Genomic DNA, 54,316 nt, shown 5'->3' on the forward strand with positions numbered 1-54,316 from the left:
TCGGCGAGCGCCCTCGGCGGGCTGCGCTGGGACATCTGGCTGCCCCTGCACACGGAGGCCCTGCCATGAGCGAACGCGTCCTGATCGTCGAAGACGAAACCAAGATCGCGGGTGTGCTGAGCGACTACCTCGCGCAATCGGGCTACACGGTGCACCACCTCACGCGCGGCGACGAGGTGGAGGCCTGGCTCGCCGCGCACCCGGTGGACCTGGTGCTGCTCGACCTCATGCTGCCCGGCAAGAGCGGGCTCGACATCTGCCGCGCGCTGCGCTCGGGCGCGCCCGGCCTGCCCTCGCCCGCGATCATCATGGTGACGGCGCGCGTGGAGGAGATCGACCGCCTGCTGGGCCTGGAGCTCGGCGCCGACGACTACATCTGCAAGCCCTTCAGCCCGCGCGAGGTGGTGGCGCGCGTGAAGGCGGTGCTGCGCCGTGGCGGCCATGCGGCGGGCGCTGCGCCTGCGCAGGCACCGGGGCGCGGCCTGCACTTCGACGATGCGGCCTGGCGCGCGAGCCTGGACGGGCAGGCGCTGGACCTCACGGTGGTGGAGTACCAGCTGCTCAAGGTGCTGGGCTCGCGGCCAGGCCGCATCTTCTCGCGCGAGCAGCTCATGGACGCGATGTACCGCGACGAGCGCGTGGTGTCCGACCGCACGGTGGACAGCCACATCAAGAAGCTGCGGCGCAAGCTCGAAGAGCGCGCGCCGGGGCAGGAACTGATCCACTCCGTGTACGGGCTGGGCTACAAGTACGAGCCGCCCGCGTGAAGCGGCCTCAGCGCGGCGCGAGCACCGCGAGCCGCTGGCCGTTTTCCTTCAGCTCCGCCAGCGGGTCGCGCCCCTCGGTATGCAGCACGATGGTGCGCACCCCGGCCGCCTGCAGCGCGGCCTGCAGCGGTGCGGGCGGCTCGCGGTGGTGCAGCACCGCGGCCACCGAGGCCGCGCGCAGGCGCGGCACGAGCGCGGCCACCGCATCGGGCGTCCAGGCATCGTCTTCTCGCACGTCGCTGCCCGCCAGGTCGAGGTTGAAGCCGCTCACCAGGTAGGCCAGCCGGTCCGACAGGCTGAACACCGTGAGGTTGGCCGCCGCGGCCAGGCGCGCCTCGCTCTGCGCCGCGACCGCGAGCACCTGCTGGCGCAGCGCGGCCGCGTTGGCCTGCAGGCGCGGCCGGGCATCGGGCACCAGGCGCGACAGGTCGGCCGCGATCACGTCGGCCATGCGACCCAGGTTCACCGGGTCGAGCCAGGGCAAGGCCGTGGCCGAGGCCGCGCCCTCGTGCAGCGCAATGCCCGGCAGCAAAGCGTCGAGCGGGCGTGCCGCGTCGATCTCAATCAGGCGGATGTTCTGCCGCCGTGCCAGCGGAAACAGCGGGTCGTCGGGCCAGATCGAGCGCAGCGCCACCACGGCATCGGCCTGGCTCGCGGCCTGGGCCAGGCCCGCCGCGCCGCGACCCGTGAAGAAGGCGAGCTGCCGGTTGGCCGGCAGGCTTTCGGGCACAGGCCGCAGCAGCGCGATGCCGCTGCCCTGCACCAGGGTCTGCGTGAGCGCGGCCACCACGGGGTGCGCCACGAGCACACGCGTGGCGGCGCCTGCGGCCGGGTTGGCGGGCGCGGCGGGCTGCGCACGCACAGCGGCCAGAGGCAGCGCGGCGAGCGCAGCCAGCGCAAGAGAACGTCGGTGCAGGTTCATCCGGCGTGTCCTTTGAGGGCGGGCGTGAAGCCCCGAACCAGGGCCGCGAGCGCGAACAGCGCGCCGGCCGTGAGGATGATGGCCGCGCCCGAAGGCACGGGCAGCTCGAGCCCGATCGGCAACAGGATGCCGACCTGCGTGCTCAGCGTGGCGATCAGCACGCTCAGCCAGAAGAAGCCGCGCAGCGACAGGCTCAGCAGCCGCGCCGCCGCGGCCGGGATGATCAGCAACGCACCCACCAGGATGGCGCCGATCACCTTCACCGAGGCCACGGTCACGAGCGTCACCAGCACCACGAAGAGGTAGTCGAGCAGCTTCACGCGCACACCGCGCACGCTGGCCAGTTGCGGGTTGAAGCTGGCCAGCATGAAGCGGTTGTAGAGCGGCACCGTGAGGCCCGCCACCAGCGCGGCCACACCGATCAGCACCACGAGGTCGTGGCTGTCGACCGTGAGCACCGAGCCGAACAGCACGTTCTCGAGGATGTGGATGTTCACGCGGCCCGAGAGCACCAGCAGCAGGCTCGCACCCAGCGAGAGCGAGACCGCCAGGAACACGCCGATCAGCGTGTCGGGCGACAGGCCGGTGCGGTTGCGCAGGTAGTTGAGCAGCAGCCCGAACAGCGTGCAGTAGGCGAACAGGCTGCCATAAGGACCGGTGTAGGGCTCGCCGAGCAGGATGCCGATCGCCACGCCCGTGAGCGCGGCATGGCCCACGGCCTCGGAGAAGAAGGCCAGGCGCTTGACCACCACCAGCGTGCCCAGGCCGCCGAGCACGGGTCCGATCACCAGGCCCGCGAGCACCGCATTGACCACGAAGCCATAGGCCAGCGACGCGGGCAGATGGCCGTGTTCGGCCAGGTGTTGAATGGCCTGGCGCAGGGCGTCGAGCGCGGCGGTCATGGCGTCACCTCTTCGGCGATCGCAACCTCGTCGCGGCGCGCGCGGTGCGAGAACAGCGCGAGCACGCGCTCGGGCGTGAGCGTGGACGCGGGCGGGCCATCGAACAGCACCTGGCGGTTCAGACCGGTCACGTGGTCGGCCAGGCGCGAGACGGCGTCCAGGTCGTGCTCGATCCAGAGCACGGTGACGCGGCTGGCGCGCCAGTGCGCCAGCAGGGCTTCGAACACGCGCATGCCGGCCTCGTCGAGGGCCGACATGGGCTCGTCGAGCAGGACCAGGTCGGGCGCGGGCACGAGCGCCTGCGCGAGCAGCACGCGCTGGCGCTCGCCGCCCGACAGCGCGCCCATGCGGCGCTTCGATTTGTCGAGCATGCCCACCTGCTGCAGCGCGGCCTCCACGGGCGCCTTCCAGCGCCGCGACAGGCCCATGAGCACCGGCCGCTGCTGGCACAGGGCACCCATGAAGTCCATCACCGTCATGGGCAGGCCGGCGTCGAAGGCCAGGGCCTGGGGCACGTAGGCCACCACGCCCGGGCGTTCCCCGGGCCAGTGCAGCGCGATCTGCCCGTGGTGCGGCACCTGGCCCAGCAAGGCCTTGAACAGCGAGCTCTTGCCGCCCCCGTTGGGCCCCACGAGCGCGTGCACGCCGCCCGCGGCCACGCGCAGTCCGACATCGCGCAGGATGTCGGTGCGGCCCAGGGTGAGGGCCACGCGCTCGAAGGCGATGGCGGGACCGCCGGCTGCCTTCATGCGGCCTCCTGGATGGCGCGCACCACGGTGGCGAGGTTGCGCGCGATCTCCTGCTCGAATTTCTCGGCCGTGTACGGGCCGTGCGAGATGTGCGTGAGCGCGTACAGACGCACGCCGGTCTCGCGGCGGATGGTGTCCACGTAGGCCGAGGGGAAGTCCATCTCCGAGAAGATCACCTTGACGTCGAGCGCGCGGATCTGGTCGATCGTGCCCTTGAGCTGTGCGGGACTGGGCTCGATGCCGTGCGCGGGTTCCACCACGGCCGCCACCTCGAGGCCGAACTCGCGCAGCAGGTAGTCGTAGGCGCCGTGGATGGTGGCGATGCGGAAATCGGCCCCCGGGGTCTGCGTGAGCCGGGCCAGCGCATCGGCCCGCAGCTTGCGCAGCTTCTGCGCGTAGGCGCGCGCGTTCGCGGTGTACGCGGCGGCGTTGGCCGGATCGAGCACGCCGAGTTCGCGCGCGATGGTGTTGACCTGCGAGATCGAGGCCGTCACCGACAGGAAAGTGTGCGGGTTCACCACCTTGCCCGAGGTACCGCGCCCCGCACCCACGGCCGCCAGCAGCGGCACCTGGGCGTTGGCCTCGATCACCTTGAGGTCGGGCTTCTCGCTGGCCTTGATCATGCGGCCGGCGAAGTCGTCGTGCCCCACACCATTGAGCACGATGGCGTCGAGTGAGCCGATGCGCTTGATGTCTTCGGTGCGCGGCTCGTAGGCGTGCGGGTTGAAGCCCGCGGGAATCACGGGCACCACGTCGGCCAGCGGGCCCACGATGTTCGCGGTGTAGCTGTAGTACGGGTGCAGCGTGACGCCCACGCGCAGCCTTCGGGCGGTTTGCGCGCGCGCCGGCAGGGACAGTGCCAGCGGCGCCGCGGTGAGGGCCGACAGCACGCGGCGTCGGGACACGAACGGGATCTTGGGTGCTTGCATGGGGAAGGTCCGCAATGGAATGAGAAGCCGTTGCGCCGCGCTCAATGCGAGGCGTCCTTGCGCGTCACGCCCGCGTCGTAGCGGGTCACGACCTGGCGCCAGCCCTGGCGCATCAGCGCCGGATCGTCGAGCGCCTCGGGCCAGGCCGCCGCAGCGCGGTCGCCGCCATCGCCGCCATCGCCGCCATCGCCGCCTTCGCCGTTTGCGCCGCCTTCGCGCTTGAGCCAGATCTCCACCTCGCCGCCGTGCGCGTGGGCCGCGCCGTCGGTGGGCACGCGCAACAGGAACGAGGCCGCCAGCTCGGGGGCCGCACTGCGGCCGATGTAGACCAGTTCGTGCGCCTGCGCGCGCAGGCGCCATTCGTGGCCGCCGCGCGCGCGCGTTTCAGGGCCCTGGCTGAACGGGGGCAGGCCAATCCCGCGCAACTGCTCGACGCCGGGCGCGGTCTGGTCGCTCTCGTGCAGCGCGGCGATTTCTTCGGCCGCCACCAGCAGGTCGGCGTGCACGCCCTGCTCGGCCGCGTTGAGTTGGGTGCGCGCGTCGATCTGGTGCGGTGCGAGCGCCGCTGCGGCCTGCGGTTGCGCGCGCACGCCCACGACCAGGGCCGCGAGCGCGAGCACGGCGGCTGCGGCGAACGACACCCAAAGGGTCTCGTGGCCCGCGCCGGCGGGCCGCACCACCTGCACCGTCATGGCTTGACGTCGGTGTGGTCGACTTCGGTCGCGTGCTCGCCGCCGTCTTCCAGCCGCACGAAGTACTCGCCCTCGGGCTTGCGGAAACTCCAGCTCGAGTCGCCGCCCAGCGTGCCCTTGGCGATCACGCGCTCGTCGTAGGCCTTCACGGCCACGGCCATGCCCGCCGCATCGCTGCCGTCGGAAAAACCGCCGACGCAACGCACCATCTGGTCGGCCGCGGGCTTGCAGCTCAGCAGCAGGCTGTGCGCCGAGGACACACCGGGCAGGCCCAGCGCGACCAGGCACACGGCGGGCGCCCACAGGCGCATCGGACGAAAAAGGTTCGGGGTCATGGGCGGGTGCAGGATCGGTTCCGAGAAAGCCTGATCATAAATGAGAATTGTTATTACTCTTGAAGACCTGTGAGCGGCCGTTGCCAATGCCGCACGCCTTGCACCATCGGGCGCACAATCGCAACGCGATCGAAGCGCCGCGGCCGAATTTTTCGGCGGCACCTCGATAATGAGAAATATTCTCGTTTAGAATGCCGGCATTGTCCGCCATGTCCACCACACACCTGCCCCTGGCGCCCGACGCGCCCTTCGCCACCGGCGGCGCGCCGCGCCGCTTCAACCGCCGCCTCACCGTGGTGGGATCGGTGGTCGGGCTGCATGTGGCCGCGGTGTGGGCGCTGCAGACCGGCCTGCTGCATCGCGCGGCCGAGATGGTCATACCCGAGGTGCTGATGGCCGAGCTCATCGAGCCGCCCAAGCCGCTGGCCACCCCCGTGCCCGCGCCCGCACCGCCCACGCCGGTGGCCAAGCCCCAAGCCCGGCCGCGGCCTGCCCCGGCACCCGCGCCCCAGCCCCAACCGGTGCCACTGCCGGTGCAGAGCGAGCCCTCGCCCATCGCCCCCGCCGTGTCGCCACCCGAGCCCGCCCCGGTCGCCGCGGCACCGGCCCCGCCCGCGCCGCCCGCCCCACCGGCGCCACCCGCCCCGCCGGCGCAGCCGGCCGTGGTGCAGCCCATCGTCAACGCCGACTACCTGAACAACCCCGCGCCGGTCTATCCCTCGATCGCGCAGCGCTTGCGCCAGGAAGGTCGCGTGCTGCTGCGCGTGCTCATCGAACCCGACGGCCGCGCCAGCCGGGTCGAGGTGCTGCAGACCAGCGGTTTCCAGGTGCTTGACCAGACCGCGGTCGCCGCCGTCAAACGCTGGCGCTTCGTACCCGGCAAACGCGGCGGCACGCCCGAGGCCATGTGGGCCCAGGTGCCGCTGGAATTCAAGCTCGACCGATAGCCTTTGCAACCTTCACGAACACCATGCCGACCGATATCGCTACCTCCGGCCTCGCCCATGTCTGGACCCAGGGTGACTGGGTCACCCGCAGCGTCGCTCTCGTGCTGCTGGCCATGTCGCTGACCACCTGGATCATCATCCTGTGGAAGGCGCTCGACGTGCGCGCCCACCGCGCCCAGGCGCGCGGCATCGAAGGCTTCTGGCACAGCAGCGACTTCACCGAAGCGCTTGACAAGCTGGGACCCGCCGAAGGCAACCCCTTCCGTGCCGCCGCCATCGAAGGCCGTGAGGCCGCGCGCCACATCACCCACCAGGACGGCGTGAGCCGCCCGCAATTGCACGACAGCCTCGACGTGAGCGACTGGATCGAGCGCTCCCTGCGCAAGTCGGTCGACGACTCCACCGTGCGCGCCCAGGGCGGCCTGTCGGTGCTCGCCTCGGTGGCGTCCACCGCGCCTTTCGTGGGCCTGTTCGGCACCGTCTGGGGCATCTACCACGCGCTGCTGGGCATCGGCGCCTCGGGCCAGGTGTCGATCGACCAGGTGGCCGGACCGATCGGCGAGGCGCTGATCATGACCGCGCTGGGCCTGCTGGTGGCGATTCCGGCGGTGCTGGGCTACAACGCCCTGGTGCGCGGCAACAAGGCGGTGCTGCACCAGCTCAACCGCTTCGCGCACGACCTGCACGCCTACCTCGTCACCGGTGCACGCGTGAGCGCCGGCGGCGACGGCAAGGTGCTGCACATGAAACGGGGCTGATCCATGGCCATAGGAACCCAAGACAGCAGCGACGAGGTCATGGCGGAGATCAACATGATCCCGTTCATCGACGTCATGCTGGTGCTGCTGATCATCTTCATCATCACCGTGCCGGTGATCCAGCACGCGGTCAACATCGACCTGCCGCAGGCCAGCATCGAGAAGGTGCAGGACAAGCCCGAGAACATCCGCTTCTCGGTCGACGCCGAGGGCCAGTACTTCTGGAACGAGCAGCGCGTGGCGGACACCGAACTCGACGGCCTGCTGAGCGCCGCGGCCTCGCAGAACCCGCAGCCCGAGCTGCACATCCGCGGCGACAAGGCCGTGCGCTACGAGCGCGTGGCGCTGGCCATGGCCGCGGCCCGCAAGGCGGGGTTGCGCAAGATCGGCTTCATCACCGAACCCACGCCCTGAGCCCGGGGGCGCGGTTCGAACCCATCGTGGGGCGACCCGGGGAGTTCTTTGCCTCCCCGCGCGTCGTTTTTAGGCCAGCCAGGGGCCCCGGCAGGGGCCCGTTAGCCAGGCGTTTTTTGACATTTCCCGGGCTTACAGGCCCAGCGCCGCGATGCCGGCGCGGGCGATCTGGGCGTCTTCGGTCGACTTGACGCCGCTCACGCCCACCGCACCCAGGCAGACGCCGTCCTTCATGATGGGCACGCCGCCCTCGAGCATGCCCTGCAGCGCGGGCGCGCTCAGGAACGAGGTGCGGCCCTGGTTGATCACGTCTTCGTAGACCTTGCTTTCGCGGCGGCCCATGGCGGCCGTGTGGGCCTTGGCGGGCGCGATGTGGGCCGACACCGGCGGCGCGCCGTCCAGGCGCTGCACCCACAGCAGGTGGCCGCCCGCGTCGACGATGGCGATGGTCACGGCCCATTGGTGGGCGAGGGCTTCTTTCTCGGCGGCTTCGGCGATCTTCTTGACGTCGGCGGCTTCGAGCAGGAACGAGGGCTTCATGGTTTCTTTCGCGGTGCGGTTGAAAAAGCGCGGAGGGCCCGAAGATAACCCGTCGATTCCCCACCCGGCGGTCAACACTGTTCGCACCGGCGGCGGGAACCTCGGGCACAATCCTAGAGTCTTACGTCAGACTTAAGGTTAAGGAGAACCACCATGTCAGACCATGTGCAAACCACCGGCCGCTTCGGTACCGCGGTCTCCGTCGGCGCCGCCGAGCGCAACCGCGTGCTGCGCAACACCTACTGGCTGCTGGCGCTGTCCATGCTGCCCACCGTGCTGGGCGCCTGGGTGGGCGTGGCCACGGGCATCACCGCCGGCCTGGGCGGCGGGCTGGGCCTGATCGTGTTCCTGGGCGGCGCCTTCGGCTTCATGTTCGCGATCGAGAAGACCAAGAACTCGGCCGCCGGCGTGCCCATCCTGCTGGCCTTCACCTTCTTCATGGGCCTGATGCTCTCGCGCCTGGTCGCCATGGTGCTGGGCTTCTCCAACGGCGCCAGCCTGATCATGACGGCCTTCGGCGGCACCGCGGCCATCTTCTTCGGCATGGCCTCGCTGTCCACGGTCATCAAGCGCGACCTCTCGAGCATGGGCAAGTTCCTGTTCATCGGCGCGATCATGCTGCTGGTGGCGGGCGTGGCCAACATCTTCATCCAGTCGAGCGCGCTGATGATCACGCTGTCGGTGCTGGCCATCGGCATCTTCTCGGCCTTCATCCTGTACGACCTCAAGCGCGTGCAGGACGGCGAGGAAACCAACTACATCACCGCCACCCTGGGCGTGTACCTGAGCCTGTACAACGTGTTCCAGAGCCTGCTCATGCTGCTGGGCGTGTTCGGCGGCGAGCGCGAGTGACCGGTCCGCTTTTCGCGACCTGAAACGGGGGCCTTCGGGCCCCTTTTTCATGGGCGCGGCCGGTCGGTTTTTTCCGTCATGCGGCCGTCAAGTTCGGGGCGCTCCGGCCGAAACAGAAGACAAACCCCGGAACCACACCATGCGCCGCACCGCCCTGCTCCTGATCACCGCCACCAGCGCCCTGCTCGCCGGCTGCGATGCCCTGGGCATCGAGACCGCCACCGCGGTCAATGCGCGCAAGGAGGCTGAGGGCCGCGCCATCGGCAGCGCGTGCCGCCACGCGGTGCGCAGCATCGAATCGTGCTTCCAGTCGAACCCCAAGGCCGGCAAGGCCGCGGTGTTCGCGGGCTGGCGCGAGATGGACCAGTACATGCGCGACAACAACGTGGTTGGCATGCCCAGCGAGGGCGAGGCCGCGCCCGCGGCCTCGAAGGCCGAGGGCAGCAAGTCCTGACGGCCGCGCGGGCCGCGCGGACCGCGTCTCAGGCGGCCGTGCCCGGCACCGCGGCCGGGTCGAGCTCGAACACCGCCATGCTTTCCACGTGCGCGGTGTGCGGGAACATGTTCACGGCCCCCGCCAGCACGCAACGGTAGCCCGCCTGGTGCACCAGCAGGCCGGCGTCGCGCGCCAGCGTGGCCGGGTTGCAGCTCACGTAGACGATGCGCCGCGGCGGCAGCCAGTCACCGCGCAGCGCGGGCTGCTGGTGCAGGTCGGCCAGGGCCTTGGCGAGCGCGAACGCGCCCTCGCGCGGCGGGTCGACCAGCCACTTGTCGGCCGTGCCGTCGGCCACCAGCAGCTCGGGCGTCATCTCGAACAGGTTGCGGGCCGCGAAGCGCGTGGGCGCGAGCGGCCTGGCACGCCCCGCGGCATTGCGTTGCAGGTTCTCGCGCGAGCGCGCCACCAGGGTCTCGCTGCCTTCGATGCCCAGCACCTCGCCCGCGGTGGTGGCGATGGGCAGCGTGAAATTGCCCAGGCCGCAGAACCAGTCGATCACGCGCTCGTGCGCCTGCGCGTCGAGCAGCCGCAGCGCACGCGTGACCAGCACGCGGTTGATGGCCGGGTTCACCTGCGTGAAGTCGGTGGGCTTGAAGGGCATGGTGATGCCGAACTCGGGCAGGCCGTAGGCCAGCGGCTCGCCACCTTCGTCGAGCAGGCGCACGGTGTCGGGGCCCTTGGCCTGCAGCCACCACTGCACGCCGTGCTGCTGGCCGAAGGCGCGCAGGCGCGCCAGGTCGTCCTCGCTCAGCGGTTCGAGGTGGCGCAGCACCAGCGCGGTCACGGTGTCGCCCGCGGCGAGTTCGATCTGCGGGCAGGTCTCGCGCGCGTCCAGGCCGAAGATCAGCTCGCGCAGCGGGCCCAGCATGGCGCTCACGTGCGGCGGCAGCACCGGGCACACGCCCATGTCGGCCACGTAGCGGCTCTTGCGCTCGTGAAAGCCGATCAGCACCACGCCCTTCTTGTGCACGTGGCGCACCGACAGGCGCGCGCGGTAGCGATAGCCCCAAGTGGGGCCTTCGATGGGACGCAGCAGGGTCTCGGCCTTCACCTTGCCCAGGTGCCAGAGGTTGTCCTCGAGCACGCGCTGCTTGATCGCCACCTGCGCCGAGGGGTGCAGGTGCTGCATCTTGCAGCCGCCGCAGGCGCCCGCGTGCAGGCCGAAGTGCGGGCAGCCGGGCCGCACGCGCTGCGAGGACTCGCGGTGGATGGCCGTGGCGGTGGCGGCCTCCCAGTTGTTCTTCTTGCGGTGCACCGACACGCTGACCTGCTCGAAGGGCAGCGCGCCTTCGATGAAGACGACCTTGCCGTCGGCACGGTGGGCGATGCCCTGGGCCTCGATGTCGAGCGATTCGACGGCCAGCGAGCCGTCGGGGTAGGGAGCGGGAATGGGATGGGGGACGTCAGCGGACATCCCGCGATTGTCTCAGGCCGGCCAGGCGGCCAGGTATTCCTGCCAGTGCGCCTCGTTGGGCGCGAGGCCGGCCAGGGTTTCTTTCACGAACGCGATCTCGCGCTCGTACTCGGGCGGCGTGAAGCCGCCCCGCATCTGCTGGAAGCGGCAGTAGAGCAGGTAGGTGTTCATCACGTCGGTCTCGCAGTAGCGGCGGATCTCGTCGGTCTGCCCCGCGAGGTATTGCGCGTACACCTGCGAGCCGTCCATGCCCAGCTTGCCCGGGAAGCCGCAGAGCTTGGCCATGGCGTCCAGCGGCGCATTGTTCTTGGGCGAGTACATGGCCAGCAGGTCCATCAGGTCGAGGTGGCGCATGTGGTAACGACCGATGTAGTTGTTCCACTTGAAGTCGCGGTCGTCCTCGCCCATGTCCCAGTACTTGCTGGCCTCCACGCCGTGGCGCAGGCCACGGTAGTGCAGCACGGGCAGGTCGAAGCCGCCGCCGTTCCAGCTCACGAGCTGCGGCACCTTCTTCTCGATGGTGCGGAAGAAGGTCTGGATGACCTTGCCCTCCTGGCTCACGCCCTCGGGCTCGCGGTCGACGAAGGAGTGGATTTGCAGGCCTTCAGCGCTGCGGAACACGCAGCTGATGACCAGCACGCGCTGCAGGTGCAGCGGCATGAAGTCGCTCTGGCCCTTCTCCTTGCGCTCGGCGAGCCAGGCCGCGTACACCTGCTCGTCGGTGTCGCCCGGCGCGCTGCCGCGCAGCGCGCGCAGGCCCGCGACGTCGGGGATCGACTCGATGTCGAAGACGAGAACGGGCCAGGCCAAACCGGCGCTCAGCGTTTGGGCAGGTAGGCCAGCGGATCGACCGGCTTGCCCAGGCGGCGCACCTCGAAGTGCAGCTTCACGCGGTCGGCGTCGCTGCTGCCCATCTCGGCGATCTTCTGGCCCTGGCGCACGGCCTGGTCCTCGCGCACCAGCAGCGCCTGGTTGTGCGCGTAGGCCGTGAGGTAGGTGTTGTTGTGCTTGAGGATGATGAGGTTGCCGTAGCCGCGCAGGCCCGCGCCCGCGTACACCACGTGGCCGTCGGCCGCGGCGAGCACCGGGTCGCCGACCTTGCCGGCGATGCTCACGCCCTTGTTGTTGACCTCGTCGAAATTGCTCACCACCTGGCCGTTGGCGGGCCACACGAAGCGGATGTCGTCGCCCGAGGCGGCCGGCGCGGGCGCGGGGGCCGGTGCGGGCGCCGGGGCCGGCGACGGTGTGGCGGCCGGGCTGGTTTCGCTCAGCGGGCGCGGCGTGACGCCGCTGGAGGCGACAGGCGCCGTCGACGGGCCGCTGGCCGCAGCCGGCGCCGGGGCGGGTGCGCTGGCGGCCGTGGGCGGCACCACGCGCAGCTGCTGGCCGATCTCGATCGCGTTGGGGTTGGCCAGGTTGTTCCAGGCCGCGACGTCGCGCCAGCTCTGGCCGGCATTGAGGGCGATGCGGTACAGCGTGTCGCCGGCCTGCACCGTGACGTAGCCGGGACGCGCCGCCGCCGCTTCGGCGGGCGCAGCGGCCGGCGCCGAGGCCGCGGGACGCGAGGTGCCGCGGTCTTCGACCGGGGCCGGGCGTGCCACGCGCTGGGCGCAGCCGACGCTCACGAGCAGGGCGGCGCCCAGCATCGACCAGGCCAGGGCCCGGCCGGCGGTCCATCCCTGCGCGGGGTTGCGGCCCGGCTCGCGCAAAGTGATTGGGTTCATGAAGACTCCACCGTTGTCTGAAGGGCCCTGTGAACGGGCCCTGGGTCCATGCACGATCGGCGCCCGCCTGGGCGCCCGTGTCAGGCGATGCCCGATTTTAGGGGCACGAAATGAACGGCCTCGAGTTCGGTGCGGACGATGCCGCGCGCGGTCTTGTCGACCACCACGAGGTTCTGGCGGCCCTGGGCCGTGACCGCGGGCGCCACCAGCCGGCCACCCACGGCGAGCTGGTCGATCCAGGCCGCGGGCAGATCGTTCCCGCCCGCCGCCGCGATGATGCCCGCATACGGCGCCCCCTGGGCAAAGCCGACCATGCCGTCGCCGAAGATCAGGTGCAGGTTGGGCACGCGCAGCGCGCGCAGGTTGTCGCGCGCCTTGTCGTGCAGCGCGCGGATGCGCTCGACGCTGTAGACCTCGCGCGCCACGCGGCTGAGCACCGCGGCCTGGTAGCCGCAGCCGGTGCCGATCTCGAGCACGCGGCCCAGCGGCTGCGGCGAGCTCTGGCACAAGAGCTCGACCATGCGCGCCACCACGTTGGGCTTGCTGATGGTCTGACCCTGCCCGATCGGCAGGCTGGTGTCTTCGTAGGCCTGGTTGACCAGGGCCGAGTCGACGAAGCGGTGCCGCTCGACGGCCAGCATGGCCGCGATCACCGCGGGGTGCGAGATGCCCTGCGCCTGCAGTTTGCGCACCATGGCCGCGCGCACGGCCGACGAGTCCATGCCCACGCCCGAAGGCACCACGCGCGCGGGCGCGGCCGGGGCCGGCCGGGCCGCACGCGCTGGCGTGGGCGCGGGTGTGCCGGCGGGCAGGCGCGCGGGGAAACCCGGGCGCGGGCGCGGCGCGGGCTGCTTCACGCCGGCCCTCCCGAGAGCGCGACCGCAGTGGGCGCCCAGTACGGCAGGCGGTCGTGGTCGGTGAGGTCGACCTGCAGCGGCGTGATGGTGGCGTAGCCCTGCAGCGCGGCATGGAAGTCGGTGCCCTCCACGTCGTCGCGTGCGGGGCCGGCGCTGCCGATCCAGTACATGGTGTCGCCGCGCGGGTTCACCTGCGTGATCACGGGCTCGGCCGCGTGGCGGCGGCCCAGGCGCGTGACCTTGAAGCCGCGGATGTCGGACAGCGGCAGGCAGGGCACGTTCACGTTGAGCAGCCAGGGCTCGTTGCGCCGCTGCGCTTCGGGCACCGAAGGCAGCAGCTGCTGCACCAGTTCGGCGGCCTTGGCGGCCGCGGCGTCGAGGTGCTTCCAGCCCTTTTCGGTCTGCGAGAACGCGATCGCGGGAATGCCGAACAGGTAGCCCTCCATGGCCGCGCCCACGGTGCCCGAGTAGATGGTGTCGTCGCCCATGTTGGCGCCGTTGTTGATGCCGGAGATCACCAGGTCGGGCCGGTAGCCGAGCAGACCGGTGAGCGCGATGTGCACACAGTCGGCGGGGGTGCCGTTGACGTAGCGAAAGCCGTTGGCGGCCTGGTGCACGTACAGCGGCGAGTGCAGCGTGAGCGCGTTGCTCTTGGCGCTGTTGTTGTGCTCGGGCGCCACCACCTCGACCTCCACACCGGGCAGGGCTTTGATGGCGTCGTGCAGGGCGACGATGCCGGGGGCCTGGAAACCGTCGTCGTTGGAGATCAGGATCTTCATGGGGATGCGATTCTAGGAGCGCCACCCGGTCGCCCACGGGACAAGGCGCGGGCAAGCCCGCTGCGCGATCGCCTTTGGCCTGCCTATCATGGTCCGCAGCAAGCCCTTACCCGAGGAGACCGAGCATGCACGCCTGGCTGTGTGAGAACCCCGTGGGCGTTGACGCCCTGCAATGGAAAGAACTGCCCACGCCCGAACCCGGCGCAGGCCAGGTGCGCCTGCGCATCGAGGCCGCGAGCCTGAACTTTCCCGATCTGCTCATCGTGCAGAACAAGTACCAGATGAAGCCGCCCCTGCCCTTCGTGCCGGGCAGCGAGTACGCCGGCGTGATCGAGGCCGTGGGCGAGGGGGTGAAGCACCTCAAGGCCGGCCAGCGCGTGGCCTGCCTGAGCGGCACCGGCGGCTTCGGCACCCACACGCTGGCGCCCGCCGCGCTGTGCATGCCGCTGCCCGAGGGCTTCCCTGCGGTCGACGCGGCGGCCTTCATCATGATCTACGCCACCTCGCACCACGCGCTGATCGATCGCGCGCAATTGAAGGCCGGCGAGACCGTGCTGGTGCTGGGCGCCGCGGGCGGCGTGGGCACGGCCGCGATCCAGATCGCCAAGGCTGCGGGCGCGCGCGTGATCGCTGCCACCTCGAGCGACGAGAAATGCGCCCTGTGTGCGCAGCTCGGCGCCGACGCCACCATCAACTACAGCACCCACGCGCCGCAGGGCAGCCTGCGCGACGAGATCAAGCGCCTCACCGAGGGCAAGGGCCCCGACGTGGTCTACGACCCGGTGGGCGGCGACTTCGCCGAGCCCGTGTTCCGCTCCATCGCCTGGCGCGGCCGCTACCTGGTGGTGGGCTTCGCGAGCGGGCCCATCCCCGCACTGCCGCTGAACCTGCCGCTGCTCAAGGGCGCGAGCATCGTGGGGGTGTTCTGGGGCGACTTTTCCAAGCGCGAACCCCAGGCCAACGCGGCCATGATGCAGACCCTGGCCGCGCAGTACGCGAAAGGCCTGATCAAACCCCTGGTGGAGCGCACCCTGCCCATGAGCGAGCTCAAGCAGGCCTTTGCGGTCATGGGCTCGCGCGCGGTCAAGGGCAAGCTGGTGCTGGTGAACTGAACTGAAGGCCTGCGCGGCGGGCCGGTGGTCATGGATGACACAAATGTCATCCGCGCCGCGCCGCCGGGCCGAACAATCGGCGCCCGTAGCGAACGCCACCGACCACCCATGCCCCGCCACCGCCCAGCCCTCATCCTCGCGCTGATCGGCGCCGTCACCAGCCTCGGCCTGCTGGGCTGCGCCAGCCGCGCCAGCGAATCGCTCACCGAGGCCGAGCGCGTGGCCACGCGCCAGGCCCAGCTCGCCCAGGCCCTGCCCATGCCCTCGGCCGAGCAGGTGGAAGCGCTGGAGCGCGACTGGGTCGACAGCGCGCGCGGCCGCGCGGTGCCGGCGCGCCTGTACCTGCCCCGCGCCGCCCCGGGCGGTGACGCGCGCGTGCCGCTGGTGGTGGTCTCGCACGGCATCGGCGGCTCGCGCTTCGGCTACAGCTACCTGGGCCGCCACCTCGCGGCCCAGGGCTACGCGGCGCTGCACGTGCAGCACGTGGGCAGCGACAACCGCCTGTGGCGCGGCAGCCCCTGGGACCTGCTCGAACGCCTCAATGGCGCGGCCACCGAGGCCGAGGCCATCGCACGCGCGCAAGACCTGCGCTTCGCCCTCGATCAGGTGCTGGCGGACCCGGCCCTGGCCGCGCGCCTCGACGCCACCCGCATCGCGGCCCTGGGCCATTCGTATGGCGCCAACACCGCGCTGCTGGTGTCGGGCGCGCGCGTGCCCGGCAAGCCCGCGCTTGCCGATGCACGCGTGAAGGCGGTGGTGGCCATCAGCGCCCCGCCCTTCCACGGCTACGGCGCGCCCGGGCCCATCCTCGCGCCCATCGGCCTGCCCGCGCTGCACGTCACGGCCGAGGACGACGACATCCGCATCCCGGGCTTCTTTTCGGGCGTGCAGGACCGTGTGGCGCTGTACGAGGCCATGGGCAGCACGAGCAAACGCCTGGTGGTGTTCCGCGACGGCTCGCACAGCATGTTCACCGACCGCCTGGGCACGGGCGGCAGCGCGCACAACGTGGCGGTCAAGCGCGCCACGCGCGAGCTGGTGGTGGCCTTCCTTGACAGCCTGTGGCGCGAGCGCGGCGACGCACTCGAGCGCTGGCAGGCCGAGCACACCGCCCTGCTCAGCCCGGGGGCGTAGCATCGGCCCCCATGGCCACGCCCTCCACCACCCCCGCCGACCCTTCCCTCATCGATTCGCGCACCGCCGCCTGGCGGCTGCTCACCGTGCTCGGCCTGGTCACGCTGGGCAACAGCGGCATGTACGTGGTGGCCGTGGTGCTGCCTGCGGTGCAGGCCGAGTTCGGCGTGGGCCGCGGCGACGCCTCGCTGCCCTACACGCTCATGATGGTCTGCCTGGGCCTGGGCGGCCTGTGGACGGGCAAGATGGCCGACCGCCACGGCATCACGCCGGTGCTGCGCCTGGGTGCGCTGGCCGTGGCCGCGGGCTTCGTGTGGGCCGCGTTCTCGGGCAGCATCTGGACCTTCGGCCTCGCGCACGGCCTGCTGCTGGGCCTGCTGGGCAGCTCGTCGACCTTCGCGCCGCTGCTGGCCGACACCGCGCTGTGGTGGAACAAGCGCCGCGGCATCGCGGTGGCCATCGCGGCCAGCGGCAACTATGTGGCCGGCACCGTGTGGCCGCCGCTGGTGCAGTGGGGCATCGACACCATCGGCTGGCGCCAGACCTACCTGTTGCTCGGCCTGGTGTGCGGCGCGGGCATGTTCCTGCTGGCCAGCCGCATGCGCCAGCGCCCGCCGCTGGTGGTGGCCGCCGCGCCCGCCACGCCGGGCGGCGCGCTCAACGACACCCGCCGCCCCTTCGGCCTCAAGCCCGCGCAGGCGCAGGCCCTGCTGTGCCTGGCCGGTGTGGGCTGCTGCGTGGCCATGTCCATGCCGCAGGTGCACATCGTGGCCTACTGCGTGGACCTGGGCTTCGGCGCCGCGCGCGGGGCCGAAATGCTCTCGCTCATGCTGGCCAGCGGCATCGTGAGCCGGCTCGTGTCGGGCTGGATCTGCGACCGCATCGGCGGCATCCGCACGCTGCTGCTGGGCTCGGCGCTGCAGTGTGTGGCCCTGCTCATGTTCCTGCCCTTCGACGGCCTGGTGCCGCTGTACCTGATCTCGGCCATGTTCGGCCTGTTCCAGGGCGGCATCGTGCCGAGCTACGCCATCATCGTGCGCGAGTACTTCGCGCCCGCCGAGGCCGGCGCGCGCGTGGGCGCGGTCATCATGGCCACGCTGGTGGGCATGGCCCTGGGCGGCTGGCTCTCGGGCTGGGTGTTCGACCTCACCGGCAGCTACAAGGCCGCCTTCCTCAACGGCATCGGCTGGAACCTGCTCAACATGGCGATTGCCCTCTTCCTGTTCTGGCGCGTGCGCGGCGCGGGGCCCGGCGGCCTGCGCGGCGCCACGGCCTGATCCCCCGACCCGACATGAACCACGAACACGATTACCAGCAAGACGGCGTGCGCCGGCTGCGCGCCGACCTCGCGCTCGCGCTGCGCGCGGCCGCTCACTTCGGCCTGTCCGAAGGCGTCTGCAACCATTTCAGCGTCGAGCTGCCCGACGGCTCGGGCCGCTTCCTGCTCAACCCGCGCGGGCTGATGTGGCAGGAGGTGCAGGCCGACGACATCGTGATGGTCGACGTGCAGGGCCAGGCGCTCGCGGGCCGGCACGCGGTGGAGAGCACGGCCATGCACATCCACGCGGGCATCCACCGCGTGGCCCGGCACGCGGTGGTGCTGCACACCCACATGCCTTACGCCACCGCGCTCACGCTCACGCGGGCGCGCGCGCTCGACACCACGCTGTCGCAGAACGCCATGCGCTTTCACGGCCGCGTCGCGGTCGACCCGGTCTACAACGGCCTGGCGCTGGACGCGCGCGAGGGCGAGCGCATCGCACGCGGCATGGGCAGTGGCGACATCGCCTTTCTCGCCAACCACGGCGTGATCGTCTGCGGCACGCAGATCGCGCACGCCTTCGACGACCTGTACTACCTCGAGCGCGCCTGCATGGCGCAGGTGCTCGCGCAATCGAGCGGCATCGGCCTGGCCCCGGCGAGCGCCGACATGGCCGCGCACGTGGCCGAGCAGACGCGCGGCGAGCGCCTGCAGTCCGACCTGTTCTTCGAGGCGCTGCGCCGGCGGCTCTGAGCCGCCGGGCACCGCGCGCTCAGACCACCTTGCCGAGCGCGCGCAGCACCTTCTCGGGCGTGATGGGCTGCGAGTGCACGCAGGCCGAGAACGGCGCGAGCGCGTCGTTGATGGCGTTCATCACCGCGGCCGGCGCGCCCGCCGTGCCGGCCTCGCCCGCGCCCTTGGCGCCCAGCTTCGAGCTGCGCGTGGGCGTCATCACGTGTGCCACCTCGATGTCGGGCATCTCGGCCGACATGGGCACGAGGTAGTCGGCCATGTTGGCGTTGAGCATCAGGCCGGCATCGTCATACAGGCACTCCTCGAACAACGCGCCGCCAATGCCCTGCACGATCGCGCCGCGCATCTGCTCGTCCACCAGCATGGGGTTGAGCACGCGGCCACAGTCTTCGACCGCCCAGTGCTTGAGCAGCTTCACGAAGCCGGTGTCGGGGTCGACCTCGACGTACGAGGCCTGCACGCCGTTGGTGAAGATGAACGGGTAGTCGCGCTGCGCATAGTGGCGCGTGACCATCAGCTCGGGCGTGAAATCGGCTGGCAGCGTGTCGGAACGGAAGTAGGCCACGCGGCCCAGCTCCTTGAGCGGCAGCAGCTCTTCGCCCGTGGCCGCGTCGACCACACGGTCGCGCCGCACCGCCAGGCCGGCGGCCTCGCGCTTGAGCATCACCGCCGCGACCTTGAGGATGTTCTCGCGCAGCGCCTGGCCGGCCAGCAGCACCGCCTCGCCGCCCACGCCCGCGCCGCGCGAGGCCCAGGTGCCGCCGCCGTAGGGCGTGACATCGGTGTCGCCGGTGAGCACCTTGACCTTGGTGATGTCCACGCCCACCGCATCGGCCGCGATCTGGCGGTAGATGCCTTCGGTGCCCTGGCCCTGCTCGCCCACGCCCACCAGCACCGTGATGTCGCCTTCGGGGTCCAGGCGCACGGTGGCGCCGTCCTGCGAGGCAATGCGAGCGCCGCCCACGCCATAGAACGCGGCGCTGGGGTTGGTGAGCTCGATCACGGTGGCGAAGCCGATGCCGCGGTGGATGCCCTGTTGGCGCAGCGCGGCCTGCTCGGCGCGCAGCGCGTCGTAGTTCATGAGCTCGCGCAGCTTCTTCAGGCTGGCCTCGTGCGACAGCACCTCGAGCTTGATGCCCGAGGCCCCGGTGGTGGGGTAGGCGTCGTCGGGGATCACGTTGAGCTCGCGGATCTTCAGCGGGTCCATGCCGATCTTCTGCGCGGCCAGGTCCACCAGGGCCTCGGTCACCGCACAGGCGATCGGGTGGCCCACGCCGCGGTACTGGCAGGTGGGCGTCTTGTTCTGGAACACCACGTTGAGCTTCGCCCGGTAGTGCTTGTGCTTGTAGGGCCCGCCCACCAGGTTCACCACCTGGTTGCCCTCGATCGCGCTGGTGCGCGGGAACATCGAGTACGGGCCGATGCCGGTGAGGTCGTCCATGTCGAAGCCCAGGATCTCGCCGCTCTGGTTCACGGCGATGCGGGCCTTCACGCGGTGGTGGCGCGCGTGGATGTCGCTGGTGAAGCTCTCGAGGCGGTCGGCCACGAACTTCACCGGCCGGCCCAGCAGGATGGACAGGGCCACGGTGGCGAAGTCGTCGGGGTAGGCGTGCACCTTGATGCCGAAGGAGCCGCCCACGTCCTTGCAGACCACGCGGATCGCGCTGGCGGGCAGGTCGAACTGGCGGCCGTAGAGGTCCTGCATCATGTGCGGGGCCTGGAACGAGTGGTAGACCGTGAGGCGCTGCTCGGCCGGGTTCCAGTGCGCGATCTGCGCGCGCGGCTCGAGCGTGACGCCGGTGTGGCGGCCGAACTCGAAGGTGGCCTCGGCCACGGCGTCGGCCTCGGCGAACACGCGGTCGACCTCGCCCACGTCGAGGCTGCGCGTGAAGCACAGGTTGTCGCCAAGCTCGGGGTGGATCAGCGGCGTGGCGGCATCGAGCGCGGTCTCCATGTCGGTGGCCAGCGGCAGCTCTTCGTAGTCGACCGTGATGTGCTGCAGCGCGTCTTCGGCCTGTGCACGCGTTTCGGCCACCACGGCCACCACGGGCTCGCCCTGCCAGCAGGCGCGGTCCACCGCCAGTGCGTGCTGCGGCGCCGACTTCATGCCCGCGAGGTGGCCCAGCACCGCGACCCAGGGCTTGCAGACCTTGGCGAGATCGTGGCCATCGGCCACCAGCAGCACACCGGGCATGGCGCGCGCGGTGTCGGCGTGCACGGCCTTGATGCGCATGTGCGCCACCGGGCTGCGCCAGAAGGCCACGTGGGCCATGCGCGGCAGCTCGATGTCGTCGATGTACTGGCCCAGGCCTTGCGTGAGCCGTTCGATGCCGCCGCGCGGCACCGAGGCGCCGATATAGCGCTGGTCTTCGGTGACCGGCGCCACCGTGGTGGGCACCTGCACGCCGGGCTCGAGGTTGGTGATGTCGCGTTTCATGCCTGGGTCTCCTTGCGCTGGCGCAGCACGTCGCAGATGGCGTCGACGATGGCGTGGTAGCCGGTGCAGCGGCAGTAGTTGCCCGAGATCCATTCGCGCACCTCGGCGCGGGTGGCCTCGGGGCGGGTTTCGACCAGTTCCTTGGCCGCCATGAGCATGCCCGAGGTGCAGAAGCCGCACTGCAGCGCATTGCGCGCCACGAAGGCCTGCTGCAGGTCGCGGATCACGCCGCTCTGGCTCAGGCCTTCGATGGTCTGCACCGAGCCGCCGTCGGCCTGCACGGCCAGCGTGAGGCAGCCGCGCACGATCTGGCCATTGAGTTCGACGGTGCAGGCGCCGCAAACGCCGTGCTCGCAGCCCAGGTGGCTGCCCTTGAGGCCGAGGTCTTCGCGCAGGAAATCGACCAGGTGGGTGCGCGGCGCGATGCTGCAGCGGTGCGCCTGGCCGTTGACGGTGACGTGGAGGGGGTGGAGGTCTGCCATGGGGTGTCCTGTTGCGGGTCCGGTGGCCTCAGGCGTGCGCCGACGCCAGCAGGCGCTGCAGCAGCACGCCGGCCAGGTGGCGCTTGGTCTCGGGGGTGTTGGTCAGATCGGGCAAGGGATCGATCTCGGCGCGCAGGCTGGCCACGGCCATGGCCTGCGTGGCGGCGTCGGGCACCTTGCCTTCGAGCAGCTGCTCGGTGCGGCGCGCACGCCAAGGCGTGGTGGCCACGCCCATGAAGGCCAGGCGCACGCCGCTGAGCGCCGCGCCCTGGCGCTGGGCCGACGCAGCCAGGCCCACGATGGCGTAGTCGCCATGGCGGCGCGCAAGCTCGGACAGGCCATGCCACTGGCCGGGCCGCGCCAGCGGGATCTCGCCCGCGATCACGATTTCGTCGGGCGCGAGCGCGGTGGTGTAGAGGCCGAGGTAGAAGTCGTCGGCCGCGATGCGGCGCTCGCCGCGCGGGCCCTGCACCACCACCGTGCCGCCGAGCGCGAGCAGGCAGGCCGGCCATTCGGCGGCCGGGTCGGCATAGGCGATCGAGCCGCCCCAGGTGCCGCTGTTGCGGATGGCGCGGTGCGCAATGTGGGGCGCGGCCTCGGTGAGCAGCGGTGCGTGCTGCTTCACGAGCGCGCTCTCCTCGATCTGCGTGTGCGTGGCGAGCGCGCCGATGCGCAGCACATCGCCGCGCCGCTCGATGCCGCGCAGCGCCGCGATGCCGGTGATGTCGATCACCATCAGCGGCTCGGACAGGCGCATGTTGAGCGTGGCCATCAGCGTCTGGCCGCCGGCCAGCACGCGCGCGTCGTCGCCGTGCGTTTGCAGCAGCGCGATCACCTGGTCCACGGTGTCGGGTTTCACATAGTCGAATGCAGCGGCTTTCAAACCAGTCTCCTCAGAACAGGACCGACGCGATCCACACCCCGAAGCCCGTGGACAGGGCACCGAGCGCGAACCACAGGATGCGAACGCCCTCGCCGGCGCTGGCGGACGGGGCGGCTGGCGCGGGACGCGCGGTGATGGGCGCAGGTGCCGGCGCTGGCGCGGACGCGGACAGCGTGGGCGCGACGGCGTTGGGCGCCGAAGCCGCAACGGCGGGCGCGGGCTCGACCGCAGCCGCGTCGGCGGGCGCGGCCTCGGCCGGGGCCGGCGCGAGCTCGGTCTGGAACGCGGCGAAGAACTGGTCGGCCATCTGCTTGGCCGCGGCGTCGATCATGCGGCCGCCGACCTGCCCGAGCTTGCCGCCCACCGAGGCCTGCGCGGTGTAGCGCAGCCGCGTGCCGCTGTCCTCGTCGGCGAGCGCCACGCTCGACTGCCCCTTGGCCATGCCGGCCGCGCCGCCCGAGCCTTCGAACTGCAGCGTGCAGCCCTGGCCGGGCCGCACGTCGTGCAGGCGGATGTGGCCCGTGAAGCGCGCGCGCACCGGGCCGACCTTGACGGCCACGCGCGCCGTGCGCTCGGTGTCGCTCGTGGCTTCCATGGCCTCGCAACCGGGGATGCAACGCGCCAGCACGGCCGCGTCGTTGAGGGCGGCCCAGACCCTGTCGCGGGGCGCGGCAATGAGGATGTCTCCGTTCAGTTCCATCTGTGTTTGACCCCCGGGTTTTCACGGGTGTTTTTGTTTACCAACCGGTCAACAATGCTAAGACTCATTGACCGTACGGTAAATAGCGTGCGCATCCAGAGAAACCCTGATCACCCCGGAACTGGCGATGAAGCGGCCGCCGAACGTGCGCCGCAGCGCCGTCGCCTGAGCGTGTCCGAGCGCGAACGGCAGATCGTGGACGGCGCGATCCAGTTCTTTGCGTCCAACGGTTTCGGCGGCCAGTTGCGCGACCTCGCCAAGAGCATCGGCGTCACGCACGCCCTGCTCTACCACTACTTCCCGACCAAGCAGGCGCTGATCGACCGCGTGTACCTCGACGTGTTCGAAGGCCGCTGGCGCGACAGCTGGGACGCGCTGCTCGACGACCCCAAGATCGAGGTCGAAGACAAGTTCACCGCCTTCTACGCCGACTACGTGAACAACGCGCTTTCGCGCGAGTTCGTGCGCATCCTCATGTTCTCGGGCCTGATGGACCACACCATCACCGACCGCTTCTTCGCCATGCTGCGCGAGCGCCTGTTCCCGCGCCTGATCCGCGAGACGCGGCGCTTTCGCGGCTCGACCTCACGTGCCAAGCCCAGCGAGCGCGAACTCGAACTGCTCATGGGCCTGCACGGCGGCATGTTCTACATCTCGATCCGCCACTGGATCTATGGCCAGGACGTGCACAGCGAAGCGGTGCAAGAGACCTGCGACGAAGCCCTGGTGCGCGACCGCGTGCGCAGCTACCTGATGGCCAGCCGCGAACTGCTCAACCTCACCCCCAAGAAGCCGGCTCGCTGAGCCGATCACCGAGAACGAAGGAGACAAAGCGCATGAAACCGACCAAGTTCGCCATCGCCAGCCTGCTGGCCCTGGGCGCCAGCCTGAGCGCGCTGCCCGCGGCCGCGCAGCAGCGCATCAGCGTCAACATCGGCTCCAGCCACCCCACCACCAACATCTGGGTGCACGCCATGAAGGAGGTGTTCCAGCCCGAGGTGGACCGCATCCTCAAGGCCGGCGGCGGCAAGTACGAGGTGCGCTGGCGCGAGAACTACGGCGGCACGCTCTACAAATTCACCGACACGCGCGCCGCCGTGCGCGACGGCATCGTCGACGTGGGCATGGTGGGCACGGTGTGGGAGAACTCCGCCATGCCGCTGCAGAACGTCACCTACTTCACGCCGTTCGCCACCACCAACCACGAGCTGCTGATCCAGATCTTCGACAAGCTCAACACCACCGTGCCCGCGCTGCGCGACAGCTGGGCCGCGCAGAACATGGTGCCGCTGTCCTCGCTGATCACCGACAGCTACGACATCTACGCCAACTTCCCCATCCGCACCCTGGCCGATCTTCAGAACAAGAAGATCAACGCGCCCGGCACCTCGGCGAACTGGCTGCGCGACACCGGCGCCACGCCGGTCGATGGCGCGCTCACCACCTACTACACCAACATCCAGACCGGCGTGACCCAGGGCGCGCTCTCGTTCGCCAGCGGCATCGGCCCGGCGCGCGTGTACGAGGTGGCCAAGTACCTCACGCACATCGACATCGGCTCGATGTACTTCGGCAGCGTGGCGGCCAACAAGAAGTTCTTCGACGGCCTGCCCAAAGAGGTGCAGGAGGCCTTCGTGCAGGCCGGCAAGGCCGCGTCCAAGGCGCACGGCGAGCACGTAACCAAGGTGGCCAAGGCCGCGATGGACACCATGAAGGCCGCCGGCCTGCAGGTGGCCGACCTGCCCCCGGCCGAGAAGGCCAAGTGGGTCAACAGCCTGCCCAACATCGTGCAGCCCTGGCTGCAGGCCACGGGCGACAACGGCAAGGCCGTGCTCAAGGCCTACTTCGACGAGCTGCGCGCGCGCGGCGTGAAGCCCCTGCGCGACTGGGACAACCAGAACCGCTGAACCCGGCACCAGGCCCCGCGCCGCCAAGCCGGCGCGGGGCCTTTTTGTTGAAGGTGACCCGTGCACAACGAACCCGACCTTGCTGCCGAGGGCGCTGCCGCGCCCGCTGACCGCCACCCGCTCGAAGGCATCGCGCGCGTGCTCGCGGCCGTCGGCACCGTGTGGATCTTTCTCATGATGATGATGGTGGTGGCCGACGTGGTCGGCCGCAATTTCCTCGACAAGCCCATCACGGGCGTGGCCGAATTCGCGGCGCGCTCGGTGGCGTCCATCGTGTTCCTGCAGCTCGCCGCGGCGATCTGCTCGGGCCGCATGACGCGCAGCGACTTCCTGCTGCGCCTGATCGGCGCGCGCTCGCTCACCGCACTGCGCGTGCTCGAAGTGGGCAACGCCCTGCTCGGCGGCCTGCTGTTCGCGGCCCTGGCCTTCATCGCCTGGCCCGAGCTCACGCAGGCCTGGACCGGCAACGAGTTCTTCGGCGTGCAGGGTGTGTACACCGTGCCCACCTGGCCGTTTCGCGCGCTGATCGTGGGTGGCTCGATCGTGGCCGCGCTGGCCTACCTGCTGCAGATGCCCAGCGTCTGGCGCCACGCCGGCGAATTCGGAGAACCGTCATGAGCGACCTCGGTTTCGGCGCGCTGCTGATCGGCGCCCTGGTCACGCTCGTGCTGCTGGGTGTTCACATTGCCGTGGCGCTGATCGGCATCGGCTTCGCGGGCATCTGGCTCATGCGCGAAGACGTGCAGATGGCCATGCGCCTGCTCTACCTCTCGGCCTACAACGGCGTGGCCGACTACATCTTCGCCACCATCCCGCTGTTCGTGCTCATGGGCCTGCTGGTGTCCATATCGAACGTGGGCAAGGACACCTTCGAGGTGGCTGAAGCGCTGCTGCGCCGCGTGCGCGGCGGCCTGGGCGTGGCCACGGTGGCGGCCAACACCGTGTTCGCGGCGGTCACCGGCGTGTCCATCGCCTCGGCCGCGGTGTTCACGCGCGTGGCCGTGCCCGAGATGGTGCGCCACGGCTACCGCACCGCGTTCGCGGCCGGCACGGTGGCGGGCAGCTCGGTGCTGGGCATGATGATCCCGCCCAGCCTGCTCATGATCATCTACGGCGTGTTGGCCGAACAATCGATCGGCAAACTGTTCATCGCGGGCGTCATCCCGGGCTTCCTGCTCGCGGTGGTGTTCGTGCTGATGATCGTGCTCATGGCCACCTTCACCCCGGGCAAGGTGTTCGACCTGCAGCGCCGCCAGGCGCTGGCGCTCGAACGCAGCACCGGCCCGCTTCTCACGGGCGGGCAGATGGCGGGCAAGCTCGTGCCCATCGCGGCGCTGGTGGTGCTGGTGCTCGGCGGCCTGTACACCGGTTTCTTCACGCCCACCGAGGCGGGTGGCATCGGCGCCTTCGGCGCGCTGGTGGTGGCGCTGGCGCGGCGCAGCCTGGGCCAGGGCCGCTTCTGGCGCGTGCTGCACGAAACGGGCAGCGTGTCGGTCACCATCCTGATCCTGCTGATCGCCGCGAGCTTCTACAGCCGCATGCTCTCGGTGGCGGGCGTGCCCGTGGCCATCAGCGACCTGGTGCAGGACGCGGGCCTGGGCCCCTACGGCTTCCTGCTGATCTACGTGCTGATCGTGCTCTTCCTGGGCATGATCCTCGACTCGAGCTCGATCCTGCTGATCATGACGCCCGTGGCCGTGCCCATCGCCACCGACATGGGCTTCAACCTGATCCAGTTCGGCGTGCTCACCGTGCTCGCGGTGGAGATCGGCCTGCTCACACCGCCCTTCGGCATCTCGGTGTTCACCGTGAAGTCCACGCTCAACGACCCCAAGGTCTCGGTCGAGCAGATCTTCGGCGGCGCCCTGCCCTACATCGGCGCCATGCTGTTCGTGCTGCTGCTCGTGGCGCTGTTTCCCTGGCTGTCGCTGGCGCTGATCTGAGGCCACCCTTGGTTACACCCTTCACGCCCGGGCAACGAACCCCGCGGCGCGAAGGGCGCTCCCATTCATGGCCCGCAGAAATCGGTCTGCGGGTGGACGCCCAAGGCCCGTGCCCCGCGCATGGCCTGCGAGCGTTCGTGCTTCAACGCCACAAGCCCGAAGGACCCATGAAAAAAGCCATTCCTCTCACCGCCGCCGTGCTCGCCCTCACCGCGTTCGGCGCCCACGCGCAATCGAGTTACACCGAACCCTCGCGCCTGTACGGCAGCATCGGATACGAGTCCATCGGCCTGCGGGCCAGCAGCGGAGGCGTCACAGCCAAGTCCGACCCGGGCCTGCTGATGGGCACCATCGGCTACCAGCTGCACCCCAACATCGCCATCGAAGGCATCGCCGGCGGCACGGTGCGCAAGGACGACCTCAAGCTCAATGGTTTCAACAGCGGCCTCGACAGCAAGGTCGACACCTACGGCGTGTTCGTGAAGCCCAGCGTGAACCTCACCGAGAACTTCAGCGTGTTCGGCCGCGTGGGTTACGCGCGCACCAACGCCAGCCTGTCCACCGGCAACTTCAGCGTGAACGACTCCACCACCGACGTGGCCTACGGCGTGGGCGCGGCCTACAACCTGTCTCCCAACTCGTACATCCAGGCCAACTACACGCAGTACCTGGACAAGGACAACGTGGAGGCCAAGGGCTGGGGCGTGCACTACGGCCGCCGCTTCTGATCGACACGGTGTACAAAGGCAGGGCTTCTGAAGCCCTGCCCCCATGCCCGCCCGCTACGCCCGTTTCCTCGTCGGCCGCCACCGCAGCGTGGCCGCCAACCGCCAGCTCGGCTGGCTGCTCGCCTTCGTGGCGGGCGCCATCAACGCCGGCGGCTTTCTCGCCGTGCAGCAGTACACCTCGCACGTCACGGGCATGGTCTCGGCCGTGGCCGACAACGTGGTGCTGCAGCGCTTCGACCTGGTGATCGACGGCCTGGTGGCCGTGCTCTCGTTCCTGCTCGGCGCCATGTGCAGCGCGCTGTTGGTGAACTTCGCGCGGCGCCGCGCCATGGCCAGCGAGTACGCGCTGCCGCTGCTGTTCGAGGCCGCGCTGATCCTGTGCTTCGGCCTCATGGGCGCGCGCCTGGCGAGCTTCGAGGCCCTGCTGCTGCCCTTCACCGTGGTGCTGCTGTGTTTCATCATGGGCCTGCAGAACGCGGTGGTCACCAAGCTCTCGGGCGCGGTGATCCGCACCACGCACATGACGGGCATCGTGACCGACCTCGGCATCGAACTGGGCAAGCTCGTGTACTGGAACGCCGACCGCGATGCGCAACCGCCCGTGCGCGCCGACCGCGATCGCATGAAAGTGCTCGGGGGCTTGCTGCTGGCCTTCCTGCTCGGCGGCCTCACGGGCGCCTTCGGCTTCAAGCAGTTCGGCTATGGCTTCACCGTGCCCATCGCGGTGCTGCTGGCCGTGGTGTCGCTCGTGCCCGCCTGGGACGACCTGGGCCGGCGGCGCGCATGAAAAACCCCTGGGGGCCTTGCGACCGCCAGGGGTTTTGAATTTTGGGGTGGCTGATGGGACTCGAACCCACGACAACCAGAATCACAATCTGGGACTCTACCAACTGAGCTACAGCCACCGCAAGCCGCGCATTATAGCCTGCGCGGATGGCTGCATTTCAGCGTGCGGGCGGCGTGGCGTTCTCGGCCGGCTTGGGCACCAGGATGCGGGCCTTGAAGCGCGCCTTGAGCGTTTCATAGTAGGCCTCGCTTTCGGCGCCCGACCAGCCCTGGCCCACCTGCTGCACCTCTTGCGCCTGGCGCTCGGCCGGCACTTCGGCGCGCGGCAGCACCTTGACGACCTGCACCACGGCGTGGCCCTGCTGGCCCAGGGGCACACCGATCCAGGCCGGCAGGGCCTTGGGGTCGGCGGCCAGCGCGGCGTCGAGCACGCGCGGGTCCATCGATTGCGCGCTCTCGCGCGACACCTTGAGCACCGGGCCCATGGCCGCGGCGTCGGCCCCGCCCTTCCAGGCGGCCAATTGTTTTTCGGCCTCTTCTTTCGCGAGTTCGGCGGCGCGCTGCGCCACCAGGCGGCTGCGGGCCTGTTCGCGCACCTCGGCCAGCGGCTGCGTGTGCGCGGGGCGGTGTTCGACGATGCGCGCGGCCACGAGCTGGCTGCCGCCCACGTCGATGGCTTCGGTGTTGCGCTTGCTCGAGATCGATTCGGGCGCGAACAGCGCGCCCAGCAGGCGGGCGTTGGCGAGCGGGCCGGTCTGGCCCGCAGCCGGGGTGCGCAGCACGCCCTTGGCGGTCTGCACCGTGAGTTTCAGGCGTTCGGCCGCGGGCTGCAGGCTCTGCGGCTGCTCGTACACCAGGTTGCTGAAGGTGTCGGCGGCCTCGGCGTACTGGCGCTGCGCCTGCTGCTGTCGCAGCTGTGCTTCGAGCTGCGGGCGCAGTTCGGCGAAGCTCTTCACGGGCGGAGCCTTGATGTCGGTGAGCTGGATGATGTGGAAGCCGAAGTCGGTCTCGACGATGTCGGAGATCTGGCCTTTGCGCAGCGCGAACACCGCCTGCTCGAACGGCGGCACCATCGCGCCCTTGCCGAAGAAGTCGAGGTCGCCCCCGTTGGCGGCCGAGCCCGGGTCTTGCGAGTTGGCCTTGGCGAGTTCCGCGAACTTCGCGGGGTTGGCCCGTGCCTCGGCCAGCAGGGCCTCGGCCTTCTTGCGCACCTCGGCCTTCTGCTCGGGCGTGGCGCCATTGGGCACGCTGAGCAGGATGTGGCTGGCGCGGCGTTCTTCGGCGCCGCTGAGCTGCGAGGCGTTCTGGTCGTAGTAGCTGCGCAGGTCGGCTTCGCTGATGCTGATGCCCTTTTGCAGCGCGGCGGCGTCGAGCACCAGGTACTCCACGTCGGCCTGCTCGGGCGCCTGGAACAGCGCCTGGTTCTGCTGGTAGAAGGCCTCGATGTCGGCCTCGCTCGGGTTCACGCGCGACGCGAAATCGCGCGCGGTGAAGGTCTTCACGCGCAGCTCGCGCTGCTCGAAGAACGCGTTGAGCGTGGCGCGCGCCATCGCGCTCGAACCGAAGCCCGTGGCCTGCACGCCCTGCAGCACCTGGCGCTGCGACAGGTCGGCGCGCACCGAAGCTTCGAAGATCTCGGGCGTCATGCCCTGGCGCGAGAGCAGCTGTCGGTAGGCCTCGACGTCGAGCGAGCCATCGGGCTTGCGCAGCGAGGCGATCGCCTGGTTCTGCTGCAGTTCGCGCGCCAGGCGCTGGTCGGGCGTGTACAGGTTGAGCTTGGCCACGGCCGCGGCCAGCACGCGCTGGCGCACCAGGCGTTCGAGCGATTCGTAGCGCGCGATGTCGCTGTCGAGCAAAGCCGAGTCGATGTTGGGCACCATGGCGCGCAGGCGCTCGACCTCCTGGCGGTGGGCCTGGTCCCATTCGGCGCGCTTGATCTTCTTGCCATCGACACTGGCCACCGCAGCGCCGCCTTCATTGAAGCGCGTATAGCCTTCCACGCCGAACAACACGAAGGACGGGATGATCAGGATCAGCAGGAAGCCCATCAGGAACTTCTTGCGATCGCGGATGATGTCGAACATGCGGGATACCCTGTGATGGTTGGATCAAACGCCGGATTTTGAACAATAAAAAAGGCGAACCCGTGTTCGCCTTTTTCTTGTGGTGGGTGCTGACGGGGTCGAACCGCCGACCTACGCCTTGTAAGGGCGCCGCTCTACCGACTGAGCTAAGCACCCCCAGTGCTTGCGAGGCCGGGTCAGTTGACCGCGTCCTTCAGTGCCTTGCCGGGACGGAACTTCGGCACCTTGGCGGCCTTGATTTTAATCTCGGCGCCGGTGCGGGGATTGCGGCCTTTGCGGGCCGGGCGCTTGGTCACGCCGAACGAGCCGAAACCCACCAGGGAAACGGTGCCGCCCTTCTTGAGCGTGGTGCGGATGGCGGCGATGGTGGAGTCGAGCGCGCGCGTGGCAGCCGCCTTGGAGATGTCGGCGTGCTTGGCGATGTGTTCGACGAGTTCAGTTTTGTTCACGAAAAGCCCCTCTGCAAAGGATAGGTTGGATCGTTTTGGGTGGGCCGCTGGCCACCAGCAGTGCTGGGCCGGGCCCGGATGCCCGGGGGTCGCAGGCCGCGGCCTGGATGGTCCGGCGTGCTTCGAACGATTAGACCCACGTGCCGCGGAGCGTGTCAACACGACATCTGACTCCGAGGCGCGTGGGCCACGCGAGCGGGGATTCTAGTCGCACCAGTGAACGGCCACCGGGGTGCTTCGCTACGGGCTTTCCATGAAGCGACTAGATGCGCGAGGCGATCGCGCGCCCGAGGTCGCTGGTGCCGGCCTGGCCACCCAGGTCGGGCGTGCGCGGCGCACCGCTGCCAGGCTCCAGCGCGGCTTCGATGGCGGCCAGCACCGCGTCGTGGGCCGCGCGGTGGCCCAGAAAATCGAGCATGAGCGCACCGCACCAGATCTGGCCGATGGGGTTCGCGATGCCTTTGCCCGCGATGTCGGGCGCCGAGCCATGCACCGGCTCGAACAGCGAGGGATGGGTGCGGTCGGGGTTGAGGTTGGCGCTGGGCGCGATGCCGATGGTGCCGGTGCAGGCGGGGCCGAGGTCCGACAGGATGTCGCCGAACAGGTTGCTGCCCACCACCACATCGAAGAAGTCGGGCCGCTGCACGAAGTGCGCGGTGAGGATGTCGATGTGGAACTTGTCCACTTTCACATCCGGATACTGTTTGGCCATCTCGGCCACGCGCTCGTCCCAGTACGGCATGGTGATGGCAATGCCGTTGCTCTTGGTGGCGCTGGTGAGGTGTTTCTTGGGGCGCGAACGCGCGAGCTCGAAGGCGTGGCGCAGCACGCGGTCGACGCCGTGGCGCGACATCACGGTTTCCTGGATCACGATCTCGCGCTCGGTGCCGCCGAACATGCGCCCGCCCACGCTGCTGTACTCGCCCTCGGTGTTTTCGCGCACGATCACCATGTCGATCTCGCCGGGCGCGCGCGGCGAGCCGTCGCGGCGCACCACCGGCGCGGTCACGCCGGGCATGAGGCGCGCGGGGCGCAGGTTGATGTACTGGTCGAACTCGCGGCGGAACAGCAGCAGCGAACCCCAGAGCGAGATGTGGTCGGGCACCTTGTCGGGCCAGCCCACGGCGCCGAAGTAGATCGCGTCGTGACCACCGATCTGGTCCTTCCAGTCGTCGGGCAGCATCTTGCCGTGCTTCTCGAAGTAGTCGCAGCTGCTGAAGTCGAAGTGGTCGAACTGCAGGTCGATGTTGAAACGCGAGGCCGCGGCTTCGAGCACGCGCAGGCCCTCGGGCATGACTTCGGTGCCGATGCCGTCGCCGGCGATGACGGCGATGCGGTGTTTGCTCATGGGGGAGTCTCCTGGGGGTTGGGGCGCTGCGCGCCGACGGGATGCACGCAATGTATAGGATCCATTCGCAATAATTCCTGCATTCATTGTTGAATTCGACGAACGAATGGACCGCAGCGATCTCGAGATGGTCAACGCCGTGCGCCAGCAGGGCAGCCTGGCGCTCGCGGCCCAGGCGCTGGGGCTCACGCCCTCGGCCGTCACGCGCCGGCTGGCCGCGCTCGAGGCCTCGCTGGGCGTGCGCCTGTTCCAGCGCACCACGCGCCGTGTGAGCCCCACGGCCGAGGGCGAGACCCTGGCGCAGCGCGCGGCCGAGCTGCTGCGCGGTTTTGAGGCGCTGGAGGTCGAGCTGCGTGAACGCCAGGCCGAGCCCGCGGGCCCGATCCGGCTCGCCGCCACCTTCGGCTTCGGCCGCCGCTGGGTGGGCCCGGCACTCGCGCGCTTCCAGGCCCGGCACCCGGCGGTGTCCATCCAGCTCCAGCTCACCGAACGGCTGCCCGACCTCGCGGCCGAGGGGCTGGATGGCGCGATCTGGCTCTGGGGCGCGCCCGACCAGCGCGCGGGCGAATGGGTGTCGCGCCGGCTCGCGCCCAACCGACGCGTGCTGGTGGCCGCGCCGGCCTACCTCGCGGTGCACGGCACGCCACAGTCGCCCGACGAGCTCGCCATGCACCACTGCCTGGTGGTGCGCGAGCACACCGACGCCCTGCCGCACCGGCAGGACCACTGGGCCCTGCAGCGCGAAGGCGAGAGCACGGTGCGGCGCGTGGCCGTGGCCGGCCCCATGACGAGCAATTCGGGCGAGCTGGTGCGCGACTGGTGCCTCGCGGGCCACGGCGTGATGCTGCGCAGCCTGTGGGACGTGGCGCCACTGATCGCCAGCGGCGCGCTCGTGCACCTGCTGCCCGAGTGGAGCCACCGCGACGCCGACATCCACTGGCTCGCGCCCTGGCAGGCGCAATCGCCCAAGCGCATCCGCTTGCTGGTGGCCGCCCTGGCCGAGGCCTTCCGCGACGAACCCTGGCGGCCCGTGCCGGCGCCGCTCAGCGCGGCGCGCGCACGACCAGGCTCACGCCGAACGCGGTGAGCGCGATGCCGGCCACGGTGAGCGCCGTGATCGGCTCGCGGAACAGCAGCCAGGCCATGAGCGCGGTGCACGGCGGCACCAGGTACATGAGGCTGGCCACCGTGGCCGCCGCGCCCCGCTGGATCAGCAGGTACAGCAGCGAGCTGCCGCCGAGGGTGAGGCCCAGCACCGACCAGGCCATGGCGCCCATGAAGCCGGCCGTGAAGTGCATGGCTTCGGGTTCGAGCCAGGCCAGCGGCAGCGTGACGACGAAGGCCGCGATGAGCTGCGTGGTGTTGGCGGTGCGAACGTCGCAGGCCTGCACGAAGCGCTTCTGGTACAGCGTGCCCGCGGTGATGGCGAACAGCGCGAACACCGCATACGCCAGGTTGTGCGCATTGGCCTGGTCGCCCGGCGAACCTTCGACGAGCTTGCGCCACACCACCAGCACCAGACCTGCGAAGCCCAACAAGAGCCCCAGCCATTGGCGACGTGAAACCTGCCCCTGGGCGCCGCCCATGGCGCTGAGCCAGATGGCGGTGAGCACGGGCTGCAGGCCGACGATGAGCGACGACAGTCCCGAGCCCATGCCGGCCTTGACCGCGGCCCACACCCCCCCGAGGTAGCCCGCGTGCATGAGCACGCCCACCACCGACAGGTGCAGCCACTGCGCACGGCTGGCGGGCCACTTCACGCCGGCCCATGCGATCCAGGGCAGGAAGCACAGGATGGACAGCGCATAGCGCATGGCCAGGAAAGACAGCGGCGGTGAATGGGGCATGCCGTAGCGCGCCACGATGAAGCCCGTGCTCCAGATCAGCACGAACACCCAGGGCATGGCGCGCAGCCAGCCGTTGTCGGGGGCGGAAGCGTTCAAGCGAAAGGCCTCGGGCGCGTCAGCGCGAACGGGCGCGGATCTCGGGCAGCGCCTTCTGCAGGTAATAGACCATGGACCACACCGTGAGCACGGCCGAGATCCACAGCAGCCAGCCGCCCCACACGCGGGTGTCGATCAGGCCGAGCAGGCGGCCGTCGAACAGCAGGAAGGGAATGGCCACCATCTGCACCGTGGTCTTGACCTTGCCGATCATGTGCACGGCCACGCTCTTGGTGGCGCCGATGATGGCCATCCACTCGCGCAGCGAGGAAATGGCGATCTCGCGGCCGATGATGATGAGGGCGGCGAACACGTCGGCGCGGTCCATGTGCACCAGCACCAGCAGGCTCGCGCACACCAGGAACTTGTCGGCCACCGGGTCGAGGAAGGCGCCGAAAGCCGAGGTCTGGTTGAGCTTGCGCGCAAGGTAGCCATCGGCCCAGTCGGTGAGCGCGAAGACGATGAACATCGCCGTGGCCACGAGGTTCTGCTCGGCGCGGCTCAGGCCATCGAGATAGAACACCCCCACGATGAGCGGAATGGCCACGATGCGGGCCCAGGTCAGCAGGGTGGGGAGGTTGAAGAACATGGGGCGATTATGGGGGGCTCAATGCAGCGCCCGGTAAATGGCTTCGGCCAGCTCCAGCGAAATGCCTTCGACCGTCGCCAGGTCTTCCACGCTCGCCGCGCCCACGCCACGCACGCCGCCGAAGCGCTGCAGCAGCCGCGCGCGCTTCTTCGGGCCCACGCCGGGGATGTCTTCGAGCTGGCTGCCGCCGGTGCGCACCTTGGCGCGCTGCGCGCGCATGCCGGTGATGGCGAAGCGGTGCGCCTCGTCGCGGATCTGCGCCACCAGCATGAGCGCGGCCGAGTCGTGGCCCAGGTAGACCTTGGCGCGGCCGTCGGCGAACACCAGTTCTTCGAGACCCACCTTGCGGCCCTCGCCTTTTTCCACGCCCACGATGCAGGCCAGGTCGAGCCCGAGCTGCGTGAACACCTCGCGCGCCACCCCCACCTGGCCCTTGCCGCCATCGATCAGCACGATGTCGGGCATGCGCGGGCCCGTGGCGGGCAGGTCCTTTTCGGTGGCAGACACGGCCTCGGCTTCGGCCTCGGGCTCGCCCTCGACCGACACCGCGGTGCCGGCCGGCAGCGCCGCACCGTCCTGCTCGGCCTTGAGCGCCTCGGCGATGCGGCCGTAGCGGCGCGTGAGCACCTGGCGCATGGCCGCGTAGTCGTCGCCGGGCGTGATGCCCTCGATCTTGTAGCGCCGGTACTGGCTGTTCTGCAGCTTGTGGCCTTCGAACACCACGCACGAAGCCTGGGTGGATTCGCCCGCCGTGTGCGAGATGTCGAAGCATTCGATGCGCAGCGCCTCGAGCTCGTCGTCGGGCAGCTGCAGCGCCTCGGCCAGCGCGCGCGTGCGCGCCTGCTGGCTGCCCTCTTCGGCCAGCAGGCGCGCGAGTGCGATGCCCGCGTTCTTCTGCGCCATCTCGAGCCACAGGCGGCGGTGCTCGCGCGGGTTGTGCACCGCGTGCACCTTCTGGCCGGTCTGCGCGGTGAGCGCGTCCAGCAGCGCCTTGCCCACGGCGTGGCTGGTCACGAGCACCGGCGGCATGGGCGCGCCGATGTAGTGCTGGGCGATGAAGGCCTCGAGCACGCGCAGTGCGGTGCGCTCGGCCGGATCGGTGGCGGCGGCCTCGGTGGCGCTCGCGCCTTCGGCCATCAGCTCCTCGATCGCGCTCGCGTCGTCCACGTGCGCGGGAAAGTACGGCCGGTCGCCCAGGTGGCGGCCGCCGCGCACCATGGCCAGGTTCACGCAGGCGCGCCCGCCCTGCACCTTCACGGCCAGGATGTCCACGTCCTGGTCGGTGCCGGTCTCCATGGTCTGCTGGTGCAGCACGCGCGACAACGCGGTCATCTGGTTGCGGATCTCGGCCGCCTGCTCGAATTCGAGCTTGTCGGCGTGTTCCAGCATGCGCGACTCCAGCGTCTGCAGCACGGCCTGGGTTTCGCCGCGCAGGAAGCGCTCGGCGTTGGCCACGTCGGCGAGGTACTCGGCCTGGTGGATCAGATCGGCGCAGGGGCCGCTGCAGCGCTTGATCTGGTAGAGCAGGCAGGGCCGCGTGCGGTTGGCGAACACCGTGTCTTCGCAGGTGCGCAGCTTGAAGACCTTCTGCAGCAGCTGGATCGATTCCTTCACCGCCCAGGCGCTGGGGTAAGGGCCGTAGTAGCTGTGGCGCTTGTCCACCGCGCCGCGGTAGTAGGCCATGCGCGGGAACAGCGTGGACGCGCTGGTGGTGCGCCCGGCCGACTTCGCCGCGTCGCGCGTGCCGGTGATCTTGAGGTAGGGGTAGCTCTTGTCGTCGCGGAACAGGATGTTGAACCGCGGGTTGAGCGTCTTGATGAGGTTGTTCTCGAGCAGCAGGGCCTCGGCCTCGCTGCGCACCACCGTGGTTTCGAGCCGCACGATGCGGCTCACCATGTGGCCGATGCGCGTGCCGTCGTGGTTCTTCTGGAAGTAGCTCGACACGCGCTTCTTGAGGTTGCGCGCCTTGCCCACGTAGAGCAGCTGGCCCTGCGCATCGAAGTAGCGGTAAACCCCGGGCAGCGCGGGCAGCGCGGCCACTTCATTCAGCAGTTGTTCGGAATGCGCCTCGGACATGGCGCGTATTGTGGCCTCGGCCCGGCGCGCGGCTGGTGCAAGATCGCGCCATGCCGAGCACCGCCCCCTGGGACCTCTTCTGCCGCGTCATCGACAACTACGGCGACGCCGGCGTGTGCTGGCGCCTGGCCGCGCAGCTCGCGTCGCGCGGCACGCCCGTGAGGCTGTGGATCGACGACCCCGCGCCGCTGGCCTGGATGGCGCCGCAGGGCGCGCCCGGCGTGACCGTGCTGCCCTGGCGCGAGCCCTTCGATGCGCAGGGCCACACGCCCGGCGCGGTGTGGATCGAGGCCTTCGGCTGCGAACTGCCCGAGGCCTTCGTGGCCGCGCGCCAGGCGGACCCGGTGTGGCTCAACCTCGAGTACCTCAGCGCCGAGGGCTTCGTCGAACGCCAGCACGGCCTGCCTTCGCCCGTGATGAGCGGGCCGGGCCGCGGCCTCACCAAGTGGTTCTATTACCCCGGCTTCACCGCGCGCACCGGCGGCCTGCTGCGCGAGGACGACCTGGCCGCGCGCCAGGCCGCCTTCGACCCCGCGGCCTGGCGCGCCGCGCAGGGCCTGCCCGCGGCGCCCGGTGCGCGCTGGATCACCCTGTTCTGCTACGAGCCGGCGGCCCTGCCCGGCCTGATGGCCAGTGCCGACGCCCACTGGCTGGTAACCGCGGGCCGCGCCACCGCCGCGAGCGCCGGCCTGCCGCTGGCGCCGGGCGCGCAGCGCCACGCCCTGCCCCACCTCGATCAGCGCGGCTTCGACGAACTGCTGTGGGCCAGCGACCTGAACTTCGTGCGCGGCGAGGATTCGCTGGTGCGCGCGCTCTGGGCCGGCAAGCCCTTCGTGTGGCAGATCTACCCGCAGCACGACGACGCCCACCACGCCAAGCTCGAGGCGTTCCTCGACTGGCTCGACGCCCCGGCCGACCTGCGCGAATGGCACCGCCGCTGGAACGGCATGGACGCCCGGCCCGCGGCCTGGCCCGGCTGGCGCGCCGTGGAGGCCTGGGGCGAAGCGGTGCGCGCGGCGCGCGAGCGTCTGTGGGCCCGCGACGACCTGGCCACCCAGCTCGCCGGCTTCGTGGCCACAAAGGGCTAAAATCGCGGGCTTTGCGACAACCGGCCGGGCGCCAGACCCTGGCCCCCTCCGTGCCCGGCCCTCGGGCGCCCCAACCGGAACCCCCTATGAAAATCGCCCAAGAAATCCGCGCCGGCAACGTGATCATGCACGGCAAGGACCCGATGATCGTCCTGCGCACCGAGTACGCCCGTGGCGGCCGTGGCGCGGCCACCGTGCGCATGAAGCTCAAGGGCCTGCTCGGCAACATCGGCACCGAAGTCGTCTTCAAGGCCGACGACAAGATGGACCAGATCATCCTGGAACACAAGGAGTGCACCTACTCCTACTTCGCCGACCCCATGTACGTGTTCATGGACGCCGACTTCAACCAGTACGAGGTGGAAGCCGAGAACATGGGCGACGCCCTGAACTACCTCGAAGACGGCATGGCCGTCGAGGTGGTGTTCTACGAAGGCAAGGCCATCTCGGTCGAGCTGCCCACCAGCCTGGTGCGCGAAATCACCTGGACCGAACCCGCCGTCAAGGGCGACACCTCGGGCAAGGTGCTCAAGCCCGCCAAGATCGCCACCGGCTTCGAAGTGGCCGTGCCGCTGTTCGTCGACCAGGGCGACCGCATCGAAATCGACACCCGCACCGGCGAATACCGCAAGCGCGTCTGACCGCAGGCATCCGTCGAAAGACACGAAGGGCTCCGCAGGGAGCCCTTCTGCATTGCACCCGCCCATGGACCTCATTGCCCGCATCGCCGAGATCATCGTTCCGGTGTTCCTGATCGTGGCCATCGGCTACGGCTACGCCCGGCGCAAGCCCACCGACCTGGTGGTGTTCAACCGCATCGCGCTCGACGTGCTGGCGCCGCTGCTGGTCTACACCGCCCTGGCCTCGCGCGATTTCGATCTCGATGGCCAGGCGCCGCTGCTGGTGGCGGGCACGGTGCTGATCCTGGGTTGCGGCCTGCTGGCCTGGCCGCTGTCGCGCGCCACGGGCGCGCAAGCGCGCACGCTGGTGCCGGTGGTGATGTTCAACAACTGCGGCAACATGGGCCTGCCGCTGGCCTTGCTGGCCTTCGGGCCGGCGCACTTCGGCGCGGCCGTGGCCCTGTTCTCGGTGAGCAACCTGCTGCACTTCTCGATCGGTGCGCGCATCACCAGCCGCGCCGCGCGCACGCGCGACCTGCTCACCAGCCCGCTCATGATCGCCACCGTGCTGGGCTTCTTCAGCGCCTTCACCGAGCTGCGCCCGCCCGCGCTCATCGCCTCGGGCATGAAGCTGCTGGGCGAAGCCTCGCTGCCCCTGCTGCTGTTCGCCCTGGGCGTGCGGCTCACCGGCCTCACGCGGCAGGGGCTCGCGCTGGGCCTGCTGGGCGCGGTCGCCCGGCCGCTCATCGGCCTGGGCCTCGCGATCCCGCTCGCCTGGGCGCTGCAGCTCGAGGGGGCGGCACGCGGCCAGTTGCTGCTGTTCAGCGCGCTGCCCCCCGCCGTCATCCAGTACATGCTGGCCGACCGCTACCAGCAGGAGCCCGAGAAAGTCGCGGCCTCGATCCTGGTCGGCAACGCGCTCGCGGTGGTGTTCGTGCCGCTCGCGCTGGCCCTCGCCTTGTGAACCCCGCTCACGCGGGAAGATCCCCCACACCCAACGGAGTCGTCATCATGGAAGCCAATCAGGACATCACCGAACGCCGCCTGGCCGACGCCTGGGCCGAGCTGCAGGCCCATTCGGACAACGGCCACCCGCTGCAGGCCGACGCCTACCGCCTGGCCTTCGCCGACCCCGAGTTCCTGCTGCGCCGCGAGACCCGCGGCATCCGCTTCCAGCTCGAAATGCTCAAGCCCGACCTCACGCAGCAACAGCTGGGCATCGAGCACACGGTGGTGGTGTTCGGCAGCGCGCGCTTTCGCGAACGCGGCGAGGCCGAGGCCGTGCTGCAGGCCGCCGAAGCCGCGGGCGATGCGCGCGCGATCGCCAAGGCCCAGGCCCTGGTTCGCAACGCCCACTACTACGACCGCGCGCGCGAGTTCGCGCGACTGGTGGCGCGCTACAGCGCGACTTGCCCCAAGCACGAGCAGCTCTACATCTGCACCGGCGGTGGACCGGGCGTGATGGAGGCCGCCAACCGCGGCGCGCACGACGAAGGCGCACTGACCGTGGGCCTGAACATCGCGCTGCCGCACGAGCAGGCGGCCAACCCCTACGTGTCGCCCGAGCTGAGCTTCAAGTTCCACTACTTCGCGCTGCGCAAGATGCACTTCATGATGCGCGCGAAGGCCTTGCTGGCCTTCCCGGGCGGCTTCGGCACCCTCGACGAGCTGTTCGAGGTGATCACGCTGGTGCAGTGCAAGAAGGCCAAGCCCGTGCCCATCGTGCTCTACGGCACCCACTACTGGAAGCGCCTGCTCAACCTCGAGGTGCTGGTGGAAGAAGGCACGATCTCGCCCGAAGACCTCGAGCTGTTCCACTTCGTCGATGACCCCCAGGCGGCCTGGGAGGTCATCGTGAAGTTCTACGGCCTGGCGGCCTGAGCGACCCGATCCGGCGCCGGGCCGCCCCAAGCCGGATCAGCCCCCTCGGGGGGCAGCGACCCGCGCAGCGGCGGAGCGTGGGGGCACTTACTCTTTCCAGCCACCGCCCAGCGCGGCGTAAAGCGCCACGCGGTTCTGCTGCAGCGCCAGCCGCACCTGCGCCTCGGCCTGCTGCGCCGCGAACAGCGAGCGCTGCGCGTCGAGCACGTCGAGGAAGCTGGCCACGCCATTGCGGTAGCGCAGATCGGCCAGGCGCAGGCGCTCGGTCTCGGCCACCACCTGGTCGCGCAGGGCCTGGCGCTGCTCGGCCAGCGTGGCGCGGCCCGCGAGCGCATCGGCCACTTCGCGGAATGCGGTCTGGATCGCCTTTTCGTACTGCGCCACCGCGATGTCGCGCTCGGCCTGCGCCGACTGCAGGCCCGCGCGGTTGCGGCCGGCGTCAAAGATCGGCAGCAGCGCCTGCGGCGCCAGCGTGAAGCCCCAGGAGCCGTCCTTGAACAGGCCCGAGAGCTGGTTGCTCGCCGTGCCCACGCTCGCGGTGAGCGAGATGCGCGGGAAGAAAGCGGCGCGCGCCGCGCCGATGTTGGCGTTGGCCGCGATCAGCGCCTGTTCGGCCTGGCGGATGTCGGCGCGCCGCGTGAGCAGGTCCGAGGGCAGGCCCGCGGGCGCGTCGGCCAGCACCGCGCTGTCGGCGTCCACCACCTGCAGCAGCTCGGCCGGCACGGGCTCGCCCACCAGCAGGTTCAGCGCGTTCGCATCGAGCGCGCGGGCGCGCTGCTGCTGCGCGTAGGCCGCGCGCGCGGTGGCCGCGAGCGATTCGGCCTGGCGCAGATCGAGCGCCGAGGTGGCGCCGTTGTCGAAGCGCAGCCGGGTCAGGCGCAGCGAGTCCTCGCGCGTGGCCAGCGTGTCGCGCGTGATGGACAGCAGCGACTCGTTGGCCTGCAGGCTCAGCCAGCTGCTGGCCACGGCCGAGATCAGGCTGGTCTGCGCGGCATTGCGCGCCTGCTCGCTCGCCAGGTACTGCGCCAGCGCGGCTTCCTTGAGCGCACCGAGGCGGCCGAAGAAATCGATCTCCCAGGCGCTGGTGGCCAGGCCCACGCTGTAGGTGCTCTGGATGCCGCCGTTGCCGTTGGGCTGGCGGTTGCCCGTGGCCGCGGCGTTGATGGTCGGGTACTGGTTGGCGCGCGCGATCTGGTACTGCGCGCGCACGCGCTCGATGTTGAGCGTGGCCACGCGCAGGTCGCGGTTGTTGGCCAGCGCGCGCTCGATCAGCGTGCGCAGCTGGGGGTTCTGCACGAAGTCGCGCCACGCGGTGTCGGCCGCGCTGCGCGCGCCCGGCGACTCGGGCGTCTGCGCCGAGGCCGGGAAGGCCGAAGGCACCGGCGCCGCGGGGCGTTCGTAGGTGGGGATCATCGAGCAGCCGGCCAGCACCAGGGCCGCCACCAGCGGGCTCAGGCGGACGGTGAAATCACGATTCATCGCTGTAGGCTCCATGCGCACGGGCGCTTTCGAGGTCGCGCTGGTGCTGGCGTTCGCTGCCTTTGAACAGGCGCCGCACCACGGCAAAGAACAGGGGCACGAAGATCACCGCGAGGATGGTGCCGGTGATCATGCCGCCGATCACGCCGGTGCCGATCGCGCGCTGGCTCGCCGAGCCCGCGCCCGAGGCGATGGCCAGCGGCACCACGCCCAGCGTAAAGGCCATCGAGGTCATGATGATGGGACGGAAGCGCAGCTTGGCCGCCGCGAGCGCGGCCTCGATCGCGCTCTTGCCCTGGGCCTGCACGTCCTTGGCGAACTCGATGATCAGGATGGCGTTCTTGGCCGACAGGCCGATGATCGTGATCAGGCCCACCTGGAAGTACACGTCGTTCTGGTAGCCGCGCAGCAACGTGGCCAGCAGCACGCCCACCACGCCCAGCGGCACCACCAGGATCACCGACAGCGGGATGGTCCAGCTCTCGTACAGCGCGGCCAGGCACAGGAACACCGCGAGGATGGCGAAGCCATAGAGCACGATGGCCTGCGAGCCCGCGAGCTTTTCCTCGCGCGAGGTGCCGGTCCATTCGAAGCCGATGCCCTGCGGCAGTTGCGCCGCAATGCGCTCCATCTCGGCCATGGCGGCGCCCGTGCTCTGGCCCGGGGCCGCGCTGCCGCTGATGCGCATGGTGGGGTAGCCGTTGTAGCGCACGGTCTGCATCGGGCCCGTGACCCACTTGGTCGACGCGAACGCCGACAGCGGCACGGCCTGGCCCTGGCTGTTCACCACGTTGAGGCGCAGCAGGTCGGCCGGTTGCATGCGCGCCGCGGCATCGGCCTGCACCACCACGCGCTGCAGGCGGCCCGCGTTGGGGAAGTCGTTCACGTAGGTCGAGCCGAGCGCGGTGCCGATGGCGCTGCTGATGGCCTCGAAGCCCACGCCCAGCGCCTGCGCGCGGTCGCGGTCGATCTCGAGCTGCAGCTGCGGCGCGTCTTCGAGGCCGTCGGGGCGCACCTGGGTGAGCACCGGGCTCTGCGACGCGGCCTGCAGCAGCTGGCCACGCGCCTTGAGCAGCGCCTCGCGGCCCAGGCCCGCACGGTCCTGCAGGCGGAAGCTGAAGCCCGAAGACGCACCGAGTTCGGGAATGGGCGGCGGGCTCAGCGGGAAGATGAAGGCGTCGCGAATGCCCATGAGCGCACCGAAGGTGCGGCCCGCGATGGCCTCGGCCGAGCTGCCGGGCGCGTGGCGCTCGGCCCAGTCCTTGAGCGTGACGAAGGCGAGCGCGGCGTTCTGGCCCTGGCCCGAGAAGCTGAAGCCCAGCACGCTCACCATGCTTTGCACCTCGGGCTGCTTGAGCACGAAGTCTTCCACCTGCTGCATCACGGCCAGGGTGCGCTCCTGCGTCGCGCCCGGGGGCAGCTGCACGTTCACGAGCATGGTGCCCTGGTCTTCGTTGGGCAGGAACGAGGTGGGCAGGCTGCGGTACACCCAGGCCGCCGCGGCGCCGATCGCCAGGTAGACGATGAGCATGCGGCCGGCGCGCGGCAGCAGCTTGCCCACCAGGCTGGTGTAGCCGTTGGTGGTGCGCGCGAAGCCGCGGTTGAACCAGCCGAAGAAGCCCTTCTTCTCGACGTGGTGGCCCTTGGGAATGGGCTTGAGCAGCGTGGCGCACAGCGCGGGCGTGAGCGACAGCGCCATGAAGGCCGAGAACGCGATGGACACGCCCATGACGGCCGCGAACTGGCGGTAGATGTTGCCCACCGAGCCGCTGAAGAAGGCCAGCGGCACGAACACCGAGATCAGCACCACGGTCACGCCGATGATGGCGCCCGAGATCTGGCCCATGGCCTTGCGCGTGGCCTGCAGCGGCGGCAGGCCCTCTTCGCTCATGATGCGTTCCACGTTCTCCACCACCACGATGGCGTCGTCCACCACGATGCCGATCACCAGCACCATGCCGAACATGGTGAGCACGTTGATCGAGAAGCCCATGGCCAGCAGCGTGGCGAAGGTGCCCAGCAGTGCCACCGGCACCACGATGGTGGGAATGACCGTGTAGCGGAAGTTCTGCAGGAACAGGAACATCACCAGGAACACCAGCGCCACGGCCTCGAGCAGGGTCTGAGCGACCTGCTGGATGGAGATCTTCACGAAGCGCGAGCTGTCGTAGGGAATGGCCCAGCTCATGCCCTCGGGGAAGAAGCGCTCGAGTTCGTTGAGCTTGGCGCGCACCGCGTTGGCCGTGGCCAGCGCATTGCCGCTGGCCGAGAGCTGCACGCCGATGCCGGTGGAGGGCTTGCCATTCAGGCGCGCCGAGGTGGCGTAGGCCTGGGCACCGAGCTCGATGCGCGCCACGTCTTTGAGGCGCACGGTGGCGCCGTTGGGGTTGGAGCGCAGCACGATATTGCCGAAGGCCTCGACCGAGCTGAGCTGGCCGCTCACCACCACCGTGGCCGAGATGCCCTGCCCCGCGAGGTTGGGCAGCGCGCCGATTTCACCGGCCGAGACCTGTGCGTTCTGCGCGCGGATCGCGGCGGTCACGTCCGCCGCGCTCATGTTGTAGCCGAGCAGCTTGGCCGGGTCGATCCAGATGCGCATGGCGCGCTCGGTGCCGAACAGCTGCGCCTGGCCCACGCCGGGCACGCGCTGCAGTTCGGGCAGCACACTGCGCGTGGCGTAGTCGCCCAGCGCCACCGGGTCCCACTTGGGGTCGTCGCTGGTGAGGATGGTGAAGAGCAGGAAGTTGTTGCGCGCCTGGTCCACGCGCACGCCCTGCTGGGTCACCGCAGCGGGCAGGCGCGGCGAGGCGCGCGAGAGGCGGTTCTGCACGTCCACCTGCGCGAGCGCGGGGTTGGTGCCGGGCTGGAAGCTCAGCGTGATCGAGCCGGTGCCGTTGGCCTGGGCCACCGACTCCATGTAGATCAGGCCGGGCGAGCCGTTCATTTCCTGCTCGATGATGGACAGCACCGAGTCCTCGAGCGTCTGGGCCGACGCGCCGGGGTAGGTGGCGTTGATCGAGATGGATGGCGGCGCCACCGGCGGGTACTGCGCGATGGGCAACTGCGTGATCGAGACCGCGCCCATCACCGTGATGAACAGCGCGATCACCCACGCGAAGATGGGTCGGTCGATGAAGAACTTGGCCATGGGTCAACCGTCCTGGTTCAGCTCGTCTTCTGCGCCGGCTGCGCGGCCGCGGGCGCGGCGCCGGGGCGCTGCCAGGGCACGGGCTTCACGGGCGCGCCGGGCCGCATCTTCTGGAAGCCGTCGACCACCACCTGCTCGCCGGCCTTGAGGCCGTCGAGCACCACCCACTGCGCGTTCTGCTCGCCACCGAGCTTCACGTTGCGCGGCGCCACCTTGCCTTCGGCGTCGACCACCATCACCGTGTCGCCCTGCGCGGTGCGCGTCACGGCCTGCTGCGGCAGCAGCACGGCATTGCTCGCGGTGGCCTGCTCCAGCCGCACGCGCACGTACAGGCCGGGCAGCAGCTGGCCGTCGGGATTGGGGATTTCGGCGCGCAGCGCGACCTGGCCGGTGGTGCTGTCGACGGTGAGATCGGAGAACAGCAGCTTGCCCTCGCGGCCATAGGTGCTGCCGTCTTCGAGTACCACGCGCACCTTGGCGCTGTCGCGGCTGGCGCCCTTGAGCTGGCCGGCCTCGAAGGCGCGCCGCAGCCGGTAGACCTCGCCCACCGACTGCGTGAAGTTCACGTACATGGGGTTGATCTGCTGGATCACCGCGAGCTGCGTGGCCTCGCCCTGCCCCACGAGCGCGCCCTCGGTCACGAGCGCGCGGCCGATGCGGCCCGCGATCGGCGCGGTCACGTCGGCGTAGCCCAGATTGATCTGCGCGGTGCGCACCGCGGCGCGGCCCGCGGCCACGTCGGCCTCGGCCTGCTTCTGCGCGGCCAGCGCATTGGCGTATTCCTGCTGGCTGATGGCGTTCTCTTTCACCAGCGGCGCGTAACGCTCGGCCAGGGCCTTGGCCTGGCCCAGGTTGGCCTCGGCGCGCGCGAGCGTGGCCTGCGCGCTCTGCAGCGTGGCCTGGTAGGGCGCGGGGTCGATGCGGAACAGGCGCTGGCCGGCTTTCACATCGCTGCCTTCGCGGAACAGCCGCTCCTGCAGGATGCCCGCGGCGCGGGCGCGCACCTGCGCCACGCGCGAGGCCTCGAGCCGGCCGGGCAGTTCGTTGACCAGACCGATGTCGCCGGGCTGCACGGTGACCACACCCACCTCGGGCGGCGGCATGCCACCCCCGGGTGCCTGGGCGGGGGCCTGCGATTTGCCGCAGGCGGCCAGGGCGGCCACGATGGCCAGGGCAACAAGGGTGCGGGCCGCGCGCGGGCGCGGCAGTGACGTCGACGATGGCATGGGAGAGACCTCGGGGTTCGGGTGGCTTCGAACGAAGGCGACGAGTATACATACACGTATGTATGTATAGTTACGGCCCTGTAATCCCTCGCTCACGAAAAGCCCATTCATGGTCCGCCGCACCAAGACCGAAGCCCTGGAAACCAGAAGCCGGCTGCTCGACGCCGCCGAGCGCCTGTTCCAGGCCAAGGGCGTGTCCAGCACCACCCTCGCCGACATCGCGACCGCGGCCGGCGCCACGCGCGGCGCGGTCTATCACCACTTCCGCGACAAGGCCGACCTGTTCAACGCCATGATGGAGCGTGTGACCATGCCCATGGAGTCCTCGCTCGCCGAGGTCGGTCGCACGGCGGCGGCGCAGGCGGATCCGCTGCAATCCTTGCGCGATTCCATGACACACGCATTGCGCCAGACCGCCACCGACGAGCGCACGCGCCGCGTGTTCGAGGTGGCCACGCACAAGGTGGAATACACCGACGAGATGCAGGCCGTGCGCGAGCGCCACCTGCGGGTGCGCAACGCCTGCGTGGCCGAGATGCGCACCACGCTGCAAGCGGCCGCTCGGCGCGAGGGCGTCGAGTTGCCCATTCCCGTGGCGGCGGCGGCGCTGGGCCTGCACAACCTGATCGACGGCCTGATCCAGAACTGGATGCTCGACCCACAGGCCTTCGACCTCGTGCAACGCGGCCGCCAGACCTTCGACACCTTCCTCGCGGGCCTGGGCTTCGGCCCTCAGAAGCGCGTGCGCTCGGGCCGCGCCGCGGGCGCGCGCAGGCGCCAGGCCACGGGCGAGGCCGAGCCCACGGCCGCGCCCACGGCCCAGAACACGTAGGCCACGCCCACCGCCGCGCCCGCGGTGCCGAACAGCAGCGGCATGGCCACGCTCGAGCCGTTGATGGCCATGGCGCGCAGGCCCAGCGCCTCGCCGTGGCGGTGCGTGGGCGTCATCTGGTGCAGCATGCTCATGATCATGGGCTGCACCGAACCCAGGGCAAAGCCCAGCAGCACCGACAGCGCGGCCATGCCCCAGGCCACGTGCACCAGCGGGTAGGCCGCGAACAGCAGCGCGGTGGCGGCCATGGCGCCGCCGATGACGGCCGATTCGCGCAGCCGCTCGGCGAGCCAGGGCATGAGCAGGCGGATCGCGGTGGCCGCGAGCGCGAAGCCACCGAGGATGGCGCCGATGGTGGTGGCGCTCAGGCCGCGCTCGTGGCCCAGCACGGGCACCAGGAAGGTGTGCACGTCCCAGCACGAGGACAGCATCCAGTTGATCAGCATGAGCCGGCGGAAGTCGGCGTTGCGCAACAGGTCCCAGGACGAGCGCTTGCCGCCCTCGCTGGCGGGGCGCAGCTCGGCCGGCAGCTCTTGCGTGCGCCGCACCAGCCACCAGGCCAGCCAGGGCAGCAGCGCGAGCGCGAGGTAGGCCCAGCGAAAGCCCGCGAAGTCAATGAACAGGCCGGCGGTGAGCGGGCCCAGGAAGTTGGAGATCGAGGGGCCGACCGCCATCCAGCTGAACACCTGGCGCAGCTCGGTGGCGTCGTGCGCGAGCCGGCCCACGTGGCGCTGCAGCGCGATCATGGCCATGCCGCTGGCCGCGCCGCAGGCGGTGGCCGACAGGCACAGCACCCAGAACGTGGGCCAGACCACGGCCAGCAGGCCGCCCAGGCTGGCCACGGTCACGGCCACGCGCACCGGGCGCTGCAGGCCGTGCCGGTCGGCGAAGCGGCCCGCGGGCAGCGCCAGGAACACCGGCGCGAGCGCGAACAGCGCGAGCAGGATGCCCACGAACAAGGGGCTGTGGCCTTCGCGCAGCGCCATCAGCGGCGCGGCCATGCGAAAGCCCGTCATGCAACCGTGCACGCAGATCTGCGAGGCGATCAGCCGCGCCAGATCGACACGTAGGCGCGGGTTCAAGGGGCGTCCCGGTCGGCGGGGTCGGTGTCGAGCGGCAGCAGCGCGCTGCTGCGCTCCTGCGGCAGGGCCTCGACGGTCTTGAGCGCGCGGCCCATGGCGCGGCTGCGCACCTCGGCCTGCTCGAGCGTGTTGAGCACGGTCTGCGTCTGTCCCTTGACCTTGGCCAGCACGTCGCCGAACTTGCCGAACTCGGTCTTGACCGCGCCCAGCACCTGCCAGACCTCGCTGCTGCGCTTTTCCAGCGCCAGCGTGCGAAAGCCCATCTGCAGCGAGTTGAGCATGGCCATGAGCGTGGTGGGCCCGGCCAGCGTGACACGGTGCTCGCGCTGCAGCAGCTCCATCAGGCCCGGGCGGCGCAGCACCTCGGCGTACAGGCCTTCGGTGGGCAGGAACAGGATCGCGAAATCGGTGGTGTGCGGCGGCTCGAGGTATTTCTCGGCCATGCTCTTGGCCTCGAGGCGGATGCGCTGCTCGAGCGCCTTGGCCGCGAGCTCCACGCCTTCGACGTCGGCGCGCTGCTGCGCGTCGAGCAGGCGCTCGTAGTCTTCGTTGGGAAACTTGGCGTCGATGGGCAGCCAGCACGGCGCGCCGTCTTCGCCACGGCCGGGCAGGCGCACCGCGAAGTCGACCGGGTTGCGCGTGCCCGGGCGCGTGACCACCTGGGTCGCGTACTGGTCGGGCGCGAACACCTGCTCGAGCAAAGCCCCGAGCTGGGCCTCGCCGAACATGCCGCGCGTCTTGACGTTGGTGAGCAGGTGCTTGAGGTCGCCCACGCCCTGCGCGAGCGTCTGCATCTCGCCCAGGCCCTTGTGCACCTGCTCGAGCCGGTCGGCCACCTGCTTGAAGCTCTCGCCCAGGCGCGCCTGCAGCGTGCTCTGCAACTTCTCGTCGACCACGGCGCGCATCTCGTCGAGCTTGGCCGCGTTGCCCTGCTGCAGCTGCGCGAGCTGGGCGTCGAGCGTGGTGCGGATCTCGGCCAGGCGGCGCGCGTTGGCCTCGCTCATGTCCTGCAGCTGGCGCGTGAGCGTGTCGCCGAGCGCGCCGCGCAGCTGCACGAGCTGCTGCGCGAAGGCATCGAGCTGGGCGTTCTGCGTGCGCGTGGTCTCGGCCGATTGCGCGGTGATCGAGGCCTGGAAGCGGCTCAGGCCTTCAAGCTGCTCCTGGCGCGCGTTGCGCGCGTTGTCGGTCACCTCGCGCCGCAGCTCGCCTTCCACGTGGTCCACGCGCTGGGCGATCTGCTGCAGCTGCGCGAGCACCGCCTGGCGGTGCGCGAGTTCGTCGGCCATGGGGAGGGGTTCGGGCCCGGGCGCGGGCTTGCGCAGCGCCAGCACGAGCTGCAGCCCCACGCCCGCCAGCGCGAGCACCAGCAGCGCGACGAGCAAGGCGGTGTCCATCAGGCGCGCGCCCCCTTGCCGATGATCTCGGCATTGAGCGGCGTGCGCGGCTGACCCTTCACGAGGTAGTCGATCAGGTTGTCGGCCGCGAGCATGGCCATGGCGCGGCGCGTCTGGATGGTGGCGCTCGCGATGTGCGGCGTGAGCACCACGTTGGGCACGGTGAGCAGATCGGGGTGCACCCGGGGCTCGCCCTCGAACACGTCGAGGCCGGCCGCGGCGATGCGGCGTTCCTTCAGGGCCTGCGCAAGTGCCGCGTCGTCGACGATGCCGCCGCGCGCGATGTTGATCAGCGTGGCCGTGGGCTTCATCTGCGCGATCTCGGCCGCACCGATGGCGTGGTGGCTGCTCGCGCTGTAGGGCAGCACCAGGATGAGGTGATCGGCCTCGCGCAGCAGCGTGGCCTTGTCCACGTAGGTGGCCTTGCACGCGGCCTCGGTGGCGGCGTCCAGGCGCGAGCGGTTGTGGTAGATCACCTTCATGCCGAAGCCCAGCGCGCCGCGGCGCGCGATGGCCTGGCCGATGCGGCCCATGCCCAGGATGCCCAGGGTGCTGCCGTGCACTTCGGCGCCCGCGAACATGTCGAGCGCCCAGCGGTTCCACTGGCCCGCGCGCAGGAAGTGTTCGCTCTCGGTGAGGCGGCGCGCCGTGGCCATGAGCAGCGCAAAGCCGAAGTCGGCCGTGGTCTCGGTGAGCACGTCGGGCGTGTTGGTGGCCACCACGCCGGCGGCGCTCAGCGCGGGCACGTCGAAGTTGTTGTAGCCCACCGCGATGTTGGCCACGATGCGCAGCGCGGGGCAGGCCGCGGCCACCGCGCCGTCGATGCGCTCGCTGCCCGTGGTCATGGCGCCCACCTTGCCCTGCAGCCGTTCGATGAGCTGGTCCGGCGTGAGCACGCCATCGGTGTCGTTGTGGTCGACCTCGAAATGCGGTCGCAGATGTTCCACCACGTCGGGGAAGATCTTGCGGCTCACGAGGATGGCGGGCTTGGCGGCCATGCGGATGTCTCCTTGTTGGGGTTGTGTCAGACGAACCAGATCCAGGTCATGAGCGCGAACAGCGGCACCAGGATGCCCACCGACCAGGCCATGTAGCCGAAGAAGCTGGGCATCTTCACGCCGCGGTCTTCGGCGATCGCCTTGACCATGAGGTTGGGGGCGTTGCCGATGTAGGTGTTGGCGCCCATGAACACCGCGCCCGCCGAGATCGCGATCAGCGTGGGCGCGAGCGCGTTCATGAGCACCTGCGGATCACCGCCCGCGGTGTTGAAGAACACCAGGTAGGTGGGCGCGTTGTCGAGGAACGAGCTCAGCGCGCCCGTGGCCCAGAAGTACATGGCGTTGTTGGGCGAGCCGTCGGGCAGCGTCACCGCGCGGATCACCGCGGCGAAGGGGCCGTCCACACCGGCCTTGAGCATGGCGATCACCGGGATGATGGTGAGGAAGATGGCGGCGAACAGCTTGGCCACTTCCTGCATGGGCGCCCAGTTGAACTGGTTGTTCTCGTGTGCGCTCGCGGGCGTGAGGCGCAGCGACAGCAGGGTCACGATGATCAGGCCGACGTCGCGCACGATGCCGGGCAGGCCCACCTCGGTGCCCGCGATGTTGAACGCCACCGGCGACTTCCAGAGGCCGCTCATGAGCACCAGCGCCACCACCACGCCGAGCAGCGCGAAGTTCACGCCGCCCTCGAAGCCCAGGCGCGGCGTGTCGGGCGTGGGATCGACCGGGCGGATCTCTTCGCGCCGGTGGTAGTACCACCAGTCGATCGCGTAGAACAGCGCGAGCAGCACGCCGATCAGGAAGCCGGTCTTGGCCCACATGTGGACCACGGTCCAGAAGAAGTCGACGCCCTTGAGGAAACCCAGGAACAGCGGCGGATCGCCCAGCGGCGTGAGCGCGCCGCCGGCGTTGGACACGATGAAGATGAAGAACACCACCACGTGCACCTGGTGGCGGCGGTTGTCGTTGGCGCGGATCAGCGGGCGGATCAGCAGCATGGAGGCACCCGTGGTGCCCATGAAGCTCGCGAGCACCGCGCCGATCGCGAGGATGGCGGTGTTCAGGCCGGGGCTGCCGTGCAGGTTGCCGCGCACGTAGATGCCGCCGGCCACCGTGAACAGCGCGGTGAGCAGGATGATGAACGGGATGTACTCGGCCAGCGCCGCGTGCACCACGGCCGCGCCGGTGGCGCCGGCGCCGAAGGTGGCCGCGAAGGGCAGCAGGAAGGCCAGCGCCCAGGCCGCCGACACCTTGCCGAAGTGGTGGTGCCAGAACACCGGCGCCACCAGCGGCATGAGCGCGATCGACAGCAGCACGCCCGCAAAAGGCAGGCCCCACCAGGCCGAGAGCTGGCTGCCGTCGAGATCGGCAGCAAAAGCCAGGCCGGGCAGCAAGGCCCCGGCCAGCAGGGCCATTGCCCTGGGCATCCCGTGTGTCATCGGCAACTCCGGATCAGACGGCCAGCAGGTCGACTTCGAACAGCAGCGTGGCATTGGGCGGGATCACACCGCCCGCGCCACGCGCGCCGTAACCGAGTTCGGCCGGGATCACGAGGCGGCGCGTGCCGCCCACCTTCATGCCCTGCACGCCTTCGTCCCAGCCCTTGATGACATGGCCCATGCCCAGCGGGAATTCGAAGGGCTGGCCGCGGTCCTTGCTCGAATCGAACTTGCGGCCGGCCACGCCGTCCTGGTAGAGCCAGCCGGTGTAGTGCACCTGCACGGGGCGTCCGGCGCGGGCTTCGTCGCCCTGGCCGACCACGGTGTCTTCGTATTGCAGGCCGCTGGGGGTGGTGATCATCGGGAGTCTCCTGTGATGTGGATGAGTGAGGTTCAGCCGAGCCACTGCGTGAACGCAGACACGGGCTCGCGCGGGGTGTGAAAGCCGTTGACCGGCGCGTCGGGATCGGCATAGCCCAGGGCCATGCCGCAGACCAGCATTTCGTCGGGGCCGGCGCCGATCAGGGGCAGGATGATCTTGGCAAAGCCGTTCCAGGCCGCCTGCGGGCAGGTGTGCAGGCCCTGGCCGCGCGCGGCCACCATGATGTTCTGCAGGAACATGCCGTAGTCGACCAGCGAGCCGCGGCCCATGGCGCGGTCGAGCGTGAACATCAGGCCCACGGGCGCGTCGAACAGGCGGAAGTTGCGCTGGTGCTGCGCGTGCATCTTGTCCTTCTCGCCCTTCTGGATGCCCAGCAGGCCGTACAGCCCCCAGCCGTTCTCGCGCCGGCGGTCGATGTAGGGGCTGATCCACTTCTCGGGGTAGTAGTCGTATTCCTCGCGGTACTCGGCGGCCAGCGCCGGGTTGGCGTAGATGGCGTCGTGCGCGGCCACCACCTTGTTCACCAGCTCGTCGCGCACCGCGTTCTGCAGCACGTAGACCTTCCAGGGCTGGGTGTTGGTGCCCGAGGGCGCGCGGCGCGCCACGTCGAGGATGTGTTCGATGGTCTCGCGCGGCACCGGCGTGGGCAGGAAGGCGCGCGCCGACATGCGCGTGGTGATGGCGGCGTCCACGCTCGCGGGGTCGATCACGGTCTCGGCCAGGTTCATCGCAGGGTCTCCAGGGTGTGTTTGAGGGCGGCCGGCAGGGGCACGGGCCGGCGCGTCTCCCGGTCCACGTACACGTGCACGAAGTGACCGTGGGCGGCCGTGGTCTCGGCGCCGTCGGCGAACAGGCCGACTTCGTAGCGCACACTGGAACTGCCCAGGTGCGCCACGCGCACGCCGGCCCACACGGTTTGCGGGAAGGCCAGCGGTGCGAAGTAATGGCACTGCGTCTCCACGACCAGGCCGATGACGCCGCCGGTGTGGATGTCGAGCGCACCGGCTTCGATCAGGTGCGCGTTGACGGCGGTGTCGAACCAACTGTAGTAGACGACGTTGTTGACGTGCCCGTAGACGTCGTTGTCGGCCCAGCGCGTGGAGATGGCGCGGAACGCGCGGAAGTCGCTGCGGGGCCGCGGGGTCGGGCGAGGGGCCGGGGCGTTCGCGGTCATGGGCGGGCATTGTGCCAGCGCATGCCGGCGGGGGTTGTCGCCGACCGCACCGCTTGCGCCTGCCAGCGCCGCTCGTGCTCGAGCGCGACGCGGTAGGTGTTGACCTGCACCTGCACCGTGGCCTCCAGGTCGTGGCCGTAACCGCCGCCCATGGCGAACACCAGCGGCAGGCCGCGCCGCGCGGCCCAGCCCATCACGCGACGGTCGCGCGCCTCCAGGCCGTCGAAACTCAGCTTGAGGCGGCCGAGCCGGTCGCCTTCGTGCGGATCGGCCCCCGCGAGGTACAGCACCAGGCCGGGCTCGAAGCGCCGTTCGAGCTCGTCGAGCGCGAGGTCGAGCGCGTGCAGGTACTCGTCGTCGCGCGCGCCGTCGGGCAGCTCCACGTCGAGGTCGCTGGGCTCCTTGCGGAACGGGAAATTCTTGGCGCCGTGCAGCGAGAGCGTGAACACGCTGGCGTCGTTGGCGAAGATGCGTGCCGTGCCATTGCCCTGGTGCACGTCGAGGTCCACGATGGCCACCTGCAGCGGCGCACGCGGGCCGTGGCGCCGCAGGTGTTCGGCCTGCATCAGGCGCGCGGCCACCGCGAAATCGTTGAACACGCAGAAGCCGCCGCCCTTGTCGGCATAGGCGTGGTGCGTGCCGCCCGCGAGGTTGGCCGCCAACCCGCCGCCCTGCGCCATCACGCGCCGCGCGGCCTGCAGGGTCGCGCCCACCGAACGTCGCGCGCGCTCGGCCATCGCCGGGCTCCAGGGAAAGCCGATCTCGCGTTGCAGCGCCGGGGCCAGCGTGCCGTGCGCGATCGCGTCGATGTAGGCCGGCGTGTGCACCAGGGCCAGCTCGCCGTCGGAGGCCGGCAGGGCCTCGTGAAGGGCCACCTC

56 protein-coding genes and 2 tRNA genes (2 of these 58 running past the window's edge) are annotated in these 54,316 nt (G+C 70.2%); 23 read left to right on the top strand and 35 right to left on the bottom strand.

Annotated features, from left to right (window positions below; genetic code table 11):
• Together G9Q37_RS09500 and G9Q37_RS09505 are read left to right on the top strand one after the other, a co-directional pair.
• Positions 1-69, top strand: the 3' portion of a protein-coding gene (locus G9Q37_RS09500; RefSeq protein WP_166226963.1) for an ATP-binding protein. It extends 1,464 nt beyond the left edge of the window; only the last 69 of its 1,533 coding nucleotides appear in the window; its start codon lies off the left edge, out of view; the stop codon is at positions 67-69.
• On the top strand, positions 66-767 hold the full coding sequence (locus G9Q37_RS09505; RefSeq protein WP_166226964.1) for a response regulator: 702 nt from the start codon (positions 66-68) through the stop codon (positions 765-767). The genes G9Q37_RS09500 and G9Q37_RS09505 overlap by 4 nt, the downstream gene beginning before the upstream one ends.
• Before the next feature lie 7 nt (positions 768-774).
• On the opposite strand, the gene G9Q37_RS09510 is transcribed toward G9Q37_RS09505, so the two are convergent.
• From G9Q37_RS09510 to G9Q37_RS09535, 6 genes are read right to left on the bottom strand one after another with little or no spacing between them, the layout of a single operon-like run.
• Positions 775-1,689, bottom strand: a complete 915-nt coding sequence (locus tag G9Q37_RS09510) for a metal ABC transporter solute-binding protein, Zn/Mn family (RefSeq protein ID WP_166226965.1) — start codon at positions 1,687-1,689, stop codon at positions 775-777.
• Positions 1,686-2,591, bottom strand: coding sequence for a metal ABC transporter permease (locus tag G9Q37_RS09515; RefSeq protein ID WP_166226966.1), 906 nt, complete (start codon positions 2,589-2,591; stop codon positions 1,686-1,688). Before G9Q37_RS09515 ends, G9Q37_RS09510 begins: the two co-directional genes overlap by 4 nt.
• Complete coding sequence (locus G9Q37_RS09520; protein WP_166226967.1) at positions 2,588-3,340, bottom strand: metal ABC transporter ATP-binding protein; 753 nt, start codon at positions 3,338-3,340, stop codon at positions 2,588-2,590. Before G9Q37_RS09520 ends, G9Q37_RS09515 begins: the two co-directional genes overlap by 4 nt.
• Positions 3,337-4,269 (bottom strand): metal ABC transporter solute-binding protein, Zn/Mn family, encoded by a 933-nt coding sequence (locus G9Q37_RS09525; RefSeq protein ID WP_166226968.1) that lies wholly within the window; start codon positions 4,267-4,269, stop codon positions 3,337-3,339. Before G9Q37_RS09525 ends, G9Q37_RS09520 begins: the two co-directional genes overlap by 4 nt.
• Positions 4,270-4,310: 41 nt before the next feature.
• Positions 4,311-4,961: a DUF6162 family protein gene (locus G9Q37_RS09530; RefSeq protein WP_166226969.1), complete on the bottom strand. Its 651-nt coding sequence runs from the start codon at positions 4,959-4,961 to the stop codon at positions 4,311-4,313.
• A complete protein-coding gene (locus G9Q37_RS09535; RefSeq protein ID WP_166226970.1) occupies positions 4,958-5,296 on the bottom strand; it encodes a hypothetical protein in 339 nt (112 codons plus the stop codon). Before G9Q37_RS09535 ends, G9Q37_RS09530 begins: the two co-directional genes overlap by 4 nt.
• 209 nt (positions 5,297-5,505) lie before the next feature.
• Between G9Q37_RS09535 and G9Q37_RS09540 the strand changes: the two genes are divergently transcribed.
• The 3 genes from G9Q37_RS09540 to G9Q37_RS09550 are packed head-to-tail and all read left to right on the top strand — an operon-like array spanning position 5,506 to position 7,415.
• Positions 5,506-6,243 carry an energy transducer TonB gene (locus G9Q37_RS09540; RefSeq protein WP_166226971.1) on the top strand — a complete coding sequence of 246 codons (738 nt, stop codon included), beginning with the start codon at positions 5,506-5,508 and terminating at the stop codon, positions 6,241-6,243.
• Positions 6,244-6,266: 23 nt separating this feature from the next.
• Positions 6,267-7,001, top strand: a complete 735-nt coding sequence (locus G9Q37_RS09545) for a MotA/TolQ/ExbB proton channel family protein (RefSeq protein ID WP_166226972.1) — start codon at positions 6,267-6,269, stop codon at positions 6,999-7,001.
• 3 nt (positions 7,002-7,004) lie between these two features.
• Positions 7,005-7,415, top strand: coding sequence for an ExbD/TolR family protein (locus G9Q37_RS09550; RefSeq protein ID WP_166226973.1), 411 nt, complete (start codon positions 7,005-7,007; stop codon positions 7,413-7,415).
• A 132-nt stretch (positions 7,416-7,547) separates the two neighbouring features.
• On the opposite strand, the gene G9Q37_RS09555 is transcribed toward G9Q37_RS09550, so the two are convergent.
• Complete coding sequence (locus tag G9Q37_RS09555; RefSeq protein ID WP_166226974.1) at positions 7,548-7,955, bottom strand: GlcG/HbpS family heme-binding protein; 408 nt, start codon at positions 7,953-7,955, stop codon at positions 7,548-7,550.
• Positions 7,956-8,108: 153 nt separating this feature from the next.
• Here G9Q37_RS09555 and G9Q37_RS09560 point away from each other — a divergent pair, with 153 nt between their 5' ends.
• Together G9Q37_RS09560 and G9Q37_RS09565 are read left to right on the top strand one after the other, a co-directional pair.
• Positions 8,109-8,807, top strand: coding sequence for a Bax inhibitor-1/YccA family protein (locus G9Q37_RS09560; protein ID WP_166226975.1), 699 nt, complete (start codon positions 8,109-8,111; stop codon positions 8,805-8,807).
• Positions 8,808-8,946: 139 nt separating this feature from the next.
• Complete coding sequence (locus tag G9Q37_RS09565; protein ID WP_166226976.1) at positions 8,947-9,261, top strand: hypothetical protein; 315 nt, start codon at positions 8,947-8,949, stop codon at positions 9,259-9,261.
• Between the two features lie 28 nt (positions 9,262-9,289).
• Here G9Q37_RS09565 and rlmD read toward each other — a convergent pair whose 3' ends face one another.
• The 5 genes from rlmD to surE all read right to left on the bottom strand — a co-directional run bounded on the left by rlmD (position 9,290) and on the right by surE (position 14,077).
• Complete coding sequence (gene rlmD / locus G9Q37_RS09570; protein ID WP_166226977.1) at positions 9,290-10,717, bottom strand: 23S rRNA (uracil(1939)-C(5))-methyltransferase RlmD; 1,428 nt, start codon at positions 10,715-10,717, stop codon at positions 9,290-9,292.
• Between the two features lie 12 nt (positions 10,718-10,729).
• Positions 10,730-11,527: a 3'-5' exonuclease gene (locus G9Q37_RS09575; RefSeq protein WP_166226978.1), complete on the bottom strand. Its 798-nt coding sequence runs from the start codon at positions 11,525-11,527 to the stop codon at positions 10,730-10,732.
• A gap of 8 nt (positions 11,528-11,535) precedes the next feature.
• Positions 11,536-12,441, bottom strand: coding sequence for a peptidoglycan DD-metalloendopeptidase family protein (locus G9Q37_RS09580; RefSeq protein ID WP_166226979.1), 906 nt, complete (start codon positions 12,439-12,441; stop codon positions 11,536-11,538).
• Between the two features lie 80 nt (positions 12,442-12,521).
• Complete coding sequence (locus G9Q37_RS09585) at positions 12,522-13,298, bottom strand: protein-L-isoaspartate(D-aspartate) O-methyltransferase (RefSeq protein ID WP_420810314.1); 777 nt, start codon at positions 13,296-13,298, stop codon at positions 12,522-12,524.
• Entirely contained in the window at positions 13,295-14,077 is a 783-nt protein-coding gene (gene surE, locus G9Q37_RS09590) for a 5'/3'-nucleotidase SurE (RefSeq protein ID WP_166226980.1), read from the bottom strand. The genes G9Q37_RS09585 and surE overlap by 4 nt, the downstream gene beginning before the upstream one ends.
• Positions 14,078-14,202: 125 nt before the next feature.
• On the opposite strand from surE, the gene G9Q37_RS09595 reads away from it, so the two are divergent.
• The 4 genes from G9Q37_RS09595 (at position 14,203) to G9Q37_RS09610 (ending at position 18,337) form a co-directional block, all read left to right on the top strand.
• A complete protein-coding gene (locus G9Q37_RS09595) occupies positions 14,203-15,189 on the top strand; it encodes an NADPH:quinone oxidoreductase family protein (RefSeq protein WP_166226981.1) in 987 nt (328 codons plus the stop codon).
• Positions 15,190-15,297: 108 nt separating this feature from the next.
• Positions 15,298-16,323, top strand: a complete 1,026-nt coding sequence (locus G9Q37_RS09600; protein WP_166226982.1) for an alpha/beta hydrolase family protein — start codon at positions 15,298-15,300, stop codon at positions 16,321-16,323.
• 11 nt (positions 16,324-16,334) lie between these two features.
• Complete coding sequence (locus G9Q37_RS09605; protein ID WP_166226983.1) at positions 16,335-17,600, top strand: MFS transporter; 1,266 nt, start codon at positions 16,335-16,337, stop codon at positions 17,598-17,600.
• Between the two features lie 14 nt (positions 17,601-17,614).
• On the top strand, positions 17,615-18,337 hold the full coding sequence (locus G9Q37_RS09610) for an aldolase (protein WP_166226984.1): 723 nt from the start codon (positions 17,615-17,617) through the stop codon (positions 18,335-18,337).
• Positions 18,338-18,356: 19 nt separating this feature from the next.
• Here G9Q37_RS09610 and G9Q37_RS09615 read toward each other — a convergent pair whose 3' ends face one another.
• Genes G9Q37_RS09615 through G9Q37_RS09630 form a run of 4 tightly spaced genes read right to left on the bottom strand, consistent with a single transcriptional unit; the run spans position 18,357 to position 22,839 of the window.
• Positions 18,357-20,774, bottom strand: coding sequence for a xanthine dehydrogenase family protein molybdopterin-binding subunit (locus G9Q37_RS09615; protein WP_205710743.1), 2,418 nt, complete (start codon positions 20,772-20,774; stop codon positions 18,357-18,359).
• Positions 20,771-21,256 (bottom strand): (2Fe-2S)-binding protein, encoded by a 486-nt coding sequence (locus tag G9Q37_RS09620; RefSeq protein ID WP_166226985.1) that lies wholly within the window; start codon positions 21,254-21,256, stop codon positions 20,771-20,773. The genes G9Q37_RS09615 and G9Q37_RS09620 overlap by 4 nt, the downstream gene beginning before the upstream one ends.
• A gap of 28 nt (positions 21,257-21,284) precedes the next feature.
• Positions 21,285-22,139: an FAD binding domain-containing protein gene (locus tag G9Q37_RS09625; RefSeq protein ID WP_166226986.1), complete on the bottom strand. Its 855-nt coding sequence runs from the start codon at positions 22,137-22,139 to the stop codon at positions 21,285-21,287.
• A gap of 10 nt (positions 22,140-22,149) precedes the next feature.
• Positions 22,150-22,839 (bottom strand): SRPBCC family protein, encoded by a 690-nt coding sequence (locus G9Q37_RS09630; RefSeq protein WP_166226987.1) that lies wholly within the window; start codon positions 22,837-22,839, stop codon positions 22,150-22,152.
• Between the two features lie 171 nt (positions 22,840-23,010).
• Here G9Q37_RS09630 and G9Q37_RS09635 point away from each other — a divergent pair, with 171 nt between their 5' ends.
• The 6 genes from G9Q37_RS09635 to G9Q37_RS09660 all read left to right on the top strand — a co-directional run bounded on the left by G9Q37_RS09635 (position 23,011) and on the right by G9Q37_RS09660 (position 28,204).
• The gene (locus tag G9Q37_RS09635) at positions 23,011-23,643 is read left to right on the top strand and encodes a TetR/AcrR family transcriptional regulator (RefSeq protein WP_240936587.1); all 633 of its coding nucleotides are present in this window, start codon (positions 23,011-23,013) and stop codon (positions 23,641-23,643) included.
• A gap of 32 nt (positions 23,644-23,675) precedes the next feature.
• Positions 23,676-24,746, top strand: a complete 1,071-nt coding sequence (locus G9Q37_RS09640; protein WP_166226989.1) for a C4-dicarboxylate TRAP transporter substrate-binding protein — start codon at positions 23,676-23,678, stop codon at positions 24,744-24,746.
• A gap of 60 nt (positions 24,747-24,806) precedes the next feature.
• Entirely contained in the window at positions 24,807-25,364 is a 558-nt protein-coding gene (locus tag G9Q37_RS09645; RefSeq protein WP_166226990.1) for a TRAP transporter small permease subunit, read from the top strand.
• Positions 25,361-26,689 (top strand): TRAP transporter large permease, encoded by a 1,329-nt coding sequence (locus tag G9Q37_RS09650; RefSeq protein ID WP_166226991.1) that lies wholly within the window; start codon positions 25,361-25,363, stop codon positions 26,687-26,689. The genes G9Q37_RS09645 and G9Q37_RS09650 overlap by 4 nt, the downstream gene beginning before the upstream one ends.
• A 167-nt stretch (positions 26,690-26,856) precedes the next feature.
• Positions 26,857-27,417, top strand: a complete 561-nt coding sequence (locus tag G9Q37_RS09655) for a porin family protein (RefSeq protein ID WP_166226992.1) — start codon at positions 26,857-26,859, stop codon at positions 27,415-27,417.
• Between the two features lie 43 nt (positions 27,418-27,460).
• The gene (locus G9Q37_RS09660; protein WP_166226993.1) at positions 27,461-28,204 is read left to right on the top strand and encodes a YoaK family protein; all 744 of its coding nucleotides are present in this window, start codon (positions 27,461-27,463) and stop codon (positions 28,202-28,204) included.
• Positions 28,205-28,246: 42 nt separating this feature from the next.
• Here G9Q37_RS09660 and G9Q37_RS09665 read toward each other — a convergent pair.
• The 5 genes from G9Q37_RS09665 to G9Q37_RS09685 all read right to left on the bottom strand — a co-directional run bounded on the left by G9Q37_RS09665 (position 28,247) and on the right by G9Q37_RS09685 (position 32,084).
• Positions 28,247-28,322: transfer RNA gene (locus G9Q37_RS09665), tRNA-His, on the bottom strand.
• Between the two features lie 39 nt (positions 28,323-28,361).
• A complete protein-coding gene (locus tag G9Q37_RS09670) occupies positions 28,362-30,287 on the bottom strand; it encodes a SurA N-terminal domain-containing protein (RefSeq protein ID WP_166226994.1) in 1,926 nt (641 codons plus the stop codon).
• 80 nt (positions 30,288-30,367) lie between these two features.
• Positions 30,368-30,443, bottom strand: a tRNA-Val gene (locus G9Q37_RS09675).
• A 20-nt stretch (positions 30,444-30,463) separates the two neighbouring features.
• Positions 30,464-30,736, bottom strand: a complete 273-nt coding sequence (locus G9Q37_RS09680; protein ID WP_166226995.1) for an HU family DNA-binding protein — start codon at positions 30,734-30,736, stop codon at positions 30,464-30,466.
• A 262-nt stretch (positions 30,737-30,998) separates the two neighbouring features.
• Positions 30,999-32,084 carry a tartrate dehydrogenase gene (locus G9Q37_RS09685; protein WP_166226996.1) on the bottom strand — a complete coding sequence of 362 codons (1,086 nt, stop codon included), beginning with the start codon at positions 32,082-32,084 and terminating at the stop codon, positions 30,999-31,001.
• A gap of 106 nt (positions 32,085-32,190) precedes the next feature.
• Between G9Q37_RS09685 and G9Q37_RS09690 the strand changes: the two genes are divergently transcribed.
• Positions 32,191-33,171: a LysR family transcriptional regulator gene (locus G9Q37_RS09690; protein WP_166226997.1), complete on the top strand. Its 981-nt coding sequence runs from the start codon at positions 32,191-32,193 to the stop codon at positions 33,169-33,171.
• On the opposite strand, the gene G9Q37_RS09695 is transcribed toward G9Q37_RS09690, so the two are convergent.
• Genes G9Q37_RS09695 through uvrC form a run of 3 tightly spaced genes read right to left on the bottom strand, consistent with a single transcriptional unit; the run spans position 33,128 to position 36,692 of the window.
• A complete protein-coding gene (locus G9Q37_RS09695; protein ID WP_166231145.1) occupies positions 33,128-33,988 on the bottom strand; it encodes a DMT family transporter in 861 nt (286 codons plus the stop codon). The two genes, G9Q37_RS09690 and G9Q37_RS09695, sit on opposite strands and share 44 nt — an antisense overlap.
• 58 nt (positions 33,989-34,046) lie before the next feature.
• Positions 34,047-34,616 carry a CDP-diacylglycerol--glycerol-3-phosphate 3-phosphatidyltransferase gene (pgsA, locus tag G9Q37_RS09700; RefSeq protein ID WP_166226998.1) on the bottom strand — a complete coding sequence of 190 codons (570 nt, stop codon included), beginning with the start codon at positions 34,614-34,616 and terminating at the stop codon, positions 34,047-34,049.
• A gap of 18 nt (positions 34,617-34,634) precedes the next feature.
• The gene (uvrC, locus tag G9Q37_RS09705) at positions 34,635-36,692 is read right to left on the bottom strand and encodes an excinuclease ABC subunit UvrC (protein ID WP_166226999.1); all 2,058 of its coding nucleotides are present in this window, start codon (positions 36,690-36,692) and stop codon (positions 34,635-34,637) included.
• A 50-nt stretch (positions 36,693-36,742) separates the two neighbouring features.
• Here uvrC and earP point away from each other — a divergent pair, with 50 nt between their 5' ends.
• The 4 genes from earP to G9Q37_RS09725 all read left to right on the top strand — a co-directional run bounded on the left by earP (position 36,743) and on the right by G9Q37_RS09725 (position 40,281).
• Positions 36,743-37,780: an elongation factor P maturation arginine rhamnosyltransferase EarP gene (gene earP / locus G9Q37_RS09710; protein WP_166227000.1), complete on the top strand. Its 1,038-nt coding sequence runs from the start codon at positions 36,743-36,745 to the stop codon at positions 37,778-37,780.
• Between the two features lie 86 nt (positions 37,781-37,866).
• Positions 37,867-38,421, top strand: a complete 555-nt coding sequence (gene efp, locus G9Q37_RS09715; RefSeq protein ID WP_166227001.1) for an elongation factor P — start codon at positions 37,867-37,869, stop codon at positions 38,419-38,421.
• A 64-nt stretch (positions 38,422-38,485) separates the two neighbouring features.
• Entirely contained in the window at positions 38,486-39,364 is an 879-nt protein-coding gene (locus tag G9Q37_RS09720; protein WP_166227002.1) for an AEC family transporter, read from the top strand.
• 47 nt (positions 39,365-39,411) lie between these two features.
• Positions 39,412-40,281: an LOG family protein gene (locus G9Q37_RS09725; protein ID WP_166227003.1), complete on the top strand. Its 870-nt coding sequence runs from the start codon at positions 39,412-39,414 to the stop codon at positions 40,279-40,281.
• An 87-nt stretch (positions 40,282-40,368) separates the two neighbouring features.
• On the opposite strand, the gene G9Q37_RS09730 is transcribed toward G9Q37_RS09725, so the two are convergent.
• The 3 genes from G9Q37_RS09730 to G9Q37_RS09740 are packed head-to-tail and all read right to left on the bottom strand — an operon-like array spanning position 40,369 to position 46,134.
• Positions 40,369-41,760, bottom strand: coding sequence for an efflux transporter outer membrane subunit (locus tag G9Q37_RS09730; protein WP_166227004.1), 1,392 nt, complete (start codon positions 41,758-41,760; stop codon positions 40,369-40,371).
• On the bottom strand, positions 41,750-44,908 hold the full coding sequence (locus tag G9Q37_RS09735) for an efflux RND transporter permease subunit (protein ID WP_166227005.1): 3,159 nt from the start codon (positions 44,906-44,908) through the stop codon (positions 41,750-41,752). The genes G9Q37_RS09730 and G9Q37_RS09735 overlap by 11 nt, the downstream gene beginning before the upstream one ends.
• A gap of 17 nt (positions 44,909-44,925) precedes the next feature.
• Positions 44,926-46,134, bottom strand: coding sequence for an efflux RND transporter periplasmic adaptor subunit (locus G9Q37_RS09740; RefSeq protein WP_166227006.1), 1,209 nt, complete (start codon positions 46,132-46,134; stop codon positions 44,926-44,928).
• 109 nt (positions 46,135-46,243) lie between these two features.
• Here G9Q37_RS09740 and G9Q37_RS09745 point away from each other — a divergent pair, with 109 nt between their 5' ends.
• The gene (locus G9Q37_RS09745; RefSeq protein ID WP_166227007.1) at positions 46,244-46,966 is read left to right on the top strand and encodes a TetR family transcriptional regulator; all 723 of its coding nucleotides are present in this window, start codon (positions 46,244-46,246) and stop codon (positions 46,964-46,966) included.
• Here the strand turns inward: G9Q37_RS09745 and G9Q37_RS09750 are convergent.
• The 8 genes from G9Q37_RS09750 to G9Q37_RS09785 form a co-directional block, all read right to left on the bottom strand.
• On the bottom strand, positions 46,867-47,982 hold the full coding sequence (locus G9Q37_RS09750; protein WP_240936649.1) for an MFS transporter: 1,116 nt from the start codon (positions 47,980-47,982) through the stop codon (positions 46,867-46,869). The genes G9Q37_RS09745 and G9Q37_RS09750 overlap by 100 nt on opposite strands.
• A gap of 62 nt (positions 47,983-48,044) precedes the next feature.
• On the bottom strand, positions 48,045-49,442 hold the full coding sequence (locus tag G9Q37_RS09755) for a DNA recombination protein RmuC (RefSeq protein WP_166227009.1): 1,398 nt from the start codon (positions 49,440-49,442) through the stop codon (positions 48,045-48,047).
• Positions 49,442-50,440: a 2-hydroxyacid dehydrogenase gene (locus G9Q37_RS09760; RefSeq protein WP_166227010.1), complete on the bottom strand. Its 999-nt coding sequence runs from the start codon at positions 50,438-50,440 to the stop codon at positions 49,442-49,444. The genes G9Q37_RS09755 and G9Q37_RS09760 overlap by 1 nt, the downstream gene beginning before the upstream one ends.
• A gap of 26 nt (positions 50,441-50,466) precedes the next feature.
• Positions 50,467-51,870 carry a sodium:proton antiporter gene (locus G9Q37_RS09765; protein WP_166227011.1) on the bottom strand — a complete coding sequence of 468 codons (1,404 nt, stop codon included), beginning with the start codon at positions 51,868-51,870 and terminating at the stop codon, positions 50,467-50,469.
• 25 nt (positions 51,871-51,895) lie between these two features.
• Entirely contained in the window at positions 51,896-52,243 is a 348-nt protein-coding gene (locus G9Q37_RS09770) for an FKBP-type peptidyl-prolyl cis-trans isomerase (protein ID WP_166227012.1), read from the bottom strand.
• A gap of 32 nt (positions 52,244-52,275) precedes the next feature.
• Positions 52,276-52,992, bottom strand: coding sequence for a nitroreductase (locus G9Q37_RS09775; protein ID WP_166227013.1), 717 nt, complete (start codon positions 52,990-52,992; stop codon positions 52,276-52,278).
• Entirely contained in the window at positions 52,989-53,438 is a 450-nt protein-coding gene (locus G9Q37_RS09780) for an acyl-CoA thioesterase (protein WP_166227014.1), read from the bottom strand. The genes G9Q37_RS09775 and G9Q37_RS09780 overlap by 4 nt, the downstream gene beginning before the upstream one ends.
• Positions 53,435-54,316 carry the 3' portion of a histone deacetylase family protein gene (locus tag G9Q37_RS09785; RefSeq protein ID WP_166231148.1) on the bottom strand. Its footprint extends 108 nt past the window's final position, so the window shows 882 of its 990 coding nt (coding positions 109-990); the start codon falls outside the window, past its right edge — the gene reads right to left on this strand; its stop codon occupies positions 53,435-53,437. Before G9Q37_RS09785 ends, G9Q37_RS09780 begins: the two co-directional genes overlap by 4 nt.

The sequence above is a fragment of the Hydrogenophaga crocea genome (genome assembly GCF_011388215.1).
In the GTDB taxonomy this organism is placed as follows: Bacteria; Pseudomonadota; Gammaproteobacteria; order Burkholderiales; family Burkholderiaceae_C; genus Hydrogenophaga; species Hydrogenophaga crocea.

Bases quoted from the DNA above. Each gene is read 5' to 3' on its own strand.
- G9Q37_RS09505 (WP_166226964.1), top strand. From the start codon at position 66: ATGAGCGAACGCGTCCTGATCGTCGAAGACGAAACCAAGATCGCGGGT.
- G9Q37_RS09510 (WP_166226965.1), bottom strand. From the start codon at position 1,689: ATGAACCTGCACCGACGTTCTCTTGCGCTGGCTGCGCTCGCCGCGCTG.
- G9Q37_RS09515 (WP_166226966.1), bottom strand. From the start codon at position 2,591: ATGACCGCCGCGCTCGACGCCCTGCGCCAGGCCATTCAACACCTGGCC.
- G9Q37_RS09520 (WP_166226967.1), bottom strand. From the start codon at position 3,340: ATGAAGGCAGCCGGCGGTCCCGCCATCGCCTTCGAGCGCGTGGCCCTC.
- G9Q37_RS09525 (WP_166226968.1), bottom strand. From the start codon at position 4,269: ATGCAAGCACCCAAGATCCCGTTCGTGTCCCGACGCCGCGTGCTGTCG.
- G9Q37_RS09530 (WP_166226969.1), bottom strand. From the start codon at position 4,961: ATGACGGTGCAGGTGGTGCGGCCCGCCGGCGCGGGCCACGAGACCCTT.
- G9Q37_RS09535 (WP_166226970.1), bottom strand. From the start codon at position 5,296: ATGACCCCGAACCTTTTTCGTCCGATGCGCCTGTGGGCGCCCGCCGTG.
- G9Q37_RS09540 (WP_166226971.1), top strand. From the start codon at position 5,506: ATGTCCACCACACACCTGCCCCTGGCGCCCGACGCGCCCTTCGCCACC.
- G9Q37_RS09545 (WP_166226972.1), top strand. From the start codon at position 6,267: ATGCCGACCGATATCGCTACCTCCGGCCTCGCCCATGTCTGGACCCAG.
- G9Q37_RS09550 (WP_166226973.1), top strand. From the start codon at position 7,005: ATGGCCATAGGAACCCAAGACAGCAGCGACGAGGTCATGGCGGAGATC.
- G9Q37_RS09555 (WP_166226974.1), bottom strand. From the start codon at position 7,955: ATGAAGCCCTCGTTCCTGCTCGAAGCCGCCGACGTCAAGAAGATCGCC.
- G9Q37_RS09560 (WP_166226975.1), top strand. From the start codon at position 8,109: ATGTCAGACCATGTGCAAACCACCGGCCGCTTCGGTACCGCGGTCTCC.
- G9Q37_RS09565 (WP_166226976.1), top strand. From the start codon at position 8,947: ATGCGCCGCACCGCCCTGCTCCTGATCACCGCCACCAGCGCCCTGCTC.
- rlmD (WP_166226977.1), bottom strand. From the start codon at position 10,717: ATGTCCGCTGACGTCCCCCATCCCATTCCCGCTCCCTACCCCGACGGC.
- G9Q37_RS09580 (WP_166226979.1), bottom strand. From the start codon at position 12,441: ATGAACCCAATCACTTTGCGCGAGCCGGGCCGCAACCCCGCGCAGGGA.
- surE (WP_166226980.1), bottom strand. From the start codon at position 14,077: ATGAAGATCCTGATCTCCAACGACGACGGTTTCCAGGCCCCCGGCATC.
- G9Q37_RS09595 (WP_166226981.1), top strand. From the start codon at position 14,203: ATGCACGCCTGGCTGTGTGAGAACCCCGTGGGCGTTGACGCCCTGCAA.
- G9Q37_RS09600 (WP_166226982.1), top strand. From the start codon at position 15,298: ATGCCCCGCCACCGCCCAGCCCTCATCCTCGCGCTGATCGGCGCCGTC.
- G9Q37_RS09605 (WP_166226983.1), top strand. From the start codon at position 16,335: ATGGCCACGCCCTCCACCACCCCCGCCGACCCTTCCCTCATCGATTCG.
- G9Q37_RS09610 (WP_166226984.1), top strand. From the start codon at position 17,615: ATGAACCACGAACACGATTACCAGCAAGACGGCGTGCGCCGGCTGCGC.
- G9Q37_RS09615 (WP_205710743.1), bottom strand. From the start codon at position 20,774: ATGAAACGCGACATCACCAACCTCGAGCCCGGCGTGCAGGTGCCCACC.
- G9Q37_RS09620 (WP_166226985.1), bottom strand. From the start codon at position 21,256: ATGGCAGACCTCCACCCCCTCCACGTCACCGTCAACGGCCAGGCGCAC.
- G9Q37_RS09630 (WP_166226987.1), bottom strand. From the start codon at position 22,839: ATGGAACTGAACGGAGACATCCTCATTGCCGCGCCCCGCGACAGGGTC.
- G9Q37_RS09640 (WP_166226989.1), top strand. From the start codon at position 23,676: ATGAAACCGACCAAGTTCGCCATCGCCAGCCTGCTGGCCCTGGGCGCC.
- G9Q37_RS09650 (WP_166226991.1), top strand. From the start codon at position 25,361: ATGAGCGACCTCGGTTTCGGCGCGCTGCTGATCGGCGCCCTGGTCACG.
- G9Q37_RS09655 (WP_166226992.1), top strand. From the start codon at position 26,857: ATGAAAAAAGCCATTCCTCTCACCGCCGCCGTGCTCGCCCTCACCGCG.
- G9Q37_RS09660 (WP_166226993.1), top strand. From the start codon at position 27,461: ATGCCCGCCCGCTACGCCCGTTTCCTCGTCGGCCGCCACCGCAGCGTG.
- G9Q37_RS09670 (WP_166226994.1), bottom strand. From the start codon at position 30,287: ATGTTCGACATCATCCGCGATCGCAAGAAGTTCCTGATGGGCTTCCTG.
- G9Q37_RS09685 (WP_166226996.1), bottom strand. From the start codon at position 32,084: ATGAGCAAACACCGCATCGCCGTCATCGCCGGCGACGGCATCGGCACC.
- G9Q37_RS09690 (WP_166226997.1), top strand. From the start codon at position 32,191: ATGGACCGCAGCGATCTCGAGATGGTCAACGCCGTGCGCCAGCAGGGC.
- G9Q37_RS09695 (WP_166231145.1), bottom strand. From the start codon at position 33,988: ATGCCCTGGGTGTTCGTGCTGATCTGGAGCACGGGCTTCATCGTGGCG.
- pgsA (WP_166226998.1), bottom strand. From the start codon at position 34,616: ATGTTCTTCAACCTCCCCACCCTGCTGACCTGGGCCCGCATCGTGGCC.
- uvrC (WP_166226999.1), bottom strand. From the start codon at position 36,692: ATGTCCGAGGCGCATTCCGAACAACTGCTGAATGAAGTGGCCGCGCTG.
- earP (WP_166227000.1), top strand. From the start codon at position 36,743: ATGCCGAGCACCGCCCCCTGGGACCTCTTCTGCCGCGTCATCGACAAC.
- efp (WP_166227001.1), top strand. From the start codon at position 37,867: ATGAAAATCGCCCAAGAAATCCGCGCCGGCAACGTGATCATGCACGGC.
- G9Q37_RS09720 (WP_166227002.1), top strand. From the start codon at position 38,486: ATGGACCTCATTGCCCGCATCGCCGAGATCATCGTTCCGGTGTTCCTG.
- G9Q37_RS09725 (WP_166227003.1), top strand. From the start codon at position 39,412: ATGGAAGCCAATCAGGACATCACCGAACGCCGCCTGGCCGACGCCTGG.
- G9Q37_RS09730 (WP_166227004.1), bottom strand. From the start codon at position 41,760: ATGAATCGTGATTTCACCGTCCGCCTGAGCCCGCTGGTGGCGGCCCTG.
- G9Q37_RS09735 (WP_166227005.1), bottom strand. From the start codon at position 44,908: ATGGCCAAGTTCTTCATCGACCGACCCATCTTCGCGTGGGTGATCGCG.
- G9Q37_RS09740 (WP_166227006.1), bottom strand. From the start codon at position 46,134: ATGCCATCGTCGACGTCACTGCCGCGCCCGCGCGCGGCCCGCACCCTT.
- G9Q37_RS09745 (WP_166227007.1), top strand. From the start codon at position 46,244: ATGGTCCGCCGCACCAAGACCGAAGCCCTGGAAACCAGAAGCCGGCTG.
- G9Q37_RS09750 (WP_240936649.1), bottom strand. From the start codon at position 47,982: ATGACGGGCTTTCGCATGGCCGCGCCGCTGATGGCGCTGCGCGAAGGC.
- G9Q37_RS09755 (WP_166227009.1), bottom strand. From the start codon at position 49,442: ATGGACACCGCCTTGCTCGTCGCGCTGCTGGTGCTCGCGCTGGCGGGC.
- G9Q37_RS09760 (WP_166227010.1), bottom strand. From the start codon at position 50,440: ATGGCCGCCAAGCCCGCCATCCTCGTGAGCCGCAAGATCTTCCCCGAC.
- G9Q37_RS09765 (WP_166227011.1), bottom strand. From the start codon at position 51,870: ATGCCCAGGGCAATGGCCCTGCTGGCCGGGGCCTTGCTGCCCGGCCTG.
- G9Q37_RS09770 (WP_166227012.1), bottom strand. From the start codon at position 52,243: ATGATCACCACCCCCAGCGGCCTGCAATACGAAGACACCGTGGTCGGC.
- G9Q37_RS09775 (WP_166227013.1), bottom strand. From the start codon at position 52,992: ATGAACCTGGCCGAGACCGTGATCGACCCCGCGAGCGTGGACGCCGCC.
- G9Q37_RS09780 (WP_166227014.1), bottom strand. From the start codon at position 53,438: ATGACCGCGAACGCCCCGGCCCCTCGCCCGACCCCGCGGCCCCGCAGC.